This window comes from Streptomyces sp. NPDC107538 (genome assembly GCF_055657445.1).
Genome location: NZ_JBVKAY010000018.1, coordinates 1 through 56,184, shown reverse-complemented (window position 1 = coordinate 56,184; position 56,184 = coordinate 1). Strand labels below are relative to the sequence as shown.

The following is a 56,184-nucleotide window of genomic DNA, read 5'->3' as shown; positions in this document are numbered from 1 at the left end:
CCGGGGCGTAGCGGCCGCCGACCAGGAGACAGAAGTCGACGGGGTCGAGGGTGAGTTCGGCGTGGACGGGGTCGGTGTCGGTGCCGAGGATCCAGCTGGTGTCGGTGGGGCCGGTGACCTCGAAGCGGACGGGGGGCGCGTCGTGCAGGGCCAGGCCGAGGATACGGACGGCCAGGCGGACCAGCGACCAGAGGTGTTCGTCGGGGGGCGGGGGGACGGCGAGGCCGAGCGCGCGGCCGATGTCGTCGGTGTGGATCCACGCCTCGAAGGCCCGCACCACGAAGTGGTCGGCGACCGGCAGCCGCAGGCCCATCACCGTGACCGCACGGGCGGCGAGTTCGGGGTCGGCGGCCTCGGGGGTGGCCAGCAGCGCGGCGGCCTGCGCGGCCCAGGTGGCGACCGTCTCCCCGGGGGTGCGCCCGTGCTCGTGGGCGATGACGTCGGCGGTGCGCCTGGCCCAGGCGTCCGCCGCGGGCGTCCCCTCCGGGATGTGCGAGGCGGGCAGGCGGGCGTCGACACCGAGGCCCACGGCGAGGTGTTCGTCGGCGGCAACCAGATGCGCCACGGTGGCGTGCGCGTCCCAGTCGTGCACGACCGGCGTGCCCCAGCGGCCCGCCAACTCCGGGACCAGCGCCTGGAGTCCGGCGACGGCGGCGGCGTACGGGGCGGCGTGGTGGGCGATCTCGGCGGCGCGGGGGCGACGGGAGCGCAGGGCGAGTGCGAGGACGGCGTCGGCGCTCCCGTTCAAGGCTCCGCCCGGCAGCCCGCCCGGCAGCCCGTCCGGCCTCGGTCCCGGCACCGGACCCGGCGTCGGCCCCGGGGTGCCGTCCAGGAGCCGTACCGTGTCGCGGAGCCGTTCCGCCTCCGCCGCGCACGGCTCGCAGGCGGCCAGGTGCACGGGGACCGTCCGCTGGTCGGCGGGCGGGAGAGCGCCGACGGCCCAGGCGGCCAGCAGCTCCCGTACGCCGTCGTGGTCGTTGGTCATCGTGCGCCGCCCTTTCGCCCTGCCACGTCCACGATACGCACGCGTCGCACGGTCCGGACGGCTGTGTGCGCCCCCATCACACGCCCCTCACGGCTGCCGGGTCCGGTGGGTCCGCGAGGGACTCCGCCAGTTTGCGCAGGGCCGAGCGGAGGCGGGTCTTCGCGGTGCCCTCGGGTATGCCCAGTTCCACGGCGGCCTGGCGGTAGGTGCGGCCCGCGAAGTAGGCGAGGTGGACCACCTCCCGCTGGGGGCGCGGGAGTTCGGCGAGAGCGGTGTGCAGTTTCAGCGAGCGCTCGCGGTCGACGACCGCCTCGGCGGGGCCGGGGCCCGCGTCCGGGATGGCGTGCAGCGCCGAGTCGTCCGCGTGGGCGTCCTTACGGTGCCGGGCCTCGCTGCGTACCCAGTCCACGGCCCGCCGGTGGGCGACCATGGACAGCCAGGTGCGCAGCGAGCCCCGGCGCGCGTCGAAGCCGTAGGGTCTGCTCCACAGCTGGGCGAAGACCTCCTGCGCCACGTCCTCGGCCGCCGCCGGGCTGCGGGTGACCCGGACGGCCACCCGCCGGACGAGTCCCCCGTACGCCGCGTACAGCTCACGCAGCGCGGACTCGTCCCCGTACACCAGCCGCCGATGCAACTCCACATCGATGGACGGCTGTTCGAGCATCGGCTCCACCGGCACCACCACCTAGTGATGCCCTTCCTAGCGTCCTGGCGCGGTCCGCGCCAGTGGGTCTCGGAAGTCAGCCGGACAGGACGTCGAGGAGCCGGTCGACATCCGCCGGTGAGTTGTACAGGTGGAAGGCGGCCCGCAGATGGCCCGCGCGATCGGAGACCTCGACGCCCGCCCGGCTCAATTCCCCCTGCCGCCGGCCGAGTCCGGGCACCGACACGATCGCCGACCCGGGCGCCGGAACCGGCTCGTGGCCGAGTCCGGCGAGCCCGGCGCGGAACCGGTCGGCCAGCGCCAGGTCGTGGTCCCGTACGTTCGCCACGCCCAGCTCCTCGATCAGCGCCAGGGAGCGGCGGGCGCCGGCGTACGAGAACAGGCTGGGGCTCTCGTCGAACCGGCGGGCGGAGTGCGCGAGTTCCTCGACGGGGCCGTAGCAGCTGTCCCACGGCTCCTCCCCCGCGACCCAGCCGGCGAAGAGGGGGGTGAGGCCGCCGAGGTCCTCCGGGACGACGAGGAAGGTCACTCCGCGCGGGCAGAGGAGCCACTTGAAGGCGACGGAGACGACGTAGTCGTACGCGTCCGCCTCGATCGGCAGCCAGCCGGCGGACTGGGAGGCGTCGACGTACGTCCGCGCGCCGTGCGCCCGCGCGGCCTCCCGGATCGCGGGCAGGTCGGCGACCCGGCCGTCGGCGGACTGCGCGGCGCTCACCGCGACGAGCGCCGTGCCGGGGCGCATCGACTCGGCGACGCGCTCCAGCGGCACCTGGCGCACCTTGAGGTCGCCGCGTACGTGGAAGGGGTTCACGAGGGAGGTGAAGTCGCCCTCGGCGGTCAGCACCTCGGCGCCCTCGGGCAGCGAGGCGGCGATCAGACCGCTGTAGACGGCCACCGAGGCCCCGGCCGCCACGCGGCGGTCCGGCACCCCGACGATCCGCCCGAACGCCGCCCGCGCGGCCTCCACATCGGCGAACATGTCCTGCGGCCGCCCGTCCGCCACGGATTCGACGGCGGCCGTCATGGCACGGACCGCCCGCGCGGGCAGCAGCCCGGTACTGGCGGTGTTGAGGTAGGTGTTCTTCGGGACGAACTCGGCACGTACGAGGCTCTCGAAGGTCTCCATGCCTCCACTGTGGCAGCAGACCGAACTTTTCAGGGGCGCGGGGAACTGCGCGAACAACCACGACGGATCCGTAGCCCGCGAATCACCGCACCCCCTACGGCGCTACCCGGCACCCTTTACTGCGGCACGGCACACCCGTCCGGCCCACAAGCCTCCGCACCCTCCGCCGCCACGAGCTTCAACGGCGCCGGCCGCTCCCCCCATGCCTGGACGAGCGCCTTCTCGAAGACCTCCGCGGGCTGCGCCCCGGACACCCCGTACTTCCGGTCCAGCACGAAGAACGGCACCCCGTTCGCCCCCAGCTCCGCCGCCTCGCGCTCATCGGCGCGGACCGCGTCGGCGTACGCGTCCGGGTCGGCCAGCACCTTGCGCGCGGCCTCCTCGTCGAGGCCCGCCTCGACGGCCAGCTCGATCAGGTAGGCGTCCGCGTCGGCGTACACAGACCGCTCCTCGGCGAAGTTCGCCCGGTAGAAGGCCTGGAGCAGCTCGCTCTGCCGACCCTGCTCCTTGGCGAAGTGGATCAGGCGGTGCATGTCGAAGGTGTTGCCGTGGTCACGGCCCTCGGCGCGGTAGGGGAGCCCTTCGGCGGCGGCCTGCTCACGGAGGTTGTGCTCGCCGGCCTGGGCCTGGGCCTCGCTCATCCCGTACTTCTTGGTCAGCATGGTGAGCACCGGCTGGATGTCGCCCTTGGCGCGGCCCGGGTCGAGCTCGAAGGAACGGTGCACCACCTCGACGCCGTCGCGGTGCGGGAAGGCCGCGAGCGCCTTCTCGAAGCGGGCCTTGCCCACGTAGCACCAGGGGCAGGCGATGTCGCTCCAGATCTCGACGCGCATGGTGTCAGCTCTCCAAGTCGTACGGGTACGGAGACTCCCTCCGCTTCTACGGTTGGTGAACGTTCAAGCAGCCCGGGGCATTCCCGGCAGCCGGGGGTCTTTCGCCCCCGCCGCCCCTACCCGTCCCTCCCCCACTCTCGGCTGCGCTCGAGCGGGAGGTGCCCCCATCCAGGGGCTGCGCCCCGTCGACCCCCACAGCGCGGGTCCGGTGGGGCTTCTCGCGCAGTTCCCCGCGCCCCTTTCAGGGGCGCGGTCTCAGCTGCCGTTTCTCAGGTCCTTCGGCCAGTTGGGGCGGAATTCGATCTCGTCGTAGGTGACGACGCAGCCCTCGCCCATCGGGGACTGGGTCATGAAGCCGATGAGGGCGGCGCCGCTCTCGTAGGCGTCGGCGAGGGTGAAGAGGCGGACGAAGGTCCACTGCTTGCCGTCGCGGGAGGCGTGGAAGGCGAAGGCGCGGCCGGTGCGGCTGACCCGCAGCCAGATCGAACTGCCCTCGACGGTGAAGGAGTTGGCGTCGTCGGAGTGGCCCCGGGTGACCACCGTGCACACGGTGGGGACGTCCGGTGAGTTCTCCAGGCAGAGCTTCGCCCAGGCCCGCGGCCCCACGTGCACATACAGCACGCCCGCGTCGAACCCGGCGGCGAAGCCGACGGTGACGCGGGCGATCAGCTGAAAGTCCCCCTCCGGCGCCCCCAGCAGCCGGGGCGCGTCCGACGCGGGGTCCAGCCCGTCGTCCGTGGGCGGCACGAACCGGTCCTGCCGGGCACCGGCCCACCCGGTGAGCACCCCGTCCTCATAGGACCAGTGCCCATCGGGTCCGTATGTGCGAAGGGGGAAGGGGAGTTCGGGAATCTCGACGTCCATTGGGCGATTCTTACAGCTCCCGGCCCACTGCCGCGCCCCAAAAGGGGCGCGGGGAACTGCGCGAGCAACCACGACGCACGCGCAGCCCGGAACGCATGGAACCCCTACGGCGCTACCGCTATCGCTCCAAGACGCCGTTGAACCGCCGCGGCAGCCCCAGCGGGTTCTCGTCCCGGAGCTCCTGCGGAAGCAGCGCCGACGGCGCCCCCTGGTACGCCACGGGCCGCAGCCACCGCTCGATCGCCGTCCCGCCCACCGACGTGGACGTGGAGGTCGTCGCCGGGTAGGGACCGCCGTGGTGCTGGGCCGCGGCCACGGCCACACCCGTCGGCCAGCCGTTGACGAGGACGCGCCCGGCGAGCGGCGTCAGCTCGGCCAGCAGCTCGGGCCCACGCCCGCCCTCGGCCGCCTCCTCACCGGACACGTGCACCGTCGCCGTGAGGTTGCCCGGGAGCCGGGACAGGACCGACTTGGCCTCGTCCTCGTCCGCGTAGCGCGCCACCACCGTGAGCGGCCCGAAGCACTCCTCAAGCAGGAGGTCGTGCTCGCCCTCGGTGGCCAGCTTCTCCGCGGGGACGGTCAGGAACCCGGGGCTGACGGTGTGCTCGCCGCCCGCGCCGGCGGTCACCGGCGACTCGACGCCGGGCAGCTCCGCGCGCTCGGCGACGCCGGCGAGGAAGTTGTCGCGCATCCGGTGGTCCAGCAGGACCCCGGAGTCGACGTCACTGACCGCGTCGGTGAGCGACTTCAGCAGCCGGTCACCGGCGTCACCGGCGGGCGCCAGCACCAGGCCCGGCTTCACGCAGAACTGGCCGACACCGAGGGTCATCGACCCGGCGAGGCCCGTACCGATGGCCTCCGCGCGCTCCTCGGCGGCGGCCGCGGTGATCAGGACGGGGTTCAGGGAGCCCAGCTCGCCGTGGAACGGGATCGGCACGGGGCGGGCGGCCGCCGCGTCGAAGAGGGCACGGCCGCCCCGTACCGAACCGGTGAAACCGGCGGCGGTGACGAGGGGGTGCTTGACCAGTTCGACGCCCGCCTCGAAGCCGTGCACGAGGCCGAGGACGCCCTCGGGGATGCCGTGCTCGGCGGCGGCGCGGCGCAGCACGATCGCGACCAGCTCGGAGAGCGCCGGGTGGTCGGGGTGGGCCTTCACGACGACCGGGCAGCCGGCGGCCAGGGCGCTCGCCGTGTCGCCGCCGGGGACGGAGAAGGCGAAGGGGAAGTTGGAGGCCGAGTAGACGGCCACGACGCCGAGGGGGACCTTGTAGCGGCGCAGGTCCGGGATGGGCGGGGTGGCGGTGTCGTCGGGGTGGTTGATCACCACGTCGAGGAACGCGCCCTCGTCCACGATGTCGGCGAAGGCCCGCAGCTGGTAGCAGGTGCGGGCGAGTTCACCGGTGAGCCGGACCGGGCCGAGCGCGGTCTCGGCGTCGGCGACCTCGACGAGGTGGTCCTTGGCCGCCTGGAGCTGGTCGGCGGCCGTGCGCAGGAAGGCCGCGCGGACCGTGCGGTCGGCGAGGGAGCCGCGGGCGGCGTGCGCCGCGCGGACGGCGGCGTCGACCTCCTGCGCTGTGGCCTCCACCGCAACCTGCTCGCGCTGCTTCCCGGTACGGGGGTCGACACTCCAGACTGGTGCTGCTGCCACCGCGGGTCCCTCCACCTTTTCCTGGTGCCGTTCACCAGGGTATTTCTGGGCTATTCATGGTCATTCACCGAGGTCGTTCGATATGCTGAACGCTGTCTCTGATGATGAATATGCTGTCGGAGACTATTTCCCGTCGAACGAAGGGGTCAAGGGCGATGTCGGTGGTCGAGACGGGCGGCGGAGCACAGGTCAAGTCGGCGGTGCGGACCGTGGAGCTGCTCGAATACTTCGCCGGACGCCCCGGTATGCACTCCCTGGCGGCCGTGCAGGAAGCCGTCGGTTATCCCAAGTCCAGCCTGTACATGTTGCTGCGCACCCTCGTGGAGCTGGGCTGGGTGGAGACGGACGCGACGGGCACGCGGTACGGCATCGGCGTCCGGGCGCTGCTCGTGGGCACGTCGTACATCGACGGCGACGAGGTGGTGGCGCTGGCCCGGCCGACGCTGGACCGGCTGTCGGACGACACCACGGAGACGATCCACCTGGCCCGCCTCGACGGCACGAACGTCGTCTATCTGGCCACCCGGCAGTCGCAGCACTATCTGCGGCCCTTCACCCGGGTGGGCCGCCGGCTGCCCGCGCACTCCACCTCGCTGGGCAAGGCGCTGCTGGCCACCCACACCGACGAGCAGGTCCGCAAGCTGCTCCCGGAGACCCTGCCGGCGCTGACCGAGCACACGATCACGGACCGGGAGCGGCTGATCGAGGAGCTGCGGCAGATCCGTGAGCAGGGGTTCTCGGTGGACCGCGAGGAGAACACGCTCGGGCTGCGCTGCTTCGGCGTGGCGATCCCGTACCGCACCCCGGCCCGTGACGCGATCAGCTGCTCGGTCCCGGTGGCCCGGCTGACCCCGGCGCACGAGCAGCTGGTCAAGGACGCCCTCTTCGACGCCCGCGACCGGCTGACCCTGGCGACGCGACGCCTCTGAACCGCCGCCGGCCCCACGGAGGGGCTCGATGGCAACCCCGGCCACATGAAGACCCCATGAGAAAGCCGGGCGAAGGGAACGTTCGGTCGCATCCCGCTCGTCTTTCCGGGTGCGATGAACAAGACGATCAGGCGCACCGCCGTCTTCACCCTGCTGCTCGTGCTCGCCCTGCTGGTCAGGGCGACCTGGGTGCAGTTCTACGAGGGCACGGCGCTCGCGGACGACCAGGACAACCGGCGCAACGCGATCAAGACGTACGCGGACCCGCTGGGGAACATCATCGTGGCCGGTGACTCGATCACCGGCTCGGCCCGCACCAAGGGCGGCGACCTCGCGTACAGACGCACGTACACGGACGGCGAGTTGTACGCGGCGGTCACCGGCTACGCCTCGCAGGCGTACGCGCCCACGCAGTTGGAGGGGATCTACCAGGACCTGCTGGACGGCACGGACCTGCGGCTGAAGACGGTGATGGACACGGTCACCGGACAGCGGGCCGACCCCGGCAATGTGATCACCACGATCGATCCGGCCGTGCAGAAGGCGGCGTACGACGCGCTCGGCGACAACAAGGGCGCGGCCGTCGCGATCGACCCGTCGACCGGGAAGATCCTCGCGGTGGTGTCGACCCCGTCGTACGACCCGTCCTCGCTGACCGACGCCAACACCGCGGGTGCGGCCTGGAAGAAGCTCAACGCGGACGAGGACAAGCCGCTGACCAACCGGGCGCTGCGCCAGCCGCTGCCGCCGGGGTCGACGTTCAAGCTGGTGGTGGCCGCCGCCGCGCTGGAGGACGGGCTGTACGGGTCGGTGGACGACAAGACCGTCAGCCCGGACCCGTACACGCTGCCGGACACGAACAGGGAGCTGTCGAACGAGAACGCGAGCGCGCCCTGCGAGAACGCCACGATCCGTACGGCGCTGCAGTACTCGTGCAACAACGTGTTCGCGAAGATGGCCGTCGACCTCGGGCAGGACAAGGTGCGGGCGATGGCGGAGAAGTTCGGGTTCGACGACAAGACGCAGGACGTGCCGGTGCGGGCGTACGAGAGTGTCTATCCGTCGGACATGGACAGGCCCTCCACGGCCCTGACGGGTATCGGACAGTACGACGTCACCGCGACGCCACTGCAGATGGCGATGGTGTCGGCGGCGATCGCCAACGGCGGCAAGCTGGTCTCGCCGTACATGGTGGCGCAGATCACCGACGGTGGTGGGGACGTCCTGGAGGACTACGGCTCCGAGACGGACACGACGGAGATCATGAGCTCCGGCACGGCCGAGCAGTTGCAGTCGGCGATGCGGACGGTCGTCGAGGAGGGCACGGGCACGAACGCGCGGATCAGCGGGGCGACCGTGGGCGGCAAGACCGGTACGGCCCAGCACGGCGAGAACAACAGCAAGACGCCGTACGCCTGGTTCACGTCGTACGGGAAGGCCGACGGCAAGGAGGTCGCCGTCGCGGTCGTCGTGGAACAGTCGAACGCGGCACGCTCTGAGGTCAGCGGCAACGGGTTGGCCGCGCCGGTGGCCAAGGCGGTCATGGAGGCCGCGCTGAAGGACTGAACGACACCTGGACCACCTGAATAAGAAGGGCCGCCCCACTCCCCCCGGGGGCGGCCCTTCGTCCTCGGCGCGCTGGTGGCTACTTCACCCCGAACAGCTGCTGGATCGGGTTGATCGCGAAGTAGATCAGGAACAGGGCCGAGGTGCCCCAGAGCAGCCAGTGGATCTCCTTGGCCTTGCCGAGGACCGTCTTGATGAGGACGAAGGCGAGGAAGCCGGCGCCGATGCCGTTGGTGATGGAGTAGGTGAACGGCATGACGGCGATGGTGAGGAACGCCGGGATGGCGATGTCGTACCGGTCCCAGTCGATGTTCTTGACCTGGGTCATCATCAGGAATCCGACGGCGACGAGCGCGGGCGCGGCGGCCTGCATGGGGACGATGGTCAGCAGCGGGGTGAGGAAGAGGGCGATCGCGAAGAGGCCGCCGGTGATCAGGTTGGAGAAGCCGGTGCGGGCGCCCTCGCCGACGCCGGCCGCGGACTCGATGTAGGAGGTCGCGGAGGACGAGGAGGACGCGCCGCCCGCGACGGCCGCGGCTCCGTCGATGAGGAGGACCCGGCCGAGGTTCGGCACCTTGCCCTCGTCGTCGAGCAGGCCCGCCTCGGCGGTGATGCCGACGACCGTGCCCATGGTGTCGAAGAAGTCCGACAGCAGCAGGGTGAAGATCAGCAGGACGACCGTGATGACGGTGGTCTCGCCGAACGAGCCGAACAGGCTGAAGTCGCCGATCAGGCCGAACTCGGGGGCGGCGACGATGTCGTCGGGGACCTTCGGGGTGGTCAGGCCCCAGCTCTTGATGTCGGCCACCGAGTTGATCACGATCGCAACGACCGTCATCGTCAGGATGCTGATGAGGATCGCGCCCTTCACCTTGCGGGCGAGCAGGCCGATGGTCAGCAGGACACCCAGGCAGAAGACCAGGATGGGCCAGCCGGACAGCGCACCGGTGGCGCCGAGCTGCACCGGAACCGTGGTGTTCGCGATGTCGGGTATGCGGCTGACGAACCCGGCGTCGACGAAGCCGATGAAGGCGATGAACAGACCGATACCGACACTGATCGCCTGCTTCAGCGGCTGCGGTATGGCGTGCATGACGGCCTCGCGCAGGCCCGTGACCACCAGGACGCAGATCAGCAGGCCTTCGAGGACGACCAGGCCCATCGCGTCGGCCCAGCTCATCAGCGGGGCTATCTGGAAGGCGACGACGGCGTTGAGGCCGAGACCGGCGGCGAGCGCCAGAGGAAGGTTTCCGCCGACGCCCATGATGATCGTCATCACCGCGGCCACCAGGGCGGTGGCGGTGACGAGTTCGGCGCCGTCGAGGGTGTGGCCGTACTTGTCCTTCGCGCTGCCGAGGATGATGGGATTCAGGACAAGGATGTACGCCATCGTGAAGAACGTGGCGAAGCCGCCGCGGATCTCACGGGCGAAGGTGGACCCCCGGGCGCTGATCTTGAAGAAGCGATCGACGCTGTTCGCCCCGGGTGGCTCGGCCTCGGACCGGTCGGCCACCTTCTGTGCCTCGGACATGAACGGTGCTCCTAGTGACATGCGTTGACTACGCGCGGATGCTGGCTGGATTGTTCCCCCGGTGAACCCGATTCAGGTTTTCTCCGTGTTACGGAATCGGAATTCTCCCTGCAAGACGGCGTTCGAAGCCGCGTACGAACACCTTTCACGATCACTGCTACTCTTCCGGATCTCGTCGGGGGTCGACCCCGGACGATCACCTGTCATCCACATGACACGCACAGGCAGCCGGCTCGGCTGCTGTGGCCGCAGCGAGAAGAGAGGTCCCCGTGGGCACTGTCGTCGACGACGCAGCCTCCGTGGAGTTCCACGCCTTCTTCGAACGTCACTATGCCGAACTGTCGCGCCTGGCCCACCTGTTGACGGGTGAGGCGGACGCCGCCGACGATCTGGCCGCGGACGCGCTGCTGGCGATGTGGCACCGCTGGGACCGGGTGCGCGCGGCGGACCATCCGGTGGCGTACGCCCGGGGCGTCGTCGCCAATCTGGCCCGCACCCGGATCCGCAGCGCGGTCCGTGAGCGCCGCAGGATCACGCTGTTCTGGTCGCAGCGCGAGGAGAAGACCGAGAATCCCGATGTGCCCGGTGTGGTCGACGTCCAGTCGGCCCTGCGCCGGCTGCCGTTCCGCAAGCGGGCCTGTGTGGTGCTGCGGCACGCCTTCGACCTCTCGGAGAAGGACACGGCGCTCGCCCTCGGCGTCTCGGTCGGTACGGTGAAGAGCCAGACGTCCAAGGGCATGGCCGAGTTGCAGAAGCTGCTCGGCACCGAGGACGCGCCACGGCGTATGCACGCCGGTATCACGAGCGGGGGCGTGAGGGGCGCGAGTGTGACCGGTGCGGGTGCGCCGGGCAGCGGAGGAAGGGACCGATGAGGGACGTGCACGAGGACCTGCGCGCCCGGCTGCGCGAGTCGGCCGAGGCGCACGAGCCCGACCGCGCCCGCATCCTGGCCCGGATCGAGCGTGGCATGGCCGCCGCCCCCGAGAAGCGCCGGAGCCGTGAGGCGACCCGGCCGCCGCTGTGGGGCTGGGTGCGGGTGGTCACCGCCACCGCCGGGGTCGCGGGGGTGCTCGCGGTCGGCGGGTACGCGGTCGCCTCCGCGGTGAAGGGCGAGGAGACACCGCCGGCCGAGCAGACGGTCGCGGTCTCCCCGACGCCGGTCGAGTCCCCGGCCGCGACGAGCCGGGCGCCGATCCACCCGGACCATCCGACTCCGAGCACCGGCGGGCAGCGGGAGACGAAGAAACCCAGCTCGACACCGTCGCGGAGCCCGTCCACCAAGGACACGACGGCGCCGGAGCCGCCCACCTCGGGACACGAGGAGGACGGCCCGCTCTGGTCGGACGGCTCGGTCGATCCGCACAGCAACGACTTCTGGGCGCAGAGCAATCTCACCCTGAGGACGAGCGAGCAGCTCACCGAGCTGACCGTCCAGTTGACCATCGCCCAGACCGGCGGGGTCTCCTCGGCCGGTGCCTGGCGGTCGCTGCCGGAGCAGGACTTCGATCTCACGGTCGAGGCGGACGACGGCTTCCTGGTCTACACCTGGGTGCTCAAGGACGGACGGACGGTCCCCAAGGGCGAGTTCGTCTTCGCCGGGCAGTACAACCACGAGCGTGGCGGCCGGGACGCGGGCGACGACCGCTACACGATGACCGCGACGGCGGGCGGGGACGAACTCGCGGTCGGCGGCGGCTTCCAGAGCCACGACGGCGACGACTCCTCCGACGAGGGCGATTCGTAGCCCGGAAAAGATCCACGGACACGGCAACCCTTTCCCCACCGGTGGCGACCAAGAGGCGCGAGAGTCACCACCAGTGAGGAATCGGGTTCATGACCGCACCTGCGGACCAGCGCGTCCGGCACCGCCGTCGGGTCACCGGCCGACGGGTCACCGGCCGACGGGTCACCGGCCGACGGGCCGTGATCGGCGTACATCCGGCAGGACGTCAACGCCGGCATCCGGATCTTCTTCAAGCTGACGGCCGCGCAGGCGGCGGCCGCGCACACGCTGCGGATAAGCGTCACGGACGCGTTCGCGGGCGGGCGTCCGCGGGTATCCATCAATGACTGGGTCCCGCCGATCCCGGTGGCCCCGCGACAGCCTTCCACCCGTTCCCTCACGACGGGTTCGTACCGGGGGAACAACCACACGTTCACCTACAGCGTCCCTGCCAGTGCGTGGAAGTCGAACACCAGTGAGGACAACGTACTGAAGCTCAGCATCGTCAGTGGTTCGAGCGGCTCGGCCTTCCTCAGCCCGGGCACCTCGTTCGACTGTCCGGACCTGCTGGCCTGAGCCCCCCTCGGCCGGCAGCAGGTGCCGACCAGAGCCCCCCTCGGGGTCGGCACGAACAACGCCCCCCGCCGGTGACGACCGGCGGGGGGCGCCTTCTCGCCCTGTCCAGGGGTCAGTTCATCGTGGCCCCGATGGCCGTGGAGCCCGTCGTCAGGAACGTGGTGACCGGCAGCGAGCCGTCCGACCTGCGGGCGCCGTACGCCGTGGCCGCGTCCGTCGACCTGAAGGCCGGCGAAGTCACCCCGCTGTCCCAGTTGTTGGCCGCCGAGACGGTGCGGGACCCGAGCTTCGCCTTGCCCGTGCCGTTGTCCACGGCCAGGTTCCGGGCCAGCCGGGCCTTGCCGGTGGCGAAGTAGAAGCCGTTCTCCTTGTTGGCGTACGCGGTGTTGCGGTTCAGCAGCATCGCGCCGGTGTTGGAGTTCTCGGTGAACCCGTGCAGCGTGTTGTCCCAGGCTGCGTTGTTGTTGACGGAGTGCGCGACCGAGGCGCCGCCGCCGCCCAGCTTGAACCCGTTGCCGTTGCCCTCGAAGGCGGAGTCGTTCCAGCGGTTCTTTCCGTTGCCGAAGGCCCAGGAGTGGTCGACGGTGACGGGCGAGGAGAACTGCCAGAGGTCGAGGCCGTCGTCCGCGTTGTTGTAGAGGCGGGCGCCGGTGATCCGGTTGCCGGTGCCGGAGCCGAACTTCACGGCGATGCCGTCGGCGTTCTGGCCGTGGTTCGCGGCGTCGTAGTTGCCGTGGCTGTCCAGGTTCCGCACGAGGTTGTCCGTCGTGCCGTCGCCGCGCAGGGTGAACCCGGAGTCGCCGTTGTCCGCGGTGACCAGGTTCTGGAAGACCCCGCCGACCGAGGAGGTGGCGACGAAGCCCTGGGCCGGGGAGTTCTGGAAGGTGAGGCCGGAGACGGTCCAGTGGTCGCCGTAGATCCCGGCCAGCCAGGACCCGGCGGGCAGCGCGGACCCGTCGATCCTCACCTTCTCGCTGCCGTACGCGGTGAGCGTGATCCGGGCCGAGGCGGTGCCGTTGGCCGTGGACTTCAGGGTCTTCGCCGGCTTGTAGGTGCCGCCGCGCACCTGGATGGTCGTACCGGCGACGGCGTTCGCGACGGCCGACTCCAGTGCGGCGGTGCTGGAGACGGTGACCGTGGTGCCGGCGGCCTGGGCACCGTCGTGCGCGAGGCCGAGATACACGCCGCCCGCCCCCGCGGCGATGGACACGGCGGCGGCGATCGACAGGGTGCGGGTTCTTCGGTGGCGCCCACTGCTGCTCTGACGCACAGGGGTTCCTTTCTCGGGGACGGATCTCAGCGGAGACGAGAGACGAAGCGGGCCGGAGGGGCCGCCCCGGCCCGCTTCTGATCACTGGTCGCCGCCCGCCGGGAAAGGGTTGCCGCGTCCCCGCGAAAACGCTCGAAAGTTTCGCTCGGAGTCTTCACACGCACACCGATTGACGTCCTGAACCCCACTGATGAGACTCCGAGGGCGACTTGCCGAACAGAATCCACCAGACCCCCACAGGATGTGTCATGAGCCGTACCGCCCGCACGATCCTGCTCCCCCTCCTGGCCCTCCTCCTCGGCCTGCTGGCCGCACCGCCGAGCCCGGCCCAGTCGGCAGGATCGGCACAGCCGGCGTACAAGCCCAAGCCGAAGTACGCCGGTTATCTCTTCGCCTACTTCACCGGTGAGGGCACCGCCGACGGCGAGCAGATCCGCTACGCGCTCAGCGAGGGCAACGACGCCCTGCACTGGCGGGAGCTGAACGCGGGGCAGCCCGTCCTCACCTCCACCATCGGCGAGAAGGGCCTGCGGGACCCGTTCGTGATCCGCTCCCCCAAGGGCGACAAGTTCTACATGATCGCGACCGATCTGCGCATGTACCAGAACAGCAGCGGCAGTTGGGACGACGTCCAGCGCCACGGCAGCAAGTCGATCATGATCTGGGAGTCGAAGGACCTGGTCCACTGGACCGACCAGCGGCTGGTGCAGGTGTCCCCGGACAACGCGGGCAACACCTGGGCGCCGGAGGCCTACTGGGACAGCAGGCTCGGCAAGTACGTCGTCTTCTGGGCCTCGAAGCTCTACGCCGCCGACGACCCGGAGCACACCGGCTCGACGTACAACAAGATGATGTACGCCACGACCAGGGACTTCCGTACCTTCAGCGCGCCGAAGGTGTGGAACGACCCCGGCTACTCGGTGATCGACTCCACCGTCGTCGAGCACCGGGGCACGTACTACCGCTACACCAAGGACGAGCGCGACCCGAACTCCTCCAGCCCGTGCGCGAAGTTCATCACCGGGGAGAAGTCCAGGTCGCTCACGGACACCTCGTACGACTTCGTCTCGGACTGCATCGGCAGCGGGGCGATGAGCCGGGGCGAGGGCCCGACCGTCTTCAAGTCGAACACCGAGGAGAAGTGGTACCTCTTCATCGACGAGTACGGCGGCCGGGGCTACCTCCCCTTCGAGACGACCGATCTCGCCTCGGGCCGTTGGACGCCCTCCGCGAACTACGCGCTGCCCGCCAGCCCGAGGCACGGCACCGTCATGCCGGTGACGAAGAAGGAGTACGACCGCCTGCTGGCCGCGTTCTCCTAGTCCGCCCCAGACCCTCGTCTCAGTCCATCGTCGCGCCGATCGTCGTGCTGCCCGTGGTCAGGAAGGTGGTCGCGGGCAGGGTGCCGCTGGACGAGCGGGCGTTGAAGGTGGTGGAGGCGTTGGTGGAGCGGAAGGCCGGGGTCGCGATGCCGGAGTCCCAGTTGTTGCCGGACGAGACGACCGACGATCCCTTGTTGACCGAACCGCCGCTGTTGCTCACCGCCAGGTTCTTGCCGAGGCGGGCCGCGCCGGTGGCGAAGTAGTAGCCCCACTTGGCGTTGGCGTAGGCGGTGGTGCGGTTGAGGACGATGGCGCCCTTGTTGCTGTTCTCGGTGAAGCCGTTGCCCGCGTTGTCCCAGGCGGCCGAGTTGTTGATGACATGGGCCACGGTCTCGCCGTCGCCGCCCAGCTTGTAGCCGTTGCCGTCGCCCGCGAAGGCGGAGTCCGACCAGCGGTTCTTCCCGTTGCCCATCGCCCAGGTGTGCTCGACGGTGACGGGCGAGGAGAAGGACCAGAAGTCCAGGCCGTCGTCCGAGTTGTTGTAGAGGCGGGCCCCGGTGATGAGGTTGCCGCTGCCGGAGCCGAACTTCACGGCGATGCCGTCGGCGTTCTCACCGTGGTTGGCCGGGTCGTAGTGGCCGTAGGAGTCGATGTTGCGGACCAGGTTGTTGGTGGTGCTGTCGCCGGTGAGGGTGAAGCCGGAGTCGCCGCCGTTGATGGTCTTGATGTTGTCCCAGACCGTGGAGGCGCAGGACTGGCAGACGACCGCGCTGTCCGGGGAGTTCTGGAAGGTGATCCCGGAGACGGTCCAGTAGTCGGCGGTCAGCTTGAAGATCCAGTCGCCGTCGGGGAGGTTCGAACCGTCGATCTTCACGGTCTCCGAGCCGTAGGGCTGGAGGTGGATCCGGCTGGAGGAGCTGCCGTTCGCCGTCGACTGGAGGGTCGCCGTCGGGTAGTAGGTGCCGCCGCGCACCTGGATGGTGGTGCCGGCGGTGGCGTTCTTGATGGCGTTGGACAGGTCCGTGGAGTTGCTGACGACCACGGTGGCCGCGTACGCCTGGGTGGGGAGGACGGCCAGGCCGGTGCCGAACGCCAGGGCCGTGCTCAGGACGAGAGCGGTGCGACGAGACGGAAGGGACATGGGGAGCGGTTCCTTTCCCGTGCGGGTGGGGGTTGGTTCACAGGACCGAGGCGAGCCATTCGACGGCCTCGTCCTGCATCGGCGCGGTGAACACATGGCCCAGGTCGGGCCATGTCCTCAGCCGCAGCCGCTCCTCGGCGTGACGCGAACGCCAGACGGCGCGCAGCTTGTCGTGGGCCACGCGGACACCGTCGGCGGGGAACAGCGGATCGAGCCCGCCGTTCTGGAACAGCATCGGCTTGGGGGCGCCGATGCTCGCCACGTCGGGGAAGTCGAGGTACCGGGCGAGCCCGGGGTGGAGCATGTAGTACGCGGACTGGCCGCGCAGGATGTTGTTGCCGGGGACCAGGACCTCCTTGAGGCCGGTCATCCAGCAGACACTGACGGTCGCGGCGATGTCGTCGCTGAGCGCGGCCGTCTGCCAGGCCCGGAACGCGCCCATCGAGAAGCCGAGGGCCGCGACCCGGCGCCGGTCCACCCGGTCGAGCCCCGCCAGGAAGCCCGCCGCGCGCACGTCCTCCCTGGCCATGAGCCCGGCGAGCGAGGAGCCCAGGTGGTAGAGGTTGCTCGCGAGGGCCTGCTGTTCCTCGTACGTGATCGGGCCCCGGTCGCCCCAGCCGAGCGCGTCCACGGCGAGGACGACGTAGCCGCGCCGGGCCAGTTCGTCACCGACGAACCGCCCGCTGAAGTACCGGTCGGCCCAGGCCTGCGCCGAGGCCAGCCGGCTCTCGTCGAACCAGGGCCGGACCAGCTTCTCCTTCCCGATGTCGAACCTGGCGCCGTGGTCGTGCAGGAGGAGGACGGCCGGGAACGGTCCGGTGCCGTGCGGGGTGAGCAGGGCGCCGCGCACCCGGCCGTACCGGGTGAGGGAGAAGGTGACCAACTCGCGCGTGTAGCCGTCGCCTTCGGTGCGCTGCCCGCCGAACTCGGGGTCGTAAGGGGTGTCGTCGTCCCGGGCGACCAGCAGATGCTCCTCGACCTTGGCCCTCGCCACCCGCCGCCAGGTGCGGAAGTCGTGGACGGGTGAGGTGCCCCAGGCGAAGGGGAAGCGGAGTTCGTCCTTGAGGAGGGGGTGGAAGTCGGGGAGGGTGGCGGCGGTCAGGGCCCCGGCCCCCAGGGGTGCCGCCACGGCGGATCCGGGGGCGGCGCCGAAGAGGGCCGCCGCCCCCGCTCCCGCCACGAAGGCCCGGCGTCCCACCGGTTCACCGGCGGTCATAGGGCCTCCAGTCCCCGAGGTACGTCCGCCGTGTGTGCTCCCGGGCTTCGGCGGCCGTCAGCCGGGGCCGGTTCTCGGGCACCGAGATCACCCCGCCGGGACCGGAGTTGGCGTACTCGCGGAAGCGCATGGTCTGCCAGGGGTAGGTCTCGCGCATGTTGGTGTACGGGGTGACCGCGTCGATCCCGGGCCCGATCCAGGTGTCCCGCACGACCAGCGCGGGCCAGGCGGTCGTCTCGTACGACGGCACCCAGGGCCGGGCGAGCTTGTACGCGGCGTCCTCGGCGCCGGAGGTGATCCGGCCGCGCAGGGCGAGGAAGCCGTAGGGGTTGGCGCGTGCGGTGGCGGGGGCGAAGACCATGCCCTTGGGCGTGAAGGACACGTCGCGCTGGAGGGTGCGGAAGTGACAGGAGTCGAAGACGGCCCGGGCCCGCCCGAACACGAAGTCGACGTCGCCCTCGATGTAGCAGTGCCGGTAGTACTGCCGGTCGAAGGCGTCGAGCGCGGTGGTGTCCGCGAACAGGGTGTCCTGGTGGGCGAGGAACCGGACATTCTCGAAGTGCGACCGGTCCCCCGTGACATACGCGGCGACCGCCTGCGTCCCCGTCCAGTCCGGATGGTCCGCCCGCAGCCAGTCGTTGGCGAGGGTCAGGTCGCGTACGGTCAGGCCGGGCGCCGCCGAGGTGAAGGTGGCGGAGCCCGCGGTGCCGTAGGTGCCGCCCTCGGGCCTCGGGGTGCCGTTGGCCCGGTCGAAGACGAGGACGGCGGCGCGGGGGTCGCGGGAGGCCCCGCGAAGGGTCAACTCCCCTTTCCCCGAAGGGACGTTGACGACCTCCCGGTACGTCCCCGGGTGGACCACGATCGTCCACCCGGGTCCGGTGACGGCGTCCACGGCGGCCTGGACGGACCCGCCGGGCCGGACGTGCAGGACGCGGCGGGTGCGGTCGTGGGCGAGGGCGGGGGCCGGACCGGCGGTCACCAGACCACCGGTGGCCCCGGCGATCCCCGCGAGCCCGGTGAGCAGGGTGCGCCGCCGCATCTCAGCACCCCTCCCACGGGGTCCAGTCGCCGAGGTACGCCTCACGGGTGGCCGACGCGGCCTGCGCGGCCGTGAGTTGGGGCCGGTTCTCGGGGACGGAGACGACGGCGCCCGGTCCGGTGTTCCGGTACTCGGCGAAGCGCTGGTCCTGCCAGGGGAAGCCCGACGACATGTTGGTGTACGGCGCCACCGCGTCGATCCCGGCACCGAGGCGGGTCTCGCGCACGGTGAGCATGGGCCTGGCGGTGGTGTCGGAGCTGGGCACCCAGGGGCGGGCCAGCTTGTAGTAGGTGTCCGGCGCCTCGCTGGTGACCCTGCCCCCGGTGACGAGATAGCCGCGCGGGTTGGCGCCGGCCGTGGAGGGCGCGAACACGAAGCCGTACGGGGCGGAGGCGAGATCGGTCCTGGTCAGGGTGTGGAAGCGGCAGCGCTCGAACACGGCCGTGGCCCGTCCGAAGACGAAGTCCACGTCCCCCTCTGCGTAGCAGTCGCGGAAGTACTGCCGGGCGAAGGTGCCGAGCGCCATCGAGTCGGCGTACAGGGTGTCCTGGTGTCCGAGGAACCGGCATCGCAGGAACGCCGACCGGTCGCCCTGCACCTTGAGGGCGACGGCCTGGGTGCCGGTGATGTCGGGGTGGTCGGCGCGCAGCCAGTCGTTGGCGAAGGTGAGGTCCCGCGCGGTGAACCCGTCGGCCTGGACGAGCGTCGTGGCCGACCCGGTCGTGCCGTAGGTGCCACCGCCGGGCTTCGGCGTCCCGGCCGCGTTGTCGTAGACGACCACGACCTCGCGCGGGTCGCCCGAGGCCCCGATCCAGGTCATCTCCGTGCGGGCGGCCGTGACGGCGACCGTCTCCCGGTACACGCCGGGCGCGAGGACCAGCGTGTATCCGCTGCCGCTCGCGGCGGTGACGGCGGCCTGGACGGTGGTGAAGTCACCGGCGCCGCCGGCGTCCACGTACAGGGTCCGGTCGTCGAGCCGGGCGGAGGGCGATCCGTAGCGTCCGAAGACCCGGCGGCCACGGGGCGCGGTGGCGGCTCGGGCGTGGGGCGCGGCGCCGAGCGCGAGCGCGGCCCCGACTCCGAGTCCGATTCCGGCGGCGACGAACGACCGTCTGCTCGCGGTTACTTGACGCTCCGTCATCAGCAGACCTTTCCGGCGCCGGCGCCACGCGCGACGACGCCCGGCACGGCGCGCGGCGAGTCGACCTTCGTCCGGAGGGTGGGGGTCCATCCGGCGCCGGACTGGAGGATCTCCGAGGGGACCTCGGCGTTGTGGACGGCGATGAGGTCCGTCAGCCTGCCGTTGACATAGTTGTTCTCGGCGGTGAGCGGGGACTCGTTCCACTTCTTCAGGGCCTTGCCGACACTCGCGCCCGCGGGGAGCGTGATCGCGTTGTCGCTGGCGTGGAGCTGCGAGGAGATGCCGACGCCGAAGATGTAGTAGTCGTCCTTCTGCTCCTCGGTGACGACGTAGTGGTTGTTGTAGACGTCGACCTGGCCGAACCGCACGCGCGGGGAGCGCTGGAGGATCCCGTCGAAGCGGTTGTGGTGCATCGTGACCTTGAGCTTGCCGCCGTCGGTGGAGGCGAGGCCGTCGCCGTTGCCGATCAGCATGTTCTTGTCGTGGTCCTGGAAGCGGTTCCAGGAGACGGTCACGTAGTTGGAGCCGCGCACGATGTCGGTGAGGCCGTCGTGCTGCTGGAAGACCTTGCCGAAGTAGACGGGCCGCTCGCTGTCGGGGTAGCGGCCGTCGGTGAACGTGTTGTGGTCGAGCCAGACGTGGTCGGTGCCGTAGACGACCACGGCGTCGTACTCGGAGTTCCAGTTGCCGGTGTTGTTGTCGTCGGTCGGGTCCCACTTGGGGAAGCAGTCGAGCGGGGCCTCGATGGTGAGGTTGCGCATGATGACGTTCGAGACGCCCTTGATCTGCAGGCTGCCGCCGAGGATGCCGGAGTTCTTGCCGACGCCGACGATGGTGGTGTTGGACGGGACGTTGGCCTTGATCGCCGCGTCCTGGTTGGCCATGGACGCGACCCGGGCGTCCTCCTGCGGGCCCTTGGCGACCTGGTCGTTGCCGTAGACGGCGGGGTCGTAGTCCTTGAGGTACTGCTGGAGGTCGTAGCCGCCCGTGACGAAGGCCTCGCAGCCCTCGGAGACGGCGTCGATCATCCCCTTCACCTTGATGATCTTCGGCGCGTCACCACCGGCGATCAGCGCGGCCTTGAACTCGGCCCAGGTGGTGACGGTGTAGATGTGCTCGGCATCGGCCGCCGAGCCACCGGAGGTGCCGCCCTCCGCGGACCCCCAGCCGTCACCGGCGCCGAGGACCTGACGGCCGAGGTCCCGCCCCTGGGACTGGGCGACACCGGTCCCGGTGACCCCGAGCACGAGCGCGGTGCAGCCGACGACGGAGATCATGACATGGGCATGCCACATACGAGGACGCATGAATGCGGTTCCTTTCACAGCAAAGGGGGAGGGAGGGGGCTTTTTTCTTGGGGGCGCGGGGAACTGCGCGAAGGGCGACTACACCGGGGGCCAGGTGATCCAAGAGTCCGGGATCTCCTCGCCCAGACGCCGAACGTCCCGCGGCGAAAGCACCCGGCGCCGCAGCAGCTCACCCGCGACGAGCCGGGCCACGGCAATGGCCCCCGGCGGGTTGAAGTGCGTGTTGTCCTGCTCGGTCTCGGTCCAGTTGAAGTACTTCTTGGTCTCCTCGACCCCGAGCCGCTGCCACAACGCGATCGACAGCGCCTGGATGTCGAGCAGCGCGACACCCTCCTCCGCGGCGAGAGCGATCGCCGCTGCCGGATAGTCGCCGTGGGTCGGCACGGCGTTGCCGCCCGCGTCGAACTTTCTGCGCTCCACGGAGGTGGCGAGCACGGGCCGGGCACCCCGCGCCCGCGCACCGTCGATGTACTGGCGCAGATGGTCCTGGTACGTCGTCCACGGCTCGGTGTACCGCGTGGGATCGGCGATCTTCGAGTCGTTGTGCCCGAACTGCACGATCAGGAAGTCCCCGGGCCGCAGCGCGCCGAGGATGGCGTCGAGCCGCCCCTCGTCGATGAAACTCTTCGAACTCCGGCCGTTCACCGCGTGGTTGGAGACCGCCAGCCCCTTCCCGAGGAAGAACGGCAGTGCCATCCCCCACCCGGTCTCGGGCGCGGCGTCGGCGTACTTCTGGGCGGCGGTGGAATCACCGGCGAGGTAGATCGTCCGCTCACGCCGCCCCGGCGCGGCGGAGGCGGTCCCGGTGGCGGCGACACCGAGCGGAACGGCGGCGAGAGCCGCACTGGCAACTTGTCTACGAGATAGCGACACGTGCGGGTGCCTTCCCAGTAGGGGCCCCGCGCCCCGTTCTTTTAAGGGGCGCGGGGAACTGCGCGACCAGCCACAACAAACCCGCAGCCGGCCATGTTCGAACCGGACCGAGCTCTTAGCCCTTCTGTTCCTCCCACTCCGCCTGCGCCTCGTTCAGCTGCTCCGCCAACGAGTCCAAAAACTCCTTCGCACTGCTCTGACCATCCATCACCTTCTGGAACCCCGGCTCGTTGTCGGCCTTCGAGATCGTGTTCCAGTCCGGCAGGTAGTACGGCAACTGCACGATCGTCGTCGACCCGTCACCGAGCGCCGCGGCGGCCAGCTTCGTCGGCTCCGCCTCGGAGATCCACGCGTCCTTGGCGGCGTCGTTGTTCGACGGCACCTGCCCGGCGGACTTGTTGAACTTGGAGTTCTCCTCGTGCGAGGTCGCGAACTCGATGAACTTCCAGGCGGCTTCCTTGTTCTTGGAGCTCTTGAACATGCCGAGCCCGTCGACCGGGTTGGACACCTGGACCCGCTTGCCGCCGGGCCCGGTCGGCTGCGGGATGCCCCGGAACTTGTCGACACCGAACGCCTTCACATGGTCCTGGTACGACCCCAGGTTGTGGTTGAGCATCCCGATCGTGCCGGAGTCGAACTGCGCGACCATCTTGGTGAAGTCGTTGTTGAGGTCGGCCGCCGGCGTGACCTTCTTGTAGAGGCCGACATACTTCTCCAGGGCCGCGATGTTCTTCGGGTCGTTGACGGTGGTCTTCTCACCGCTCGCGTCCCAGAACTCGGTGATCCCGGACTGCCCGTACATCGCGTCCAGCGCCTGCGCGATGGACCCGGCGCCACCGCGGATGGTGTAGCCGAACTCGTTCTTGTCCTTGTCGGTGAGCTTCTCGGCCGCCGCGTAGAACTTGTCCCAGTCGGTCGGGTCCGCGAGGCCCGCCGCCTTGAACAGGTCGGTGCGGTAGTAGAGGACGCCGTTGTTGGCGGAGGTGGGGATCGAGTAGAGGGCGTCGCCGCCGCCGGCGGACTTCAGCGACTCGACCATCGCCTCGTTGAGCTTGCCGTTCAGGGAGGACTTGGCGAGCCGGTCGTCCAGCGGCTCCAGCGCGCCCTGCGCGGCGAAGCCGGCGGCCATGGCCGCGCCGACACCGCCGACGTCCGGGAGACCGCCGCCCTGGATGGAGGTGTCGACCTTGGACTGGTACTCGGTGGCGGCGATCCCGACGTACTCGACCTTGATGTCCGGGTTCGCCTTCTCGAAGTCGGCGATGATCTCCTTCCAGATGTCGGTGCGGACACCGCCGTTGTTGTCCCAGAAGAGGACCTTGCCCTTGCCGCTCCCCTCGGAGCCCTTGTCGCCGCCCGCGCCGCTGCCGTCGTCACCGCAGGCGGTGGCGGTCAGCGCGAGAACGGAACCCAGGGCGACGGCCACGGCGGCACGCCTGCTTCTGCGATTGCTGATCTTCATTGAACGGCTCTCTCTTCTGGATACGAGGGTTATGAAGTTGTGGGGGGTCTGTGCTGTCTCCGGGAACGGACTCAGCGGCCGGTGCCGGCTCCGGTGCCGACGTGCGCGCGATGCGGCGCCCAACCGTCCGTCCCCGCGAGGTACTTGGTGACCGTGTACGTGCCGGCCTCGGCCTCCGGCAGCTGCGGCCGGTCGGCGGTGACCCCGGCCCCCGGCCCGTACGTCCGGTACTCCGTGAACCGGGCGTCCTTCCACGAGAACCCGCTCATGTCCGTCCACGGCGACGACTTGATCGCGGTGGGCAGCTCGGTGTCCCGGAACAGCACCTGGGCGACGGCGGCCGGCTCGCCGCCCGGGTGCCAGGGCCTGCCGAGGTGGTACGTCCCGGCGGGCGCGTCGCTGACCACCTTCGACCTGGTGATCAGGAAGCCGTAGGGGTTGTCCTTCCAGGTGGAGGCGGCCGTGATGTAGCCGTTGTTGCTGTCCGAGCCCCGGCTGAGCGCCTTGATCAGGGACCGCTCGATGACGGTGGTGGCGCGGCCGTAGATGAAGTCGACATCGCCCTCGATGTACGAGTCGCGGATGTAGACGCGGCTGATGACGTCGAGCCGGGGGCTGTCGGTCATGAGGGTGTCCTGGTTGCCCAGGAAGGCCGTGTTCTCGAAGACGATCCGGTCGCCGGTCGTCTTCACCGCCAGCGCCTGTTCGCCGTTGACCTCGTGCGCGGCCTCGTCGAAGTCGTTGCTGAAGGTGAGGTTGCGGGCGGTCACGTCACCGGCGAGGATCCGCACGGTGGCGCTGCCGTTGGAGCCGCCGTTCGCGGCGGGCGTGTCATGGACGATGACGGTGTCCGAACGGTCCCGTCCAGTCCCCTGCAACACCAAGTGGGGCTTGTTCGCGGGGATCAGGACCTTCGCGCGGTAGGTGCCGGGCGCGATACGGACGGTCACCGTGCCGTCGTTGCCGGCGGGTACGGCGTCCACGGCGGCCTGCACGGTCGGGTGGTCGCCGGGGACGTTCAGCACGGTGTTCGTGCCGATGCCCTTCTGCGGGCCTGAGAAGCGGGTGACCAGCGCGGGGACGGCGGCGGCCGGGTCGAGCCGGTAGCGGTAGAAGTCCCTCGGGTCGAAGGCCGTGCCCCAGCTCTCCTGGCGTCCGGTGACGTTCTTCAGGATCGACCCGCGCTGCACCAACTCGGCGGTGGCGTCGGCCTGGTAGGGGTGCTGGACACCGTCGTAGTAGCTGTTCTCGATGACCATGCGGGTCCGGCCGCGCGCCCAGTTCCCGTACGTCCACACGGGGTCGCCGTCGGCCACCTGCGCCGAGAGGTAGTTGTTGTAGAGGTGGGCGTAGGCGCAGTTGTCGGCGGAGGGGTTGCGCTGCTTGGTGCCGGTGAACCAGTTGTGGTCGATGGTGATCTCGGTCTGGAGGTTGGTGGTCCAGCCGATGCCGAGGGCCTTGTTGTGGTTCCTGAACTGGTTGTAGGAGACGGTGACGTACCGGCTGTCCTTGCGGATGTCGAGCAGTCCGTCGCCCATGTGCTCGAAGCGGTTGTGGTCGATCCAGACGTGGTCGACGGTGTCCATCTGGATGGCGTCGAAGTCGGTGGTCTTGCCGTCCCAGTCGCCCTCGACGTAGGAGTCCCGGATCGTCAGATTGCGGATGATGACGTTGCTGGTGCCGGGGTTGAGGTGCAGTTCGCCGTGGACGATCTCACCGGTGTCGCCGACGCCGATGATCGTCTTGTCCGAGGTCACGACGATGTCCGAGCCGAAGGGCTCGACGTCGATCGCCCCGGCCACCCGGATGACGTACGGCTCCTCGGCGGACGCGTACCGGGCGAGCGAGGCCTGGTCGGTGACGGTCACCACCTTGCCGCCCGCGCCGCCGGTGGTGCCGCCGTCGAGGGAGGCGAAGCCGTGGGGGCGGTCGGTCCAGCGGGGTGCCGGGGCCGTCGTCACGGACTCGGCTGCCTCGGCCGGGGTGAGCGCCCCGACGACGAACGAGGCCAGCAGGGCGGTGACGGCGGCCAGGGTTCTCCCACTACCTGGCAAGCGCTTGCTAAGGAGGTGCGTCATTGCGGCTCCAAACAGGCGTACGAGTTACGAAGAGGGGGTGATCCGGAATTCCGTGAACGTGGCCGCCCCGGCGTGTCCCCCGCCGGTGGGCGCGACCGCGAAGAGGCCGAGCAGGGCGCCGACCCAGCGCCAGGGGGTGGCGGCGAAGACCTGTCCCGAGGGCTCCCACCCCTCCCCCACGTCGTAGGAGAAGCGGCAGCGTGCCCCGGCCGAGGTCTCGATCCGCAGCCGGGCCCGTCCCCCGGGCGCGGGCCGCGGATGATCGGCGTCCCGTTCGCGCTCGGCGACGGTCTCGGCGAACCGGTGGACGAGGTGCACGGTCCCGTCGGCGCCCCGCTGGAGCCCGATCCAGCGGAACGCGTCCCCGAGCACGGCGAGCCCGGCCCGCGCCCCCGGCTCCTCGCTGGCGAGCGCCAGCTCCACCTCGATGACGGCCGGGATCCCCGGCAGCCGCTGTGTGAGCACATTCGCCAGTTTCCGCAGGTCGTGCGCGTGCACGGACCGTACGCAGGTGAGCCGCAGCCCGTCCCCGGAGTGCTGGGTGGCCCAGCCGTCCTGCGGGTTCGCGGTCCACTGCCACTGGCGTCCGAAGCGGCCGCCGGGGAAGTCGTCGTCGGTGGCGGGCGCGGCCGGCGGCTGCGGCGGCAGCGCCGGCTTGCGGTGGACGGTGACGGGGGCGCCCGCGTCGCCGAGCACCGGCCAGCCGTCCGTACCGTCCCACCGCATGGGCTGGAGGTGGACGACCCTGCCGTACGCGCCGCGCTGCTGGAAGTGGACGAACCAGTCCTCGCCGGCCGCCGTCCGCACCCAGCCGCCCTGGTGCGGCCCGTTGACCTCGGTGTCCTTCTGCTCCAGGACGATCCGCTCCTCGTACGGGCCGAAGAACTCCCGGGAGCGGAAGACGCCCTGCCAGCCGGTCTCCACTCCCCCGGCGGGGGCGAAGATCCAGTACCAGCCGTCGTGGCGGTAGAGCTTGGGGCCCTCCAGGGTGAACCAGCCGGGGAGCCGGTCCGCGTCGACGACGACCTTGCCCTCGTCGAGCAGTCCGGTGCCGTCGGGCCGCATCCGGTGCCCGGTGAGGCGGTTCTTGACGCCGGAGCGGGACTTGGCCCAGGCGTGCACGAGATACGCCTCGCCGGTCTCCTCGTCCCACAGCGGGCAGGGGTCGATGAGTCCCTTGCCCTCCTTGACCAGGTGCGGGCGGGTCCAAGGGCCTCTGATCTCAGGGGCGTTGACCTGGAAGACGCCCTGGTCGGGGTCGCCCCAGAAGATCCAGAACCGGTCGTCGAAGTGCCGCAGCGAGGGCGCCCACACCCCGCAGTCATGGCGGGGGGCCTTGAACTCGGCTGCCGGTTCGAGGAGTTGGAGCGCGTGGCCGACGAGCGTCCAGTTGACCAGGTCCCGGGAGTGCAGCAGGGGCAGGCCCGGGGCCCGGCCGAAGCTGGAGGCGGTCAGGTAGAAGTCGTCGCCGACGCGCAGGACATCGGGGTCGGACCAGTCGGCGTCGAGGATCGGGTTGCGGTAGGTGCCGTCGCCCTGGTCGGCGGAGAAGGCGGGTGCGCTCACCGAGGTGGTCACGGGCTCACCGCCTTGCGTACCAGGGCCGCCGCCTCGGGGCGGTCGAGGGCGCCGTCGGCGACGACGGTGACGATCCGGCGTACGGCCGTCTCCCCCGGCTCGATCGGCAGGCGCTCGGCGCAGGCGAGGGAGGAGCCGACGCCCGGGTACTCGTCGGCGCGGACGAACCACGGGTCGCGGCGGGTGGTCTCCGTGGCCCCGGCGAAGACGAGGGTCCAGGAGCCGCCGACCAGGGCGACCCAGTCGGCGCGGCCGCCGTGGACCTCGGCCTCGCCCTCCGCCTCGGCGGTGAGGACCCGGGGCGCCGTGGCCTCCTTGCGGGCCCGCCAGAAGAAGCCGCCGTACGCGGCGCCGGGGCGGCCGTTGGTGGCGGGGCTGCCGATCGACACCGGGGCGCCGGTGATGTTGGTGAGGGAGAACGTGAAGTCCAACGCCCAGGCGGAGTCGGTGAGTTCGGTGGCCGCGACGGTACGCCGCTCACGCAGTAACTCGGTGCCGGACGCCACCCAGCGCAGTTCCTCGACGAAGCCGTCGGGGTCGCGCAGTTGGAACGCGGTGTGGCGCTGGGAGCCGTGGTTGTCCAGCTCGGTCGGGCCCCGATCGCGGACGTAGGTGCGTCCGCCCCAGAAGTTGTGCCCCTCGACGTCGGGAACGGCGACACCGACGCCGAGGTGGTGGAGGTGGTCGGCGGGGCTCAGTTCGGTGACCGCCGTACCGGACAGGGTGGTGACGGGATGCAGAAAGGGGCGCGGGGAGAGCCGTTCGGGGAGTTCGGGCCGGGTGAGATAGCGGCCCACCGGGCGGCCCGCCACCCGCAGGACCACGGACTCGTCGGTCGTCATCATGTGCTCACCTCTTTCGCCGGTGGTTCGGGGAGCGCCCAGGGGGCGCCGAGTTCGGAGTAGAGGGCGAGTTCGTCGGCGGCGGCGGTCACGAGGGCGTCGATGCCGTCGACGACCCGGCGGTCCTCGTCGGGCAGCCGGTGCCAGGCCCCTGCCGGGAGCGCGACCGGGTCGGGGGCGGTCCGGATCGCCTCGACGACCTTCATGAACGCGCCGGTCACCTGCGGCGGGACCAGCAGTTCGGTGCCGTCGACGAGGTGGTCGACGAGGTTCTCCAGCAGGTCCGTGCGGCCGTACTCGAGCTCCTCGGGGCCGTGTCCGGCCCGCTGGACGAGCACCCGGTCCTGCTTGTACCAGAAGGTGATCCGGCCGGTGGTGCCGTGCACGACGTTGTAGGGCTCGCCCGGGTCCTCCGCGCAGAGGGTCGCGGCGACGGTGATCCGGCCGCCGTCGGCGGTGGTGATCCGGACACAGGAGGTGTCGTCGGACTCGATGTCATTGGCGCGCAGCAGCTCGGTCTCGATGGTGGCGACGGCCTCGGCCGCGCCCGCGCCGGCGAGCGCGAGCCCGGTGGCGACGGCGTGCGCGAGGGGGTTGGTGAGCGCCCCGTCGATGACGTCCACGCCGTTCAGGCGCCGCTTGCCCGCCCAGGGCGCGCGCCGGTAGTACGCCTCGGCGCGGGCCCAGGCGCCGGCGCCGCCGATGCCGGTGACCTCGCCGATCAGGCCCTCCTCGACCATGGTCCGGATCGCGGGCAGGGCGTGCGAGCCCAGCGACTGGAAGCCGATCTGGCAGACCGTCCCGGCCGCCGCGACTCCGTCGGCCATCCGGCGGAACTCGGCGTACGACGGGGCCGGCGGCTTCTCCAGCAGCACGTGCACGCCTCGCCGGGCCGCCGTCAGCGCCAGGTCGGTGTGGGTGGGGATCGGGGTGCAGATGACCGCGATCGCCGCGCTGGTGGAGTCGAGGAGCGCCCCGAAGTCGGCGGACTGCTCGGGCGTGCGGAGGCCGTCCGGGATCTCGTCCGCGCCCAGCGGCGTCAGCTCGCAGATCCCGGCGAGCCGGACGATCCCCTTGTCCGCCAGCCGCCGGATGTTCTCCAGGTGCCAGCGGCCGTGACCCCGGGCTCCCGCGAGGACGAGCGGAAGCGGGGTGCCGTGCGGGGCGGTGGTCTCGTACTCGGTGGTGGTCTCGTGCTCGGCGGTGGTCATCGGATCCTCCCTGCGCCCGCGCCGCGTGCCACCTCTCGGTCGGCCCTCCCGGCGCTGTCGATCTTTTGGTGCAGGGTAGGCGTCCAGCCGACGTCCGCCGTCAGATCACGCTCGCTGCCGGAGTTGTAGGCGTTGTGGATGGCCAGGAGATCCACCGGATAGCCGTTGAAGAGGGTGCCCGTCTGGTGCAGGGCGGTGCCGTTCCAGCTCTTCACCAGATCGGCGGCCTCGACATGGCCGGGAGTGGTGAACGCGTTGTTCTCCGCGTACACGGCCGACTCGGTGGAGACGCCGAGGGAGTAGCGGTAGTCGTGGGCGCCGGCCGGGACGACGTACCGGTTGTTGTAGAGGTGCACCTGCCCGAAGCGGACGCGCGGTGCGCGCTGGACGACGTTCTCGAACTGGTTGTGGTGCAGCGTCACCCGCAGCTTGCCCCGGTCGCCCGTGGCGGTGTCCCCGTTGCCGATGAGGATGCCCTTGTCGTGGTCGCTGAAGCGGGACCAGGAGACGGTGACCAGGTCGGCGGCGTTGGTGATGTCGAGCAGACCGTCGTGCCGGAGGTAGTTGCGGCCGAAGTAGGTCGGCTCGTCCTCGTCCGGGTGGCCCTTGTCGGAGAGCGTGACGTGGTCGATCCAGACATGGCTGGAGCCGCGCACCCAGATGTTGTCGTACGCCGTCTTCCAGTCGCCGAGGCCGCCGGTGTTGGGCTGCCAGACGGGGAAGCAGTCGTAGGCGTCGCGGAGTTCGAGGTCGCGGACGATGACGTTGTCCACGCCCTTGAGCTGGAGGCTCGCGCCCTTCAGGACAGCGCCCTTGCTGCCGACGATGGTGGTGTTGGAGCCGACGGCCAGCTCGACCCGCTCGGCCTGCCTGGCCGCCGACGCCTGCCGGGCCTCCTCCTGGGGGCCGCTGGGCTTGGCGGAGCCCCAGGTCCGCGGGTCGTACGCGGCCAGATACGCCTTCAGGTCGTAGCCGTCGGTCGCGTAGTCGGCGCAGTCGAGCTTCTCGCCGTCGTCGGAGGTGTTGGCGTCGATGGTCCCCGCGATCCGGATGATCTTCGGGGTGGCGCTGCCTCCGTCGAGCGCCCGGACCAGCTCGCTCCGGGTGCGTACGGTGAGGACATGGGCGTCGTCGGCGGTGGAACCCCCCGTGGTACCACCGTCGGCCGCCGCCCAGCCGTCGTCCGCGGCGAGCGTGTCCCGGCTGATGTCCCGGCCGGTGTTCTGGGGCTCGGCCCCGGCCGGGGTGGTGAGCAGGATGCCCAACAGCCCGCAGGCGACGCCCAGTTGGACTCTTCTCATCCCTTCACCGCCCCCGCGCTGAAGCCCGTGATCAGCCACTTCTGGATGAAGGCGAAGACGATGACCACGGGGACGGCGGCGATGATGCCGCCGGCGGCCAGCGCGCCCAGGTCGACGCTGTCCGCGCTGAGCAGGGTGTTGAGGCCGACCGGGATGGTCTGCTTCTCCTGGTTGCTGAGGAACATCAGGGCGAACAGGAAGTGGTTCCAGGAGTGCACGAAGGCGAAGGAGCCGACGGCGATCAGACCGGGCCGCAGCAGCGGCAGCACGACCACCCGGAACGCGGTGAAGCGGTTGCAGCCGTCCACCCAGGCCGCTTCCTCCAGCGAATACGGCACGTTCTTGATGAAGTTGCTGATCAGGATGATCGACAGCGGCAGCTGGAAGACCGTCTCGGCGAGGATGACACTGCCCAGCGAGTTGATCATCTGCAGCTCGGCGAAGATCTGGAACAGCGGGACCAGGAGCAGCGCGCCCGGCACGAACTGGGAGCAGAGCAGCGCCAGCATGAACCCGCGCTTGATCTTGAAGTCGAAGCGGGCGAGGGCGTAGCCGCCGGCCAGGGCGACGAGCGTGGTCATCAGCAGGGTGACGACACCGACGAGCACGCTGTTCTGGAAGTAGACCCCGAAGCTGCGCTCGTTCCACACCTTCTCGAAGTGCTCGAAGGTCATGGGCCAGGGCACGAGCGAGGTCGAGCCGGGCTTGCGCAGCGCGAAGAGCAGGATCCAGTAGAAGGGGACGAGGGTGAAGACCAGGTAGACCGACAGCGGGAAGTAGATGTGCCAGCGCGGGACCTCGTCCCAGGCGCGGCGGACCTTGCCCGGTCGCTGCGGAGGCTCCTCGGCCGCGGGCGCGGACGTCACCGGTACGGTCCTCTCGGCGTCCTTGGTGATCACTTGGACTCGCCTCCGAACTTGCTCAACCGCAGATAGACCATCGAGCAGAAGAGCAGGATCACGAACGCGACCGTGGTCAGGGCGGACGCGTAGCCGAAGTTGTGGGCGTCGACGGAGGTGTTGGCGATGTAGAGCGGGAGCGTCGTGGTCTCGCCCGCCGGTCCACCGCCGGTCAGGGTGTAGAGGAGGTCGACGTTGTTGAACTCCCACACCGCGCGCAGCAGCGTGGAGAGGATGATCGCGTCCTTGAGGTGCGGCAGCGTGATGTGCAGGAACTGCCGGACGCGGCTGGCGCCGTCGACCTCGGCGGCCTCGTACAGGTCCTTCGAGATGGACTGGAGGTCGGCGAGGATGAGGATCGCGAAGAAGGGGACACCGCGCCACAGGTCGGCGACGATCGCCGCCGAGAAGACGGTGGAGGTGTCGGAGAGCCAGCTGGTGCCGTACTCGCCGATGCCCATGTCCGCGAGGTAACGGGTGATGCCGGTCTGGGAGTTGTAGAGGAGCACCCAGATCGCGGAGGTCAGCACGCCGGAGACGGCCCAGGGGGAGAAGACCAGGGCCCGGCCGAGCGACCGGCCCACGAAGGTCTGGTTGACGATCAGCGCGAGCGCCAGGCCGAACAGCAGTTGCAGCGAGACCTCGACGACCACCCACTTGGCGCTGAAGACGAGGGTGTCCCAGAAGATGGGGTCCTCGGTGAAGGCGTGGACGAAGTTGTCGAAGCCGGCGAAGCCGTTCCGCCAGGGTTTCGTGGGGTTGTAGTGCTGCAGGCTGTAGTAGAAGACGCTGATGACCGGGTAGGCGATGAAGCCCAGCATGAGCAGGGCGGCCGGGGCGATCAGCAGGTACGGCAGCCTGCGTGGGGTCGCCGAGGTACGGCGCGCACGGCGCCCCCCGGGGGGCGCGGGGGGTTTCGCCACGGCTGCGGCTTGGGCCATGACTGGGGCTCCGTTTCTGGGTACGTCGTCGTACGTCGTGCGGTACGTCGTGGTGCGTTGTCGTGCAGGAAGCGCTTTCTCGATGTGCAGGGGTGTGCTTGGGTGCGCGGTACGGGGTGCCATGTGTGGTGCGTTGGCGGGTGCGGGTGCGTTGGGGCTGGTCGCGCCGTTCCCCGCGCCCCTTACGGGACGCTCAACCCGCGTACGGGTCCGGGACCTTGCCCGGTCTGGCCAGGAACTCGAAGTCGCAGCCGGTGTCCGCCTGGGTGATCTGGTCGTTGTAGAGGGCGCCGTAGCCGCGTTCGTAGCGGGTGGGCGGTGGGGTCCAGTCGGCCCGGCGGCGCTCCAACTCCTCGTCGTTCACGTTGAGTTGGAGTGTGCGAGCGTCGACGTCGAGGGTGATCGAGTCGCCGGTGCGGACGAGGGCGAGGGGTCCGCCGACGTACGACTCCGGGGCCACGTGCAGCGCGCAGGCGCCGTAACTCGTGCCGCTCATCCGGGCGTCGGAGATCCGCACCATGTCCCTCACGCCCTGCTTCAGCAGATGGTCGGGGATGGGCAGCATCCCGTACTCGGGCATGCCCGGCCCGCCCTTGGGCCCGGAGTTGCGCAGCACCAGGACGGTGTCGGCGGTGATGCCGAGGGCCGGGTCGTTGATGGTCCGCTGCATGGTCCGGTAGTCGTCGAAGACGACCGCCGGGCCGGTGTGCTTGAGCAGGTGCGGCTCGGCGGAGATGTGCTTGATGACCGCGCCGTCCGGGCAGAGGTTGCCGCGCAGCACGGCGACCCCGCCCTCGGTGGCGACCGGGTTGTCCCGGGTCCGGATCACGTCGTCGTCGTGCACGAGCGCGCCGTCGAGCTGCTCGCGCATCGTGTCGTACGAGACGGTCGGCCGGTCCAGGTGGAGCAGGTCGGTGATCCGGGAGAGGAAGCCGGGCAGGCCGCCCGCGAAGTGGAAGTCCTCCATCAGGTACTTCTGGCCGCCGGGCCGGACGTTGGCCAGCACCGGGACCGTACGGGCGATGCGGTCGAAGTCGTCGAGGGTGAGCGTGACACCCGCGCGGCCGGCCATGGCGATGAGGTGGATGACCGCGTTGGTGGAGCCGCCGAGTCCGAGCACGGTGGTGACGGCGTCCTCGAAGGCGTCGGCGGTGAGGATGTCGCTCAACTTCCGGTCCCGGTGGACCAGTTCGACGATCCGGAGGCCCGCGGCGGCGGCCATGCGGTCGTGGCCCGAGTCGACGGCCGGGATGCTGGACGCGCCCGGGACCGTGACGCCGAGCGCCTCGGCGGCGGCGGTGAGCGTGGAGGCCGTGCCCATGGTCATGCAGTGGCCCGGCGAGCGGGCGAGACCGGACTCCAGTTCGGTCATCTCGCAGTCGCCGATGAGCCCGGCGCGCTTGTCGTCCCAGTACTTCCACATGTCGGTGCCGGAGCCGAGGACCTCGTTGCGCCAGTGGCCCGGCAGCATCGGCCCGGCGGGCACGAACACGGCCGGCAGGTCGACGGAGGCCGCGCCCATGAGCAGCGCGGGCGTCGACTTGTCGCAGCCGCCCATCAGGACGGCCCCGTCGACCGGGTAGGAGCGCAGCAGTTCCTCGGTCTCCATCGCGAGCATGTTGCGGTAGAGCATCGGGGTCGGCTTCTGGAAGGTCTCGGAGAGGGTCGAGACCGGGAACTCCAGCGGGAAACCGCCCGCCTGCCACACACCCCGCTTGACCGCCTGCGCGCGATCCCGGAGGTGCACATGACAGGGGTTGATGTCCGACCAGGTGTTCAGGATCGCGATGACCGGCTTGCCGAGGTGCTCCTCGGGGAGGTAGCCGAGCTGGCGGGTGCGGGCGCGGTGACTGAAGGAGCGCAGCCCGTCGGTGCCGTACCACTGGTGGCTGCGGAGATCCTCGGGGCGCCTGCGCGGCTGCTCGTCCCGGTCCGGCTTCCGCTGTTCGGCGTTCGTCATATGGACCACCCGGCGGCTATGGCGGCGACCTCGGCGCGTTCGGTGTCGGGCAGCTGCCTGCTCGGGGGCCGCACGTCGCGGCGGCACAGGCCGAGGGAGGCGAGGGCCTCCTTGACCACGGTGACGTTGTTGGCGGAGCCGTTGGCCGCGCGCAGTTCCTCGAAGCGGCGGATCTGCTCCCAGACCTTCATGGCGGCCCGGAAGTCACCCGTTCGAAGCGCTTCGATCATGTTCCGTGAAACGGCCGGGGCGACGTTCACCAGCCCCGAGGTGAAGCCGGTGGCACCGGCCGAGAAGTAGGAGGGCGCGTACGGCTCGGCGAGCCCGGCCACCCAGACGAAGCGCTCCAGGCCGGCGTCACGGGCGAAGGCCGCGAAGCGGGCGGCGTCCGGGACGGCGTACTTGACCCCGATGACGTTCGGGCAGGCGTCGGCGAGTTCGGCGAGGCGTTCCCCGGTGAGCTGGGCGTTGCGGATGTAGGGCACGACGCCCAGCTCGGGCACGGCCGCCGCGATCGCCCGGTGGTAGTCGACCCAGCCGCTCTGCGAGACGTAGGGGTGGACCGGCTGATGGACCATCACCATCTGGGCGCCGGCGGCGCGGGCGTGCTCGGCGGAGGCGATCGCGGTCGGGATGTCGTGCCCGACACCGACCAGGATCACCGCGCGGTCGCCGACCTCGTCCATGGTCAGCTCGGTGACGAGACGGCGCTCGTCCGGGGCGAGGGCGTAGAACTCGCCGGTGTTGCCGTTGGGGGTGAGGGTGGTGATGCCGCCGTCGAGCAGCCGACGCAGCAGGGCCCGGTGGGCGCCCTGGTCGACGGTGCCGTCCTCGGCGAACGGGGTCACCGGGATCGCCACCACGTCGGCCAGGGCCGCCCGTTGGGTCTCGAACGTCACGCTGCTCATGAATGACCTTCCTCTGCAAGGAGTTCTTGGAGGACTGCGGAGGGTGGGCGGGGCCGCCGCGCCGGGCGGCTCCGCCGTGCCTCGTGGACTCGGGGGCTTACTGGGCCGGTGGGCCCTGTGCGGCTTGGCGTGCCTGTGGTGCCGGCGTTTCCACGCGGGCCTCCGGGAAGGCCCGTTCGACGAACGAGGCGATGTGCGCGTACAGGGCGGCGGCGGCGCCGTCCGCGTCCCCGGCGAGGGCGAGCCGCAGGATCTCCCGGTGCTCGGCGGCCTCCCGCTCCCAGGAGGGGTCGGCGGCCCAGGCGACGGCCGAGACCAGCGCGGCCTGGTCGCGCACCTCGTCGAGCATCCGGCCGAGCAGCGGGTTGCCGCACGGCACGTACAGCGCGCGGTGGAACTCCCGGTTGGCCAGCGACCGTTCGGCGGTGTCCGAGGCCTCGTCGGCCCTGGTCAGCGCGTCGCTCGCCGCGTCCCACGGGACCTCGCGCCGCACCGAGCGCCGCAGCGCCTCCGGCTCCAGGAGCAGCCGTACGTCGTAGACCTCGCGCGCCATGTCCGCGTCCACCATGCGCACCGTGACGCCCTTGTACTGGTTCATCACGACGAGCCCGGTCCCGGCCAGCGTCTTCAGCGCCTCGCGCACGGGCGTCTTGGACACCCCGAACTGTGCGGCCAGTTCGGTCTCGACCAGGGCCTGACCGGGCGTCAACTGCCCGGTGAGGATGCGGTGCTTGATCCCCTCCAGCACGAACTGCGTGCGGGACGGGATCGGCGTGGGCACAGAGGTCATGCGCGCCTCTCGGAGTCTTCCGTGCGGGATCTCACGTAGGAGATCTCACATATCGCGTCTCATATATGACGTACGAAGTACGACGCGTTGAAGGTAGGAGGGGGCTGGTGTTTCGTCAACGGTTCGGACAGAAAAAGATGTGCCTGCCGTCACACGATCTTGGTGTCGCCCTCGCGCGCGCTCTCGGTCGGCCCGCCGAAGACGACGGCCGCCCGGCCGGTCGCCCCCTCCGGGGTGAGCGTGGGCCCCACATGGGTGATCAGCAGCCGGCTCGCGCCCTTGGCGTACGTCCCGGCCTCCTCCGGAGTGAGATGCACCCGGGGTTCGCCTTCGCGATGGGTGTCGACGTCCGCCTCGCACAGGAACAGGTCGGCGCTGCCCGCGAGTCGGCTCAGCGCGTCGCACGGGCCGCTGTCGCCGGAGTACGCGAAGACCCGGCCCTGGCATTCGGCGCGCAGCCCGTACGACTCCACGTCGTGGACGACGGCATGGGCGGTGAGGGTGAGGTTCCAGTGCCGGACGCTGTGCCCGTCGTACAGGGGACGGAAGTCGAACACATCGCTCAGGGAGGAGGGGTCCGACCGTCCGAGGAACCCCGCGAGCCGCGCGGCGCAGTCGCCGGGCGCGTAGACGGGCAGCGGCGCGGGCAGGGTGAGGCCGCCGTACGCGTACCCGTACATCGCGGCCACCAGATCCGCGCTGTGGTCCGCGTGCAGATGGGAGATCCAGATCGCCGTGAGCCGGGTGGGATCCGTGTGCCTCTGCAACTCGGCGAACGTACCGAACCCCGCGTCCACCCATATCTCGGCGCCCCCGCCGCGCAGCAGATACCCGGAGGCGGGCCGGCCCGGGCGGGGGTGCGGTGAGGCGGTGCCGAGGACGGTGAGGCTGAGGGGCATGCTCGGGAGCGTACGGAGGTGGACGGGGGCGCGCGCCGGGTTTTGCGTTCTTTCGTGGGTTGCTCACCGGGTTGCTCGCTGGTCAGGCGCTATGGCTTCCACTTCGGATCACGTCCGCTCAAACCGATCACGCGGTCGAGCAGCGGCGCGTCGTCCGGGACGGGGACCACGGGGCCGAAGATCTCGCCGCGCGACGGGTCGTCGGCGGAGGCGGCGAGGAAGGCGTGGGTCGCGGCGAGGGCCGCGGGGTCGGGTTCGTACGTCTGGCCGGTGGCACGGGCGAGGTCCCAGCCGTGCACGACCAGTTCGTCCACCGCGACCGCTCCGGCGATGTCCCCCGGCAGCGGGATGCCACCGGCCCGGGTCTCGCCCGTCCAGGCGGCCGGGTCCTGCCAGGCGCCGGCCAGCTCACCGAACACCCGCGGCAGGTCTTCCCTCCAGCCCGGCCCGATGTCGGGCAGCGCGGCCTGCGGGTTGGTGTCGGTCGAGGGCCCCAGGTCCTTGCGGCCCGCGTCCCGGAAGGCCGCGGCGAGGTGGAGCAGATGCCCCAGGAGGTGGTGCACGGCGTACTCCGGGCAGGGCGTGGGGTCGGAGAGCCGCTCGTCCCCGACGGCCGCGGCGAGCCGGGCGACGATCCGGGTCTGGGGGCCGAGGTCGAGCGGGATCGAGCCGGGGTCGGTCGGCGTCGAACCGGGGTCGGTCGGGGTCGAACCGTGGTCGGTCGGGGTCGAACCGTGGTCGGTCATCGGTGCTGCTCCTTGGAGGCGTCCGGTGGGCGCCGAGGCATCGCCTCGCGCCGAGGTGCTCTGTTGTTCGGTAGACCCTCGGCACCCCGAGAACTCATCGCCCGCCCCGCGCCCACTCCTCCCGGCGACGATGCGTAGGGCATCCGCCCGATCCGTACGACGGGGCCTTAGCGCCACGCTCACCACCCATGACACCCATGACACCCACGGGATCCAAGACACCCACGACATGGGCGGCGGGACGTGTCCTCCGGGACCGCGTCGCGGGCCCGTATCTGGCCGGGGTGGTGGTCTCGGGCCTCGGTTCCAGCGCGATGTGGCTGGTCGCGGGGGTCTGGGCCAAGGACCTCACGGGCTCGGACACCCTGGCGGCGCTGTGCGGGGTCGCCCTGTGGGCCCCGCTCCTCGCCGGCCCCCTCCTGGGCACCCTCGCGGACCGCCCCCACCGCCGCGCCCTCCTCATCACCACCAACCTCGCCCTGGCCGCCCTCCTCCTCACCCTCTTCACGGTCGACACCCCGGGCGACCTCTGGCTCCTCTACGCGGTCCTCCTCGTCTACGGCACGGCGGGCGTCGTCCACGACGCGACGGAGTCGGCGCTCGTCGCCACCGCCGTCGCCCCCACCCTCCTCGGCGACTTCAACGGCCTGCGGATGACGGCGAACGAGAGCACCAAGCTGGTGGCCCCCTTGGCCGGGGCGGGCCTCTACACCGCGTACGGCGGGGCGACGGTGGCGCTGCTGGACGCGGTGACGTTCGTCGCGGCGGCGGGCCTGTACGGACTGGTGCGGACCCGGGAGCGCCGCCCTTTCCCCACCAGCCCCTCCCCCAGTAGCACCCTCCCCACCGGCCGCCCCGCCCCGGGCCTCCGCGCCCGCACGGCGGAGGGCGCCCGTCACCTCCTCACCGACCGGCGCCTGCGCCCCCTGATCCTGGCCGGCGGCACCACCATGCTGCTCTCCGGTGTGAACGGCTCCCTGATCTACGCGGTGGTCGCCTCCCTCGGCCACTCCCCCGCGTACACCGGTCTCCTCTACGTGGCCCAGGGCGCCGGCTCGATCAGCGTCGGCCTGGCCACGGGCCCCCTCCTGCGCCGCCTGGGCGAACTCCGCTTCGCGGCCTGCGGGATCGCCCTGACGGGGTCGGCCATCGCGCTCCGAGCGGTGCCCGACGACACGGTGGCCCTGGTGTGCGGCGCGGCGATCGGCCTCGGCCTCCCCTGCGCACTGATCGCCGCGCTCACGGCACTCCAACGCGAGACCCCGGCCCACCTGCTGGGCCGCGCCACCGCCACCGCGCACACGCTGCTCTTCGCCCCGACGGCGGTGGGCATGGTGATCGGCGCGGCCCTGGTGGAAGCGGTCGCCCTCCCCGTGCTCCTGACGGCGACCGGGACCATGACGCTGCTGACAGCGGCCTGGCTACTGCGGCATCGCTGACAAGTAGGAGACCCTCTCCCCATGGGCAAAGTGATCTGCGACATCACCATCTCGGTCGACGGCTGCTCGGCCGGGCACCACCAGACGGAGGAACGCCCGTTCGGTGACGACGGCGGCGACGGGTCGGGCGGCAGGCTGCACGCCTGGATGTTCGACACGCCGGAGGAGAACCGGGCCGAGATCGCCCGGCTGAGCACGGCCGGGGCCTTCGTCATGGGGCGCAACATGTTCGGCCCGGTGCGCGGCGCCTGGGACCGGCGGTGGAACGGCTGGTGGGGCGACGATCCGCCGTTCCACGCGCCGGTGTTCGTGCTCACCCATCACGCGCGCGAGCCACAGCCGATGGACGGCGGCACCACGTACCACTTCGTCACGCACGGCATCGCCGCCGCGCTGACCCGGGCCCGCGCGGCGGCCGGCGACGGCGATGTCACGGTCCTCGGCGGCGCGACCACCGTCAACCAGTACCTCACCGCCGGTCTGATCGACGAACTGCGCCTGCACATCGCCCCCTTCACCCTCGGCCCCGGCACCCGCCTCTTCGAGGGCGTCCCGCCCCTACGCCTGGAACAGCTGTCCTCACGCGCGGCGAGCCAGGTCACCCATGTGACCTACCGCGTGCTGCGCTGAGCCCGGGCGGTGGCGTACCGCGCGGCTCACCCCACCGCCGTCAGCGCCTCCCGTACCGCCGTCAGGTCCTGGTCCGAGGCCAGGCCCGCGTGGTACAGGCGGAGTTCCGTCGCGCCCAGGTCGGCCGCGCGGGCCGCGTCCTCGGCCAGGGTGACGGGGCTGCCGCCCATGCCGGAGACGATGCCGAAGTTGGCGGCCAGCACGGCGCCCTCGGGGCCGGCCTCCGCGAAGGCGGGCAGCAGGCCGGGGCCGCCCGCGCACGGGACGACGACGCCGTCGGCGACGCCCAGGATGTGTGCGGGGTCGACGCCGGGGTTGGCTCCGCAGTGGTAGGTCACCGGGTCCGCGTGCAGCAGGATCTGGAAGCCCGCGGGCGCGGCGGAGCGTACCGCCGTGACGGCCGTCTCCTGGAGGGAGCGGGCGATCGCGTCGCGCCACACCCGGGTCGCCGTGGCCCGCTCCGCGCCGAGGAGTTTCTCCACGGCCGGCCAGCCCTCGTCGACGGCCTCGCCGCGCCACAACGGCTCCAGCGCGTCGCGGACGGCCGCCGCGAGACCGCCCGGGTCCTGCCCGGCCTCGGCGTAGCCGTCCTGGCAGACCGGGCAGAAGCAGAGCGACATCAGGTACTGCCCGGCGTCCCCGAGTGCGACCCCGGCCGTCTTGTCGTGGGCGTGCAGATGGGAGATGCCGTACCAGCCGAGCGACTCCAGCTCCGTGCCGCGCGCCCCCGGGCGCACCGCCGCCTCCACGGCCAGGTCGACGAGGTACTCACGGGTCGCCGCCTGCGCGACGCACGGCGCCCAGGGATAGCGGTCCCCGTACGCGTTGACCACGGAGGTCGAGGGGTGCTCGGCGCCCAGGCGGGAGTTGTGCGCGAGGACGACCCAGGTGTGCACCTCAAGACCGGCGTGCGCCAGCGCGGTGGCCGCCTCGCCGAACGCGTCACCGGGCGCCCACTGCCCCGCCGGGTACGGCCGCAGCGTACGGCCCTGCCAGCGCGCGCCCGGCGGGTACAGCACGGCCGCGTGCTCGGCGGTGACGATGCGCTGCCGGGGGTGGCGGGGGGTGAGCGCACGGGTCGAGTGGTACGCGGAGGCGAGCGTCACCTGCCCCACGCCCAGCCCCGCGATGCGCTCCGCGGCCGCGGGGTCCCCATTGACGTCCCACGGGTAGACGAACGTCGACGCCTTCACTTGCCCTCCTGGCGCTCTTCCAGCAGCGCGTACCCGCGCTCGATCAACTGGCCCAGCTGCTTGACGTGTTCCTCGGCCGGCTCGTGCAGCGGCGGCCGTACCTCTCCCACGTCCAGCCCCCGTAGCCGTACCCCGGCCTTGACCAGTGACACGGCATAGCCGCGTCCGAGGGCGCGGAGTTCGACGAAGGGGCGGTAGAACCCGTCGAGCAGCCGTTCCACCGTCGCACGGTCACCGGCTTCGAGCGCCCGGTGGAAGGCGAGGGCGATCTCCGGTACGAAGCAGAAGACGGCCGAGGAGTACAGGTCCACGCCGACGGCCCGGTAGGCGGGCTGGGTCAGCTCGGCGGTCGGCAGACCGTTGAAGTAGAGGAAATCATGCGGCACTTCGCCGCGTACCGCGCTGACGATCCGGGTCATCAGGTCGAGGTCGCCGACGCCGTCCTTGAGGCCGACGATCCCTTCCGTGCGGGCCAGTTCGACGACGGTCTCGGGGGTGAGGACCGCGTTGTCGCGCTGGTAGACGACGACGGGGAGGGAGGTCGCCGCGGCCAGTTCCCGGTAGTGGCGCAGCAGCCCTTCCTGGGCCGCGACGACGAGGTAGGGCGGCATGGCGAGGAGGCCGTCGGCGCCGGCCTCCTCGGCGAGACGCGCGTAGCGCACGGCGAGGGCGGTGCCGTAGCCCGCGCCGGCCACCACCGGCACCCGTCCGGCGGTCTCCGTGACGGCCGCGCGGACGCAGCTCTGGAACTCCTCGGGGGTGAGCGCGTGGAACTCACCGGTGCCGCAGCAGACGAAGACCGCGGCGGCCCCGGCCTCGACACCCCGGCGGACGTGCGCGCGGCAGGCGTCGAGATCGACCGCGCCGTCCGGGCCGTAGGCCGTGACGGGGAAGAACAGCGGGCCGCTGGGGATCCGGAGCCGGGCGGCGAGAGGGGCTGACGTCACGGGCGCTCCCAGTCCATGTCACTGATCCATGTTTACATTTCTGAACAGAAGCACGCTAAGGCGCCCCCTCGGGGCCGGTCAAGCCGCGCAACCCGCACCGCACCAGCGATTTCCCGCCGCCGTGTCCCCCTTGACGCACCTGGACCGCACTCCTTAGCGTGTCCATGAATGTGAATGTCGGACGCACATGTGCACGCATGGCGATGCAAGGAGATCCACGGATGCCCGCTCCCCGCACCGTTCTGCTCACCGGCGCCGCCGGTGGCCTCGGCACCCTGATGCGGGAGCTGCTCCCGGCCTACGGCTACGAGCTGCGCCTCCTCGACCTGCAGCCCGTCGAGGGCGCCCCGGACGCGATCACGGCCGACCTCGCCGACCAGGAGGCCCTCCGCGAGGCCGTGCGGGGCGTCGACTCGATCATCCACCTCGCGGGCATCTCCCTGGAAGCCTCCTTCGACAAGATCCTCCGGGCGAACATCGAGGGGACGTACAACCTGTACGAGGCCGCCCGCGCGGAGGGCGTCCCCCGGATCGTCTTCGCCTCCTCCAACCACGCGGTGGGCTTCACCCCCCGTCCGCAGGGCGAGGACCCGCTGATCCCGGTCGACACCCCGCGCCGCCCCGACACCTTCTACGGCCTGTCCAAGTCCTTCGGCGAGGACCTGGCCCAGCTCTACTGGGACAAGCACGGCCTGGAGACGGTCTCCGTACGCATCGGCTCCTGCTTCCCCGAGCCCACCAGCGTCCGCATGCTCTCCCTCTGGATGAGCCCGGCCGACGGCGCCCGCCTCTTCCACGCCGCCCTGACCGCCGAGGACGTCGGCCACACCGTCGTCTACGGCTCCTCCGCCAACACCCGCCTGTGGTGGGACCTCTCCAGCGCCCGCGCCCTCGGCTACGAACCGCGGGACAACTCCGAGCCGTACGCCGAGAAGCTGATCGCCGCGCAGGGCGAACTGGACCCGGACGACGTGGCCCACGCCAACCTGGGCGGCCACTTCGTGAGCGACCCGCCGATCTGGCCGTACTGACGCCCCGGACCCGGGCGGACACCACGGATCCGTACGCCGTGCGGGAAACGAGGGCCGTACGACGTACGAGAAGGAGCGGGCGGGCACCGAACGGGCCCGCCCGCTCCCCTGTTCGGGCACGCCCGCTGCCCGATCCCCCCTCCGCCCCAGGTCCGCGACGGGCCCCCGCGCCGCGAAACGGTCAGGGACGGGCATCATCGGTCGCGCAACAGGCCTGGTCGGCGCCGCGCACCGGCGGTAGAACTTGCACCGAGGCCCCCACCGGGCCCGAACGGGCAGTGCTACGGCGAGGGAGAGCGGGTGTCGGCCATGAGCGCGGAGGAAAGGCAACGCGAGATCGTCCGGGCCGCCCGCCGCACGGGCGCCGTCGACGTCGCCGAACTCGCCGACACGCTGGGCGTCGCCAAGGAGACCGTACGGCGTGATCTGCGCGCCCTGGAGGACCACGGACTGGTCCGCAGGACGCACGGCGGGGCGTATCCCGTGGAGAGCGCCGGGTTCGAGACGACGCTCGCCTTCCGCGCCACCAGCCATGTGCCCGAGAAGCGCCGGATCGCCGCCGCGGCGGCCGACCTGCTCGGCGACGCGGAGACCGTCTTCGTCGACGAGGGCTTCACCCCGCAGCTCATCGCCGAGGCCCTGCCCCGGGACCGGCCGCTGACCGTGGTCACCGCCTCCCTCGCCACCGCCGGCGCGCTCGCCGAGGCCGGCAACACCACCGTGCTGCTGCTCGGCGGCCGGGTGCGCCCCGGCACCCTCGCGACCGTGGACCACTGGACGACGAGGATGCTGGCCGGTTTCGTCATCGACCTGGCGTACATCGGCGCCAACGGCATCACCCGCGAGCACGGCCTCACCACCCCCGACCCGGCCGTCAGCGAGGTCAAGGCCCAGGCGATCCGGGCCTCCCGGCGCACGGTCTTCGCGGGCGTCCACACCAAGTTCGGCGCGGTCAGCTTCTGCCGGTTCGCCGAGGTGGGCGACCTGGACGCGATCGTCACCAGCACCCTGCTCCCCGCCTCGGAGGCCCACCGCTACGCCCTGCGGGGCCCCCAGGTCACCCGGGTCTGACCACAGGACCGACCACTCCCCCAGCCCCACCATGCCGCACCACACCCCTTATCTCCCCCTATCTCCCCATATGTTCAGGAGCGATTCATGCGAATCCCGAGCCGACGGAGGCCGCGCGCACTCGCCGCGGTCGCCGCAGGGACGCTGCTCGCCCCGCTTCTCTCCGGCTGCTGGACCGGGGCGGGCGGGGCGGGATCCGGCGGCGACGCCATCAACGTCCTGATGGTCAACAACCCGCAGATGCAGGAGCTGCAGAAGCTCACGGCCGCGCACTTCACCAAGGAGACCGGCATCAGGGTGAACTTCACCGTGCTGCCGGAGAACGACGTCCGCGACAAGATCAGCCAGGACTTCGCCAACCAGGCCGGCCAGTACGACGTGGCGACGCTGAGCAACTACGAGATACCGATCTACGCCCGCAACGGCTGGCTGGAGGAGCTGGACGGGTACGTCGCGAAGGACCCGGACTTCGACCAGCGGGACATCCTCGAACCCATGCGCCAGTCCCTGACCGGCGACGACGGCAAGCTCTACGGGGAGCCGTTCTACGGCGAGTCGTCCTTCCTGATGTACCGCAAGGACGTCTTCGCCGAGCAGGGCCTCACCATGCCCGAACACCCCACCTGGCAGCAGGTCGCCGACCTCGCCGCGAAGGCCGACGGCGCCGAGGACGGCATGAAGGGCATCTGTCTGCGCGGACTGCCCGGCTGGGGCGAGGTCATGGCCCCCCTCACCACCGTCGTGAACACCTTCGGCGGCACCTGGTTCGACAAGGACTGGAAGGCCCGGCTCGACTCCCCCGAGTTCGAGAAGGCGACCACGTTCTACGTCGACCTCGTGCGCGAGCACGGTGAATCCGGCGCCGCCCAGGCCGGGTTCGCCGAGTGCCTCAACAACATGACCCAGGGCAAGACGGCCATGTGGTACGACGCCACCTCCGCCGCCGGCTCCCTGGAGGCGGCCGACTCCCCGGTGAAGGGCAAGATCGGCTACGCGCCGGCGCCGGTCGAGCGGACCGAGTCCTCCGGCTGGCTCTACACCTGGGCCTGGGGCATCCAGCAGGCCTCCCGCAACCCGGACAAGGCCTGGAAGTTCGTCTCCTGGGCGTCGAGCAAGGAGTACGAGGAACTGGTCGGCGAAGAGATCGGCTGGTCCAACGTACCCGCAGGGAAACGGGAGTCGACGTACGCCAACCCCGACTACCGCGAAGAGGCCGCCGCCTTCCAGGAGATGACCCGTGAGGCCATCGAGGGCGCCCGGCCCACCGACCCCGGGGTGCAGCCGCGCCCCGCGCCCGGCATCCAGTTCGTCGGCATCCCCGAGTTCACCGACCTCGGCACCAAGGTCTCCCTGGAGATCAGCGCGGCCATCGCCGGACGCCAGTCCGTCGCGTCGGCCCTCAAGAAATCGCAGGCGCTCGCCGAGCAGATCTCCGAGGAGTACGAGGGACGATGACCGCGACCACGACAGCGCCGAGGGCGGCGACCCCCGTACGCACCCAGGGCGCACCGAACGCCCGACTGCGCGCCTGGGCCACCCGCGCCCCGCTCCTCCCCGCCCTGATCTTCATGATCGCCGTGACCCAACTCCCGTTCGTGGCCACGCTGGTGATCTCCTTCTTCGACTGGAACTCCCTCTACCCCGACGCCCGCGCCTTCACCGGTCTCGCCAACTACGGCGAGGTCCTCACCGACCCCGACCTGCGCCGCTCGGTGTGGACGACGATCCTGCTGACGGTCGCCGTGGTCCTCGCCAGCCTCGTCCTCGGCCTGGTCCTCGCCCTGCTCCTCGACCGGAGATTCAAGGGCCGGGGCATCGTCCGCACCCTCCTGATCGCCCCCTTCCTGGTGGTCCCGGTCGCGGCGGCCCTGCTCTGGAAACATGTGCTCTACAACCCCGAATACGGCCTGTTCAACGGGTTGTTGCACTACGTGGGCGGCCCCCAGCCCGACTGGATCTCCGAGACCCCGCTGCTCGCGGTCGAGGCCTCGCTGGTGTGGCAGTGGACGCCGTTCATGATGCTGATCCTGCTGGCGGGACTGCAGTCCCGGGACCACCAGCAGATCGAGGCGGCCCGGGTCGACGGGGCGAACGACTGGCAGATCTTCCGCCATCTGACGCTCCCGCATCTGCGCCGCTACCTCGAACTGGGCGCCCTGCTCGGCTCGATCTACATCGTGCAGAACTTCGACGCGGTCTTCACGATCACCTCGGGCGGCCTGGGCACCGCGAACCTGCCGTACACCGTCTACCAGACCTTCTACCAGGCCCACGAGAACGGCCTCGCCTCGGCCGCCGGCGTCCTGGTCGTCATCGGTTCGATCATCATCGCGACGTTCGCGCTGCGCGTGGTCTCGTCGCTGTTCCGCGAGGAGGCGGGCCGGTCATGAGGTCGACTGCCGTGCGCCGCAAGGGACTCGGCCTGGGCCTGGTGGCCTGGCTGCTGGGGATCCTGTTCTTCCTGCCCATCGCCTGGATGGCCCTGACGTCACTGCACTCGGAACCGGACGCCGCAACCAACCCCCCGTCCTGGGCGGCTTCCCTCACCCTCGACGGCTACCGCGAGTTCTTCGGCGTGGACGGCGGGGCCAGCCCCTGGCCGGCCCTGATCAACTCGACGGTGGCGTCCCTGGCTTCGACGCTCCTGGTGTTGCTGCTCGCCTTCCCGGCCGCGTACGCCCTGTCGATCCGCCCGGTGAAGAAGTGGACGGACGTCCTGTTCTTCTTCCTCTCCACCAAGATGCTGCCGGTGGTGGCGGGCCTGCTCCCGATCTACCTCTTCGCGAAGAACACGGGCCTGCTGGACAACATCTGGCTGCTCGTCCTCCTCTACACCTCCATGAACCTGCCGATCGCCGTCTGGATGATGCAGTCCTTCCTGGCGGAGGTCCCGGTCGAGGTGATCGAGGCCGCGCAGCTGGACGGGGCCCGGCTGCCGACGGTCCTCGCGCGCGTGGTCGCCCCGATCTCGGCCCCCGGGATCGCCGCCACCGCCCTCATCTGCTTCATCTTCAGCTGGAACGAGCTGCTGTTCGCCCGTGTGCTGACGGGCGTGGTGGCGGAGACCGCCCCCGTCTTCCTCACCGGCTTCATCACCAGCCAGGGCCTGTTCCTGGCCAAGGTGTGCGCCGCGTCGCTCGTCATCTCCCTGCCGGTGCTCGCCGCGGGGTTCGCCGCCCAGGACAAACTGGTCCAGGGCCTGTCCTTGGGAGCCGTCAAATGAAGGCCGCCGTCATCGAGTCCGTGGGCAAGGCCGTCGTCGCCGAGGTCCCGGACCCGACACCGGGCCCCCGCGAGGTCGTCGTCGAGGTCGCCGCGTGCGGTCTGTGCGGCACCGATCTGCACATCCTCCAGGGCGAGTTCGCGCCCACGCTGCCGATCGTGCCCGGCCACGAGTTCGCGGGCGAGGTGGTGGGGGTGGGCACCCGGGTCACGGAACTGGCGGTCGGCGACCGGGTGGCCGTCGACCCGTCCCTGTACTGCCACGAGTGCCGGTACTGCCGGACCGGCCACAACAACCTCTGCGCACGCTGGGCCGCGATCGGCGTCACCGTGGCGGGCGGTGCCGCCCAGTACGCGGTCGCGCCGGTCGCCAACTGCGTACGGCTGCCGGAACACGTCCGCACCCAGGACGCGTCGCTGGTGGAACCGCTGTCCTGTGCGGTACGGGGGTACGACGTCCTCCGCTCCCGCCTCGGCGCCCATGTCCTGATCTACGGCTCGGGAACGATGGGCCTGATGATGCTGGAGCTGGCGAAGCGAACGGGCGCGGCCAGTGTGGACGTCGTCGACGTGAACCCCGCGCGGCTGGAGACGGCACGGCGGCTGGGGGTCTCGGGGGCCGCCGCGAACCCCGACGAACTGGAACGCCCCCAGGGCTGGGACCTCGTCGTGGACGCCACGGGCAACGCGGCGGCCATCCAGGACGGGCTGGACCGCGTGGCCAAGGCGGGCACATTCCTCCAGTTCGGGGTCGCCGACTACGCGACGCGGGTGTCGATCGACCCGTACCGCATCTACAACCAGGAGATCACCATCACGGGCTCCATGGCCGTCCTCCACAGTTTCGAGCGAGCGGCGGAACTCTTCGCAGGCGGCGTCCTCGACCCCGAGATCTTCATCAGCGACCGGCTGCCGCTAGAGCGGTACCCGCAGGCGCTGGAGCAGTTCGCGTCGGGGGTGGGGAGGAAGATCGTCGTGGTGCCGTAGGGGTGCCATAGGAGTGCCATAGGGGTGGTGCGGGAGGGCGGGTCGCCGCAGGTCGGGGGCAAGTAGGGGCAGGTGGGGGGCAGGTGGGGGCGGATCACCCGTTCGGCTGATCGACAACTCGATGCCCCACCTGCTCCCGGCCGCCGGTCAAGACTGACGGCCATGGAACTCTGGCTGCTCAACAGCTTCGGCCCGCTCGCCCTGACCGTGTTCATGGCCGGGAGCGTCATCGTCTTCGCGGCCCTGGGCAGCCTGGTCGTCCGCCGCAGGCTCCCGCAGCTCCTGAACGGCGCGCAGAACGACATGGTGGGCGTGCTGCTCGGGATGTACGGCGCCATCTACGGCATCTTCCTGGCCTTCGTGGTCGTCGCCGAGTGGGAGGGCATCGGAGTCGCGGAGACCGTGGTCGCCTCGGAGGCCACGCACTGCGCCGAGATCGTCCGCGACGCCGACGCGTTCCCGGAGCCGGTCCGGCGGGAGGTGACCGAGGCCGTCGGCCTGTACGTCCAGGCCGTGGTGAACGACCAGTGGCCCCGCATGCGCGCCGGCCGGCCCTCCTCCGAGGCCACCGAGCCCGCCATCCGCGCCGTGTACCGGGCCCTGCAGTCCTACGAGCCGACCGCCGAGTCCCAGAAGGTGTACTACGCCCAGGCCGTGGCCCACCTCGACGGAGTGGTCGCGGAGCGGCGTGCCCGCCTGACCCTGGCCCAGTCGTCCCTCCCGACCCTGCTGAAGCTGCTGGTCTACGGGGGCGCGCTGGTGATGATCCCCCTGTCCCTCCTCTACGGCATCCGGAGCTTCAAGGCCCACCTGACCTTCGTCACCCTCATCGCCCTGCTGATCGGGCTGAGCCTGCTGCTCACGATGAGCCTGGACCGCCCCTTCTCCGGCGAACTGAGCGTGTCCCCCGCCCCGTACAAGGAAGGGGCGCTGGCGCGTTTCTGGGAGTGAGAGGAGGGGAGGAGCGCGGGGCGGGGCGGGGCGGGGCGGGGAGCGGCGCGGCGCGGCGCGGCGCGGCGGGCCCGCGAAAACGAGTGGGCCGCGGCCACCCACACGCCTACCATCCGGGACATGCCACGCCCCCAGGGATTCACCTTCACCGAGCACGCCGACGGCACGGTGACGATCGACCATCACGGCCGTGCGGCCACGACGCTGCGCGGGCCGCGGGCCACCCGGTTCCTCGCCGAGGTGGCCGTGGGCGATCCGCAGCTGGTAATGGCCCGCTGGACCGGGAACTACCGGCGGGGCAACGAGCGCACGGCCCGGGAGCACCCCCGCAACCGCCGCTGACCCGAACGGCCGCCCGACGTGCGCTGGTAAGGGAACGGTAAAGCGACCCGGATCGTTCACCGGGCATGACCGCTATGACCCCCGGCTCGAACATCCCGCTGCCCGTCACCCACGTCGCGGTGGACGTCGCCGCACCCGTGCGGCTCGACGTATCGGGCCTGCTGCTCACCGCCGACGGCAAGGTGCGCTCGGACGACGACTTCATCTTCTACAACCAGCCGACCGGGCCGGGCGTGACCTACCGCTCCGGCGGCGGTGCGGCGCCCGACTCGATCACGGTGGACACCACGGCCGTCCCGCCGGGCATCGAGAAGATCGTCGTCACGGCGAGCCCGGACGCGGCGGGCCAGACCTTCCAGGGCATCGAGCCGACGGCGACGATCCGCAACGCGGCGGACGGCTCGGTGATCTCCTCGTTCACCCCGCCGCGGCTGGGCCCGGAGACGGCCCTGGTGATCGTGGAGATCTATCTGCGCAACGGCGCGTGGAAGGCCCGCGCGGTGGGCCAGGGCTACGCGAACGGCCTCGCGGGCATCGCGACGGACTACGGCGTCTCGGTCGAGGACCCCGCCCCGACCCCCGTGCCGACGCCCGTCCCGACTCCGACCCCGACCCCCGTACGACCCGCTACCCCGCCGACCCCGCAGGTCACGGCACCCCCGGCCCCCTCGGCCCCTCCCGCTTCCGCCCCGGGCACCGGCAAGATCAACCTGGACAAGGGCCGCGTCAGCCTCCAGAAGAACCAGACGGTCTCCCTGGTCAAGGGCGGCCGCCCGCTGCTCTCCCAGGTCAAGATGGGCCTCGGCTGGGAGCCGGCGTACCGGGGCAAGGACATCGACCTGGACGCGTCGGTCATCGCGTACGGCCCGCAGCGCAACCACATCGACAGCTGCTACTTCGGCAAGCTCTCCATCGTGAACGGCGCGATCAAGCACTCGGGTGACAACCTCACGGGTGAGGGCGGGGGCGACGACGAGGTGATCGTGGTCGACCTCGGCCGGCTCCCCCAGGAGGTCACCGGCCTGGTCTTCACCGTCAACTCCTTCTCCGGCCAGAAGTTCACCGAGGTCGCCAAGGCCTACTGCCGCCTCATCGATGCCGCGAGCGGCGAGGAACTCGTCCGCTTCGACCTCACCAACGCCGAGGCCCAGACCGGCGTCATGATGGCCAAACTGATCAAGCAGTTCTCCGGCGAGTGGGAGATGACCGCGATGGGCGACTTCGTGAAGTCCCGCACGGTCAGGGGGATGGTGAAGCCGGCGGCGCAGGCACTCTGACCACACGGGCACGGGCGGGTGCGGACCTCCGCACCCGCCCGGCCCTGGTCGATCAGCCCCGGAACACCGCGCCCGGTGTCACTGGATGACCCCGCTGTACGCGTTCAGCGCGGGCTGGCCGCCGAGGTGGGCGTACAGGACTGTGGAGTCGGGGCTGATCTCGCCGCGTTCGATCAGGTCGATCATGCCGGCCATGGACTTGCCCTCGTAGACGGGGTCGGTGACCATGCCCTCGGTGCGTGCGGCGAGTTGCATGGCGACGAGGGTGGCGTCGTCCGGGACGCCGTAGATCCCGGCGTGGTAGCGCTCGTCCAGCTCGACGTCGGCGACGGTCAACTCCCGCTTGAGGCCGATGAGTTGCCCGGTGTTGTGGGCGATGCGGGCGATCTGCTCACGGGTGGTGTCCGGCTTGGCCGAGGCGTCGATGCCGATCACCCGGCGCGGCCGTCCGCCCGCCTCCTCCAGCGCGGCGAAACCGGCGACCATGCCGGCCTGGGTCGAGCCGGTCACCGAGCAGACGACCACCGTGTCGAAGAAGACGTCCAGCTCCCGCTCCTGCTCGGCGACTTCGTACGCCCAGCCGGCGAAGCCGAGGCCGCCGAGGGGGTGGTCGGAGGCGCCGGCCGGGATGGCGTACGGCTTGCCGCCGCCGTCCTCGACCTCGCTGAGCGCCAGCTCCCAGCTCTCCTTGAAACCGATGCCGAAGCCGGCCCGGACGAGCCGTACGTCGGCTCCGGCCAGCCGGCTGATCAGGATGTTGCCGACCTTGTCGTACACGGCGTCCGGCCAGTCGACCCAACTCTCTTGCACGAGGACGCACTTGAGCCCGGCGCGGGCGGCGACCGCGGCGACCTGGCGGGTGTGGTTGGACTGCACGCCGCCGATGGAGACAAGGGTGTCGCAGCCCTGGGCGAGCGCGTCGGCGACCAGGTACTCCAGCTTGCGGGTCTTGTTGCCGCCGTACGCGATACCGGAGTTGCAGTCCTCGCGCTTGGCCCAGACGGAGGCGCCGCCGAGGTGGGCGGTCAGCCGCTCCAGCCGGTGGACCGGGGAGGGCCCGAAGAGGAGCGGGTAGCGCTCGAAGGAAGAAAGGGACACGGGTCCTCCCGGGGTGGAGTGGGTCAGTGGTCCACTGCGGTGGCGTGCTCGCCGACGGCCTCGGCACGAGGCCCCTCGGACTCGTCGGGGTCGGGGTCGGGGTCGGGGTCGTCGGGCTCGGGCTCGTCGACGAGCGCGGCCAGGCCGTGCCAGATCTCCGTCGTGACGCGGACCGCCTCGTCCGTGTCGCCGCCGGCGCAGGCCTCGATGAGCTGGTCGTGCAGTCCGGCCGAGCGGCAGTTGCCGCCTTCGCCGAAGCGGCGTCGTTCCAGGCGGCGGATGAGCGGGGTGTAGCGGGCGATCGTCGCGGCGGCGGCGCGGTTGCCGCTCACCCGGACGAGGACGTCATGGAGTTCGTCGTCGGCGACCAGCGCGGCGTCGACGTCACCCGAGCCGACGGCCGCCGCGAACCGCTCGTTGGCCGAGCGCATCGTCTCGACGTCCGCCGCGAACAGCCGAGGCACGGCGGTCCGGGTGGCCAGCTCGTGCATCGCGCCGACCACGGCCGCGGCGTCCCGCACATCGGCGGCCACGACGGGCGTGACCCGGGTGTAGCTCTGCGGCTTGCTCTCCAGCAGCCCCTCGTCCACCAGCCGCGAGAACGCCTCCCGCACCGGCGCCCGCGACAGCCCCAGCAACTCAGCGAACTCGGCGTCACGCACCACCGCACCGGGCTCGATCTCCCCGGCCACGATGGCGTCCCGGATGGCTTGGTAGGCACGGTCCCTGAGAAGGGTGCGGCCGACCGGTCGTATGGCCTCCATGGACTGAAATGTTAGATGTCAGCACGAGTGCCGAACAAGAGTGTGGCCCGTACCCCCACTGGGATACGGGCCACACTCACCCCCGTCGTTCACTCCGGCCGTCAACCCCGTCCGTGGGCCCACGGCCAGTCGGCGTCCCGGGCCGCCTCCAGCAGAGGCACCATCCGGAAAGCCGCGTCCGAGAGGCCGCCGAAGGTGTGGCGGTTCTGCTTGCCGGCGGGGCCGTGGCCCGCCCGGTAGCCGGCGAGGTTCCAGGTGTAGACCGGCACACCGGCCGGAATCTGCGCGGTCGGGTCGCCGTAGTGGCTGTACGTGGCCTGCTCGTCGGTGACGATCAGTACGCGATCATGCTTGCGGTAGTGGCGGCGGACGGCCTCGGTGGTGTCGGTGCCGCCCAGGTCGCCGAACCGCTCGATGATCTTCAGCACGGACTCGCCGGCGCCGAACCGCACCGCCCGGCTCGTGCTCCCGAACTCGACGAGATCCGCGTCCGCCGCCCGCAGCGCGAGCGCCGTGCCGAAGATCGCCGCCGCGTCCGCGTAGGTGAGCGACGAGCGGTCGGTCAGCCGCGAGCAGAACATCGAGCCCGAGCGGTCGACCAGGACCAGGGTCCGGCCGGGCAGCGCGGGCACGTTGGCCAGCGAGTGGCCGAGCGCCTGCTCCAGCGGGTACGCCCAGCGCAGCGAGGGCGCGTGGCGGTACGCCGACAGATAGCGGAACGGGAACTGCCGCGACCGCGCGACCTCCGCCGGGTCACTGATCCGCGCCGCGACCTGGGCCGCGACCTCGTCGGAGACACCCGCCTGGTCGAAGTTCCGCAGGTTCCTCGTCAAGGCCATGGCACCCATGGACGGGATGACGGCCTCCCACGCCGCCTTGTCCATCGGCCCCTGCAGCCAGCCCGCCAGCGCCTCCCAGGTGATGCCCGCGTCCGCGAGGCGCCGGGCGCCGCCGGCTCCGGTGACGACCTTGCGCCGCTTGGCGGGCCGCAGCTCCATCAGGTCACGGTGGGCCGTGAGCATGGGCAGCGACCGGGGTACGACCGCCGTGTCCGGGTGGTGGCGCCGGTCGAGGGCGTACTGGAACAGGTCCCCCTGCCACGGCTTGTCCGGGTCCGGCGCGGCGTGCACCAGGTTCAGGATGTCGCCGAAGCGGTAGCCCTTGGACGCGGTGTCGTACTTCAGCAGCGACTTGGGGCTGTAGAGGCGTCGTACGGCGTCGGCGACACCGCGCTTCACCGGCTTGGGGAGGTTGCGGCCGTACCGCGAGGTCCAGTAGGCGAGCAGCTCACCGGGCTCGTCGGGACGCCGCAGCACCGAGTCGACGACCTGACGGTTGGTGGGCCCGTCGGTGACGCCCGCGTCGAGCCGTGCCTTCACGTACTCGGCGGCGCCCACGATCGAAGCGGTACGGAGGTTGCCCTCGCCGCGCAGCCAGCCGAGCAGGCCGGCCGTCCACACCGGGTCGGTGACGGCGAGCCGGCGGACGAGCGCGGCGAACCGGTCGTCGCGGTCCTCGCCGCTCTCGTAGAAGGTCTTCTGCGCGACGAAGTTGGCGATCGACAGCAGGAACAGCTCCGAGCGCTCGTCCCGCTCACGACCTCGGCCGCCCTCGTGCGTACGGAGCACACGCCCCGTCGAGGTGGGCTGTGCCTTTCCTGCCTTCGTGTTGAATCGCGCCATGATGAATTCCCCCGAATTCTTCGAGGCGCGGCAGTTGGAAGGTGACCGAGATCGAATTCGGCGGCGGTGCTTATAACTGGCGCGTCTTCCGTTCCGCCACACCGACCCTTGGTCGATGACGGGATTCGAACCCGCATGAGGATTTTCACCCCACCAGTTCCCGAAGTATCCGCTGCCTGCGCACCGGGCACCCACCATCTGCCGCGCCTCCCGAGATCGACGAGCGCACCGGGAGGTGCGTAAAGCTTTGGGTGTCCAGAGATCGAATTCGGCGGAACCGACGTAGGTGCTCTAACCCCTGAGCTACACCGGCGTGTTGGTGCCGGTGGCGGGACTCGAACCCGCGCGCGCCCCATTATGAGTGGAAGTAGGTCCTGCCTTCGCACCTGGACAGGCATCACTCTAGGAGGCGCGCCACGGGACGGGCCATCGAATTAATTACTGCTTACCGCTTCTGCCGCTTCCAGGGGCCCGTGATGGCGAGCAGGATTCCCGGGGTCTGGATATTGGCGTACAGCGTCCTGCCGTCGGGCGAGAAGGTGACGCCGGCGAACTCGCTGTACTCCGGCTCCTCCTCGGTGCCGATGTTCAGGTCGTTGCGGGCGATCGGGTACGTACGGCCGCTGTCGGTGGCGCCGAACAGATGCGAGACGCCCTCGCCGTCCTCGGCGAGGACGATGCCGCCGTACGGGGAGACGGTGATGTTGTCGGGGCCGTCGAGGGCGCCGTCGACGGACGGGTCCGGGTTGACGCCGAGCAGGACCTTCAGGGTGAGGGTGCGGCGCTTGGGGTCGTAGAACCAGACCTGGCCGTCGTGCTGTTCGGGGCTCTCGTCACGGGCGTACGAGGAGACGATGTACGCGCCGCCGTCGCCCCACCACATGCCCTCCAGCTTGCGGGCGCGGGTGATCTCGGTGTCGCTGAACTGCTTGCGCACGGCGACGGACTTGGCGTCACGGTCGGGGACGTCGATCCAGTCGACCCCGTACACCGTGCCGATCCTCGTGGCGCGGGACAGGTCGTCGACGAACCGGCCGCCGGAGTCGTAGCAGCGGGGGGCCTGGAGGACGCCCGCGTCGTCGGCGAGGGTACGGAACTTCCCGGGGCCGTAGCTGAATCCCTTGGGCGGGGTCCAGCGGAAGAAGAGGCCGTTGGGGGCCGCCGCGTCCTCGGTGAGGTAGGCGTGGCCGCGCTTGGGGTCGATGACGACGGCCTCGTGGTCGTAGCGGCCGAAGAACTTCAGCGGCTTCGGGGCGCGGTTGGCCCGGCGGTCGCAGGGGTCGACCTCGAAGACGTAGCCGTGGTCCTTGGTCATGCCGTTGATGCCGGCCCGGTCGGAGTTCTCCTCGCAGGTGAGCCAGGTGTTCCACGGGGTGCTGCCGCCCGCGCAGTTGGTGGAGGTGCCCGCGATGCCGACCCACTCGGCGACGCGTCCGTCGGGCCGGACCTCGACGACCGTGCAGCCGCCGGCCGCGGCGGGGTCGTAGACGAGCCCCTCGGTGAGCGGGACCGGGAACTCCCAGGTGGCCCGGGGGCCCTTCAGCTCGTGGTTGTTGACGAGGAGGGTGGTGCCACGGGGGCCGGGGAAGGCGGCGGTGCCGTCGTGCTTGCCCGGCGTGAACTCGCCCGACTCCAGCTTGGTCTTCCCGCTGTAGGTGATGATCCGGTACTTGAACCCGGCGGGCAGCGCCAGGATGCCGTTGGGGTCGGGCACGAGCGGGCCGTAGCCGACGCCGGCGTGGCGGTCCGCCCCGCGCTCGGTGCCGTCGTCGTCGTGGGCCGCGTGGTCGGTGTCCGTGTCCAGGTCCGTGTCGGTCGACGCGAGGGCGTTGGGCGCGGTGGCGAGGGCGCCTACGCTGCCGGCCAGCGCGACACCGGCTCCGGTGACCGCGGATCGTCTGGCGAAGTCCCTGCGGGTGAGCGGCATGCTGTCTCCTGCGTGGCGGGGGCTGACCGTGGGGGGCGGACCCTGAGTTGTCGCGCCACGGTTGCGCTCCCGCCTGAACGCCGGTTGAACGCGTGGTGGCTCGGGGGTGCCGGGGTTTGGGCGGGTGCGTTGTCGGGTGCGGGTGCGTGGGGGCTGGTCGCGCAGTTCCCCGCGCCCCTGAAGAGCAGGGGCTGCGCCCCGTGCTCTTCGGGCCGAAAAAGCAGGGGCGCAGCCCCGCTTTTTCAGGGGCGCGG

48 protein-coding genes, 1 tRNA gene and 2 pseudogenes (1 of these 51 only partly in view) are annotated in these 56,184 nt (G+C 70.9%); 17 read left to right on the top strand and 34 right to left on the bottom strand.

Annotation, left to right across the window (positions count from 1 at the left end):
• From ACZ7MG_RS38390 to ACZ7MG_RS38365, 6 genes are all read right to left on the bottom strand, one after another.
• A protein-coding gene (locus tag ACZ7MG_RS38390; protein ID WP_471391650.1) for a maleylpyruvate isomerase family mycothiol-dependent enzyme crosses the window boundary here: on the bottom strand, positions 1 to 985 show its 5' portion. It extends 83 nt beyond the left edge of the window; only the first 985 of its 1,068 coding nucleotides appear in the window; its start codon is at positions 983 to 985; its stop codon lies beyond the left edge, outside the window.
• Between the two features lie 76 nt (positions 986 to 1,061).
• A complete protein-coding gene (locus ACZ7MG_RS38385; RefSeq protein ID WP_471391652.1) occupies positions 1,062 to 1,670 on the bottom strand; it encodes an RNA polymerase sigma factor in 609 nt (202 codons plus the stop codon).
• A gap of 55 nt (positions 1,671 to 1,725) precedes the next feature.
• The gene (locus ACZ7MG_RS38380) at positions 1,726 to 2,775 is read right to left on the bottom strand and encodes an aminotransferase class V-fold PLP-dependent enzyme (RefSeq protein WP_471391655.1); all 1,050 of its coding nucleotides are present in this window, start codon (positions 2,773 to 2,775) and stop codon (positions 1,726 to 1,728) included.
• Positions 2,776 to 2,891: 116 nt separating this feature from the next.
• Positions 2,892 to 3,608, bottom strand: coding sequence for a DsbA family oxidoreductase (locus ACZ7MG_RS38375; RefSeq protein WP_471391658.1), 717 nt, complete (start codon positions 3,606 to 3,608; stop codon positions 2,892 to 2,894).
• A gap of 255 nt (positions 3,609 to 3,863) precedes the next feature.
• Complete coding sequence (locus ACZ7MG_RS38370) at positions 3,864 to 4,472, bottom strand: DUF1349 domain-containing protein (RefSeq protein ID WP_471391661.1); 609 nt, start codon at positions 4,470 to 4,472, stop codon at positions 3,864 to 3,866.
• A gap of 118 nt (positions 4,473 to 4,590) precedes the next feature.
• Positions 4,591 to 6,120: an aldehyde dehydrogenase (NADP(+)) gene (locus ACZ7MG_RS38365; RefSeq protein ID WP_471391663.1), complete on the bottom strand. Its 1,530-nt coding sequence runs from the start codon at positions 6,118 to 6,120 to the stop codon at positions 4,591 to 4,593.
• Between the two features lie 155 nt (positions 6,121 to 6,275).
• On the opposite strand from ACZ7MG_RS38365, the gene ACZ7MG_RS38360 reads away from it, so the two are divergent.
• Together ACZ7MG_RS38360 and ACZ7MG_RS38355 are read left to right on the top strand one after the other, a co-directional pair.
• The gene (locus ACZ7MG_RS38360) at positions 6,276 to 7,049 is read left to right on the top strand and encodes an IclR family transcriptional regulator (RefSeq protein ID WP_471391665.1); all 774 of its coding nucleotides are present in this window, start codon (positions 6,276 to 6,278) and stop codon (positions 7,047 to 7,049) included.
• A gap of 114 nt (positions 7,050 to 7,163) precedes the next feature.
• On the top strand, positions 7,164 to 8,615 hold the full coding sequence (locus ACZ7MG_RS38355; protein ID WP_471391668.1) for a peptidoglycan D,D-transpeptidase FtsI family protein: 1,452 nt from the start codon (positions 7,164 to 7,166) through the stop codon (positions 8,613 to 8,615).
• Between the two features lie 79 nt (positions 8,616 to 8,694).
• Here ACZ7MG_RS38355 and ACZ7MG_RS38350 read toward each other — a convergent pair whose 3' ends face one another.
• Entirely contained in the window at positions 8,695 to 10,146 is a 1,452-nt protein-coding gene (locus ACZ7MG_RS38350) for an NCS2 family permease (protein ID WP_471391671.1), read from the bottom strand.
• Positions 10,147 to 10,415: 269 nt separating this feature from the next.
• On the opposite strand from ACZ7MG_RS38350, the gene ACZ7MG_RS38345 reads away from it, so the two are divergent.
• The 3 genes and pseudogenes from ACZ7MG_RS38345 to ACZ7MG_RS38335 all read left to right on the top strand — a co-directional run.
• Positions 10,416 to 11,018 carry a SigE family RNA polymerase sigma factor gene (locus tag ACZ7MG_RS38345; protein ID WP_152167893.1) on the top strand — a complete coding sequence of 201 codons (603 nt, stop codon included), beginning with the start codon at positions 10,416 to 10,418 and terminating at the stop codon, positions 11,016 to 11,018.
• Complete coding sequence (locus ACZ7MG_RS38340) at positions 11,015 to 11,890, top strand: anti-sigma factor (RefSeq protein ID WP_471391674.1); 876 nt, start codon at positions 11,015 to 11,017, stop codon at positions 11,888 to 11,890. Before ACZ7MG_RS38345 ends, ACZ7MG_RS38340 begins: the two co-directional genes overlap by 4 nt.
• Positions 11,891 to 12,076: 186 nt before the next feature.
• Positions 12,077 to 12,445, top strand: a pseudogene (locus ACZ7MG_RS38335) (polysaccharide lyase family protein); the annotation flags it as partial.
• 112 nt (positions 12,446 to 12,557) lie between these two features.
• Here the strand turns inward: ACZ7MG_RS38335 and ACZ7MG_RS38330 are convergent.
• A complete protein-coding gene (locus ACZ7MG_RS38330) occupies positions 12,558 to 13,715 on the bottom strand; it encodes a right-handed parallel beta-helix repeat-containing protein (RefSeq protein ID WP_471391677.1) in 1,158 nt (385 codons plus the stop codon).
• Positions 13,716 to 13,963: 248 nt separating this feature from the next.
• Here ACZ7MG_RS38330 and ACZ7MG_RS38325 point away from each other — a divergent pair.
• A pseudogene (locus tag ACZ7MG_RS38325) lies at positions 13,964 to 15,031 on the top strand (glycoside hydrolase family 43 protein); the annotation flags it as partial.
• 25 nt (positions 15,032 to 15,056) lie between these two features.
• On the opposite strand, the gene ACZ7MG_RS38320 reads toward ACZ7MG_RS38325, so the two are convergent.
• From ACZ7MG_RS38320 to ACZ7MG_RS38230, 19 genes are all read right to left on the bottom strand, one after another.
• Entirely contained in the window at positions 15,057 to 16,178 is a 1,122-nt protein-coding gene (locus ACZ7MG_RS38320) for a right-handed parallel beta-helix repeat-containing protein (protein WP_471391682.1), read from the bottom strand.
• Between the two features lie 37 nt (positions 16,179 to 16,215).
• Positions 16,216 to 17,394, bottom strand: a complete 1,179-nt coding sequence (locus ACZ7MG_RS38315) for a dienelactone hydrolase family protein (protein WP_471391685.1) — start codon at positions 17,392 to 17,394, stop codon at positions 16,216 to 16,218.
• Positions 17,381 to 18,433 carry a pectinesterase family protein gene (locus ACZ7MG_RS38310; protein WP_471391688.1) on the bottom strand — a complete coding sequence of 351 codons (1,053 nt, stop codon included), beginning with the start codon at positions 18,431 to 18,433 and terminating at the stop codon, positions 17,381 to 17,383. The genes ACZ7MG_RS38315 and ACZ7MG_RS38310 overlap by 14 nt, the downstream gene beginning before the upstream one ends.
• Position 18,434: 1 nt before the next feature.
• Complete coding sequence (locus ACZ7MG_RS38305; RefSeq protein WP_471391691.1) at positions 18,435 to 19,574, bottom strand: pectinesterase family protein; 1,140 nt, start codon at positions 19,572 to 19,574, stop codon at positions 18,435 to 18,437.
• Positions 19,574 to 20,881, bottom strand: a complete 1,308-nt coding sequence (locus ACZ7MG_RS38300; RefSeq protein ID WP_471391693.1) for a pectate lyase family protein — start codon at positions 20,879 to 20,881, stop codon at positions 19,574 to 19,576. The genes ACZ7MG_RS38305 and ACZ7MG_RS38300 overlap by 1 nt, the downstream gene beginning before the upstream one ends.
• A 78-nt stretch (positions 20,882 to 20,959) precedes the next feature.
• The gene (locus tag ACZ7MG_RS38295; RefSeq protein WP_471391695.1) at positions 20,960 to 21,754 is read right to left on the bottom strand and encodes a rhamnogalacturonan acetylesterase; all 795 of its coding nucleotides are present in this window, start codon (positions 21,752 to 21,754) and stop codon (positions 20,960 to 20,962) included.
• Between the two features lie 115 nt (positions 21,755 to 21,869).
• The gene (locus ACZ7MG_RS38290; RefSeq protein ID WP_471391698.1) at positions 21,870 to 23,216 is read right to left on the bottom strand and encodes an ABC transporter substrate-binding protein; all 1,347 of its coding nucleotides are present in this window, start codon (positions 23,214 to 23,216) and stop codon (positions 21,870 to 21,872) included.
• Positions 23,217 to 23,287: 71 nt separating this feature from the next.
• Entirely contained in the window at positions 23,288 to 25,294 is a 2,007-nt protein-coding gene (locus ACZ7MG_RS38285; protein WP_471391701.1) for a pectinesterase family protein, read from the bottom strand.
• A gap of 24 nt (positions 25,295 to 25,318) precedes the next feature.
• Positions 25,319 to 26,872: a glycoside hydrolase family 43 protein gene (locus ACZ7MG_RS38280; RefSeq protein ID WP_471391703.1), complete on the bottom strand. Its 1,554-nt coding sequence runs from the start codon at positions 26,870 to 26,872 to the stop codon at positions 25,319 to 25,321.
• On the bottom strand, positions 26,869 to 27,714 hold the full coding sequence (locus tag ACZ7MG_RS38275; RefSeq protein WP_471392092.1) for a DUF6807 domain-containing protein: 846 nt from the start codon (positions 27,712 to 27,714) through the stop codon (positions 26,869 to 26,871). Before ACZ7MG_RS38275 ends, ACZ7MG_RS38280 begins: the two co-directional genes overlap by 4 nt.
• A complete protein-coding gene (locus tag ACZ7MG_RS38270; protein ID WP_471391705.1) occupies positions 27,714 to 28,925 on the bottom strand; it encodes a Gfo/Idh/MocA family protein in 1,212 nt (403 codons plus the stop codon). The genes ACZ7MG_RS38275 and ACZ7MG_RS38270 overlap by 1 nt, the downstream gene beginning before the upstream one ends.
• Complete coding sequence (locus tag ACZ7MG_RS38265) at positions 28,922 to 30,226, bottom strand: pectate lyase family protein (RefSeq protein WP_471391708.1); 1,305 nt, start codon at positions 30,224 to 30,226, stop codon at positions 28,922 to 28,924. The genes ACZ7MG_RS38270 and ACZ7MG_RS38265 overlap by 4 nt, the downstream gene beginning before the upstream one ends.
• Positions 30,223 to 31,125, bottom strand: a complete 903-nt coding sequence (locus ACZ7MG_RS38260) for a carbohydrate ABC transporter permease (RefSeq protein ID WP_471391711.1) — start codon at positions 31,123 to 31,125, stop codon at positions 30,223 to 30,225. The genes ACZ7MG_RS38265 and ACZ7MG_RS38260 overlap by 4 nt, the downstream gene beginning before the upstream one ends.
• Positions 31,122 to 32,066, bottom strand: coding sequence for a carbohydrate ABC transporter permease (locus tag ACZ7MG_RS38255; RefSeq protein ID WP_471391714.1), 945 nt, complete (start codon positions 32,064 to 32,066; stop codon positions 31,122 to 31,124). The genes ACZ7MG_RS38260 and ACZ7MG_RS38255 overlap by 4 nt, the downstream gene beginning before the upstream one ends.
• A 193-nt stretch (positions 32,067 to 32,259) precedes the next feature.
• The gene (gene araD / locus ACZ7MG_RS38250; protein ID WP_471391717.1) at positions 32,260 to 34,026 is read right to left on the bottom strand and encodes an L-arabinonate dehydratase; all 1,767 of its coding nucleotides are present in this window, start codon (positions 34,024 to 34,026) and stop codon (positions 32,260 to 32,262) included.
• On the bottom strand, positions 34,023 to 34,934 hold the full coding sequence (locus ACZ7MG_RS38245; protein ID WP_471391720.1) for a dihydrodipicolinate synthase family protein: 912 nt from the start codon (positions 34,932 to 34,934) through the stop codon (positions 34,023 to 34,025). The genes araD and ACZ7MG_RS38245 overlap by 4 nt, the downstream gene beginning before the upstream one ends.
• Before the next feature lie 97 nt (positions 34,935 to 35,031).
• Positions 35,032 to 35,724 carry a GntR family transcriptional regulator gene (locus ACZ7MG_RS38240; RefSeq protein WP_471391722.1) on the bottom strand — a complete coding sequence of 231 codons (693 nt, stop codon included), beginning with the start codon at positions 35,722 to 35,724 and terminating at the stop codon, positions 35,032 to 35,034.
• Positions 35,725 to 35,873: 149 nt separating this feature from the next.
• Entirely contained in the window at positions 35,874 to 36,623 is a 750-nt protein-coding gene (locus ACZ7MG_RS38235; protein ID WP_471391725.1) for an MBL fold metallo-hydrolase, read from the bottom strand.
• A gap of 89 nt (positions 36,624 to 36,712) precedes the next feature.
• Positions 36,713 to 37,369, bottom strand: coding sequence for a TIGR03086 family metal-binding protein (locus ACZ7MG_RS38230; protein ID WP_471391728.1), 657 nt, complete (start codon positions 37,367 to 37,369; stop codon positions 36,713 to 36,715).
• Positions 37,370 to 37,566: 197 nt separating this feature from the next.
• Between ACZ7MG_RS38230 and ACZ7MG_RS38225 the strand changes: the two genes are divergently transcribed.
• On the top strand, positions 37,567 to 38,808 hold the full coding sequence (locus tag ACZ7MG_RS38225; protein WP_471391731.1) for an MFS transporter: 1,242 nt from the start codon (positions 37,567 to 37,569) through the stop codon (positions 38,806 to 38,808).
• Positions 38,809 to 38,829: 21 nt separating this feature from the next.
• Positions 38,830 to 39,438 carry a dihydrofolate reductase family protein gene (locus ACZ7MG_RS38220; protein ID WP_471391734.1) on the top strand — a complete coding sequence of 203 codons (609 nt, stop codon included), beginning with the start codon at positions 38,830 to 38,832 and terminating at the stop codon, positions 39,436 to 39,438.
• 26 nt (positions 39,439 to 39,464) lie between these two features.
• Here the strand turns inward: ACZ7MG_RS38220 and ACZ7MG_RS38215 are convergent, their stop codons facing one another.
• Positions 39,465 to 40,631 carry a hypothetical protein gene (locus ACZ7MG_RS38215; protein ID WP_471391736.1) on the bottom strand — a complete coding sequence of 389 codons (1,167 nt, stop codon included), beginning with the start codon at positions 40,629 to 40,631 and terminating at the stop codon, positions 39,465 to 39,467.
• Positions 40,628 to 41,578, bottom strand: a complete 951-nt coding sequence (locus ACZ7MG_RS38210) for a 5-dehydro-4-deoxyglucarate dehydratase (protein ID WP_471391739.1) — start codon at positions 41,576 to 41,578, stop codon at positions 40,628 to 40,630. Before ACZ7MG_RS38210 ends, ACZ7MG_RS38215 begins: the two co-directional genes overlap by 4 nt.
• Before the next feature lie 221 nt (positions 41,579 to 41,799).
• On the opposite strand from ACZ7MG_RS38210, the gene ACZ7MG_RS38205 reads away from it, so the two are divergent.
• The 9 genes from ACZ7MG_RS38205 to ACZ7MG_RS38165 all read left to right on the top strand — a co-directional run bounded on the left by ACZ7MG_RS38205 (position 41,800) and on the right by ACZ7MG_RS38165 (position 50,459).
• The gene (locus ACZ7MG_RS38205) at positions 41,800 to 42,609 is read left to right on the top strand and encodes an NAD-dependent epimerase/dehydratase family protein (RefSeq protein WP_471391742.1); all 810 of its coding nucleotides are present in this window, start codon (positions 41,800 to 41,802) and stop codon (positions 42,607 to 42,609) included.
• A gap of 309 nt (positions 42,610 to 42,918) precedes the next feature.
• Positions 42,919 to 43,680 (top strand): DeoR/GlpR family DNA-binding transcription regulator, encoded by a 762-nt coding sequence (locus ACZ7MG_RS38200; protein ID WP_471391745.1) that lies wholly within the window; start codon positions 42,919 to 42,921, stop codon positions 43,678 to 43,680.
• Between the two features lie 87 nt (positions 43,681 to 43,767).
• Positions 43,768 to 45,135 (top strand): ABC transporter substrate-binding protein, encoded by a 1,368-nt coding sequence (locus ACZ7MG_RS38195; RefSeq protein ID WP_471391748.1) that lies wholly within the window; start codon positions 43,768 to 43,770, stop codon positions 45,133 to 45,135.
• Positions 45,132 to 46,070, top strand: a complete 939-nt coding sequence (locus ACZ7MG_RS38190) for a carbohydrate ABC transporter permease (protein ID WP_471391750.1) — start codon at positions 45,132 to 45,134, stop codon at positions 46,068 to 46,070. The genes ACZ7MG_RS38195 and ACZ7MG_RS38190 overlap by 4 nt, the downstream gene beginning before the upstream one ends.
• The gene (locus ACZ7MG_RS38185) at positions 46,067 to 46,903 is read left to right on the top strand and encodes a carbohydrate ABC transporter permease (RefSeq protein WP_471391753.1); all 837 of its coding nucleotides are present in this window, start codon (positions 46,067 to 46,069) and stop codon (positions 46,901 to 46,903) included. Before ACZ7MG_RS38190 ends, ACZ7MG_RS38185 begins: the two co-directional genes overlap by 4 nt.
• On the top strand, positions 46,900 to 47,889 hold the full coding sequence (locus ACZ7MG_RS38180) for a zinc-dependent alcohol dehydrogenase family protein (protein WP_471391756.1): 990 nt from the start codon (positions 46,900 to 46,902) through the stop codon (positions 47,887 to 47,889). Before ACZ7MG_RS38185 ends, ACZ7MG_RS38180 begins: the two co-directional genes overlap by 4 nt.
• Positions 47,890 to 48,051: 162 nt before the next feature.
• On the top strand, positions 48,052 to 48,840 hold the full coding sequence (locus tag ACZ7MG_RS38175) for a bestrophin-like domain (RefSeq protein WP_471391759.1): 789 nt from the start codon (positions 48,052 to 48,054) through the stop codon (positions 48,838 to 48,840).
• Positions 48,841 to 48,960: 120 nt separating this feature from the next.
• Positions 48,961 to 49,182 carry a hypothetical protein gene (locus ACZ7MG_RS38170; RefSeq protein ID WP_471391762.1) on the top strand — a complete coding sequence of 74 codons (222 nt, stop codon included), beginning with the start codon at positions 48,961 to 48,963 and terminating at the stop codon, positions 49,180 to 49,182.
• 74 nt (positions 49,183 to 49,256) lie between these two features.
• Positions 49,257 to 50,459 (top strand): TerD family protein, encoded by a 1,203-nt coding sequence (locus ACZ7MG_RS38165; RefSeq protein WP_471392095.1) that lies wholly within the window; start codon positions 49,257 to 49,259, stop codon positions 50,457 to 50,459.
• Positions 50,460 to 50,537: 78 nt separating this feature from the next.
• Here the strand turns inward: ACZ7MG_RS38165 and ACZ7MG_RS38160 are convergent, their stop codons facing one another.
• The 5 genes from ACZ7MG_RS38160 to ACZ7MG_RS38140 form a co-directional block, all read right to left on the bottom strand.
• Entirely contained in the window at positions 50,538 to 51,557 is a 1,020-nt protein-coding gene (locus ACZ7MG_RS38160; protein WP_471391764.1) for a 1-aminocyclopropane-1-carboxylate deaminase, read from the bottom strand.
• A 23-nt stretch (positions 51,558 to 51,580) separates the two neighbouring features.
• Complete coding sequence (locus ACZ7MG_RS38155) at positions 51,581 to 52,321, bottom strand: GntR family transcriptional regulator (RefSeq protein ID WP_471391767.1); 741 nt, start codon at positions 52,319 to 52,321, stop codon at positions 51,581 to 51,583.
• Positions 52,322 to 52,422: 101 nt separating this feature from the next.
• A complete protein-coding gene (locus ACZ7MG_RS38150) occupies positions 52,423 to 54,003 on the bottom strand; it encodes a TROVE domain-containing protein (protein WP_471391770.1) in 1,581 nt (526 codons plus the stop codon).
• A gap of 317 nt (positions 54,004 to 54,320) precedes the next feature.
• Positions 54,321 to 54,399 (bottom strand) — tRNA-OTHER (locus ACZ7MG_RS38145).
• A 49-nt stretch (positions 54,400 to 54,448) separates the two neighbouring features.
• Positions 54,449 to 55,930: an alkaline phosphatase PhoX gene (locus ACZ7MG_RS38140; protein WP_471391772.1), complete on the bottom strand. Its 1,482-nt coding sequence runs from the start codon at positions 55,928 to 55,930 to the stop codon at positions 54,449 to 54,451.
• Positions 55,931 to 56,184: the final 254 nt, after the last annotated feature.

What these genes read in the sequence shown, in the direction of transcription:
- ACZ7MG_RS38380 (WP_471391655.1), bottom strand. Translation starts at nt 2,775, where the DNA reads ATGGAGACCTTCGAGAGCCTCGTACGTGCCGAGTTCGTCCCGAAGAAC.
- ACZ7MG_RS38375 (WP_471391658.1), bottom strand. Translation starts at nt 3,608, where the DNA reads ATGCGCGTCGAGATCTGGAGCGACATCGCCTGCCCCTGGTGCTACGTG.
- ACZ7MG_RS38370 (WP_471391661.1), bottom strand. Translation starts at nt 4,472, where the DNA reads ATGGACGTCGAGATTCCCGAACTCCCCTTCCCCCTTCGCACATACGGA.
- ACZ7MG_RS38360 (WP_471391665.1), top strand. Translation starts at nt 6,276, where the DNA reads ATGTCGGTGGTCGAGACGGGCGGCGGAGCACAGGTCAAGTCGGCGGTG.
- ACZ7MG_RS38355 (WP_471391668.1), top strand. Translation starts at nt 7,164, where the DNA reads ATGAACAAGACGATCAGGCGCACCGCCGTCTTCACCCTGCTGCTCGTG.
- ACZ7MG_RS38350 (WP_471391671.1), bottom strand. Translation starts at nt 10,146, where the DNA reads ATGTCCGAGGCACAGAAGGTGGCCGACCGGTCCGAGGCCGAGCCACCC.
- ACZ7MG_RS38340 (WP_471391674.1), top strand. Translation starts at nt 11,015, where the DNA reads ATGAGGGACGTGCACGAGGACCTGCGCGCCCGGCTGCGCGAGTCGGCC.
- ACZ7MG_RS38320 (WP_471391682.1), bottom strand. Translation starts at nt 16,178, where the DNA reads ATGTCCCTTCCGTCTCGTCGCACCGCTCTCGTCCTGAGCACGGCCCTG.
- ACZ7MG_RS38315 (WP_471391685.1), bottom strand. Translation starts at nt 17,394, where the DNA reads ATGACCGCCGGTGAACCGGTGGGACGCCGGGCCTTCGTGGCGGGAGCG.
- ACZ7MG_RS38310 (WP_471391688.1), bottom strand. Translation starts at nt 18,433, where the DNA reads ATGCGGCGGCGCACCCTGCTCACCGGGCTCGCGGGGATCGCCGGGGCC.
- ACZ7MG_RS38305 (WP_471391691.1), bottom strand. Translation starts at nt 19,574, where the DNA reads ATGACGGAGCGTCAAGTAACCGCGAGCAGACGGTCGTTCGTCGCCGCC.
- ACZ7MG_RS38300 (WP_471391693.1), bottom strand. Translation starts at nt 20,881, where the DNA reads ATGCGTCCTCGTATGTGGCATGCCCATGTCATGATCTCCGTCGTCGGC.
- ACZ7MG_RS38290 (WP_471391698.1), bottom strand. Translation starts at nt 23,216, where the DNA reads ATGAAGATCAGCAATCGCAGAAGCAGGCGTGCCGCCGTGGCCGTCGCC.
- ACZ7MG_RS38285 (WP_471391701.1), bottom strand. Translation starts at nt 25,294, where the DNA reads ATGACGCACCTCCTTAGCAAGCGCTTGCCAGGTAGTGGGAGAACCCTG.
- ACZ7MG_RS38275 (WP_471392092.1), bottom strand. Translation starts at nt 27,714, where the DNA reads ATGACGACCGACGAGTCCGTGGTCCTGCGGGTGGCGGGCCGCCCGGTG.
- ACZ7MG_RS38270 (WP_471391705.1), bottom strand. Translation starts at nt 28,925, where the DNA reads ATGACCACCGCCGAGCACGAGACCACCACCGAGTACGAGACCACCGCC.
- ACZ7MG_RS38265 (WP_471391708.1), bottom strand. Translation starts at nt 30,226, where the DNA reads ATGAGAAGAGTCCAACTGGGCGTCGCCTGCGGGCTGTTGGGCATCCTG.
- ACZ7MG_RS38255 (WP_471391714.1), bottom strand. Translation starts at nt 32,066, where the DNA reads ATGGCCCAAGCCGCAGCCGTGGCGAAACCCCCCGCGCCCCCCGGGGGG.
- araD (WP_471391717.1), bottom strand. Translation starts at nt 34,026, where the DNA reads ATGACGAACGCCGAACAGCGGAAGCCGGACCGGGACGAGCAGCCGCGC.
- ACZ7MG_RS38245 (WP_471391720.1), bottom strand. Translation starts at nt 34,934, where the DNA reads ATGAGCAGCGTGACGTTCGAGACCCAACGGGCGGCCCTGGCCGACGTG.
- ACZ7MG_RS38240 (WP_471391722.1), bottom strand. Translation starts at nt 35,724, where the DNA reads ATGACCTCTGTGCCCACGCCGATCCCGTCCCGCACGCAGTTCGTGCTG.
- ACZ7MG_RS38235 (WP_471391725.1), bottom strand. Translation starts at nt 36,623, where the DNA reads ATGCCCCTCAGCCTCACCGTCCTCGGCACCGCCTCACCGCACCCCCGC.
- ACZ7MG_RS38230 (WP_471391728.1), bottom strand. Translation starts at nt 37,369, where the DNA reads ATGACCGACCACGGTTCGACCCCGACCGACCACGGTTCGACCCCGACC.
- ACZ7MG_RS38225 (WP_471391731.1), top strand. Translation starts at nt 37,567, where the DNA reads ATGACACCCACGGGATCCAAGACACCCACGACATGGGCGGCGGGACGT.
- ACZ7MG_RS38220 (WP_471391734.1), top strand. Translation starts at nt 38,830, where the DNA reads ATGGGCAAAGTGATCTGCGACATCACCATCTCGGTCGACGGCTGCTCG.
- ACZ7MG_RS38205 (WP_471391742.1), top strand. Translation starts at nt 41,800, where the DNA reads ATGCCCGCTCCCCGCACCGTTCTGCTCACCGGCGCCGCCGGTGGCCTC.
- ACZ7MG_RS38200 (WP_471391745.1), top strand. Translation starts at nt 42,919, where the DNA reads ATGAGCGCGGAGGAAAGGCAACGCGAGATCGTCCGGGCCGCCCGCCGC.
- ACZ7MG_RS38195 (WP_471391748.1), top strand. Translation starts at nt 43,768, where the DNA reads ATGCGAATCCCGAGCCGACGGAGGCCGCGCGCACTCGCCGCGGTCGCC.
- ACZ7MG_RS38190 (WP_471391750.1), top strand. Translation starts at nt 45,132, where the DNA reads ATGACCGCGACCACGACAGCGCCGAGGGCGGCGACCCCCGTACGCACC.
- ACZ7MG_RS38185 (WP_471391753.1), top strand. Translation starts at nt 46,067, where the DNA reads ATGAGGTCGACTGCCGTGCGCCGCAAGGGACTCGGCCTGGGCCTGGTG.
- ACZ7MG_RS38180 (WP_471391756.1), top strand. Translation starts at nt 46,900, where the DNA reads ATGAAGGCCGCCGTCATCGAGTCCGTGGGCAAGGCCGTCGTCGCCGAG.
- ACZ7MG_RS38175 (WP_471391759.1), top strand. Translation starts at nt 48,052, where the DNA reads ATGGAACTCTGGCTGCTCAACAGCTTCGGCCCGCTCGCCCTGACCGTG.
- ACZ7MG_RS38170 (WP_471391762.1), top strand. Translation starts at nt 48,961, where the DNA reads ATGCCACGCCCCCAGGGATTCACCTTCACCGAGCACGCCGACGGCACG.
- ACZ7MG_RS38165 (WP_471392095.1), top strand. Translation starts at nt 49,257, where the DNA reads ATGACCCCCGGCTCGAACATCCCGCTGCCCGTCACCCACGTCGCGGTG.
- ACZ7MG_RS38155 (WP_471391767.1), bottom strand. Translation starts at nt 52,321, where the DNA reads ATGGAGGCCATACGACCGGTCGGCCGCACCCTTCTCAGGGACCGTGCC.
- ACZ7MG_RS38150 (WP_471391770.1), bottom strand. Translation starts at nt 54,003, where the DNA reads ATGGCGCGATTCAACACGAAGGCAGGAAAGGCACAGCCCACCTCGACG.
- ACZ7MG_RS38140 (WP_471391772.1), bottom strand. Translation starts at nt 55,930, where the DNA reads ATGCCGCTCACCCGCAGGGACTTCGCCAGACGATCCGCGGTCACCGGA.